Source organism: Pseudomonas sp. VE 267-6A (assembly GCF_024126555.1).
In the GTDB taxonomy this organism is placed as follows: Bacteria; Pseudomonadota; Gammaproteobacteria; order Pseudomonadales; family Pseudomonadaceae; genus Aquipseudomonas; species Aquipseudomonas palmensis.
In genome coordinates this window covers 282,959-340,629 of sequence record NZ_JAMYBY010000002.1, presented here as the reverse complement: position 1 = coordinate 340,629, position 57,671 = coordinate 282,959, and the positions used below count along the sequence as shown (strand labels likewise).

Below are 57,671 nucleotides of genomic sequence, written 5' to 3'. Positions count from 1 at the left end.
CGCACGATGTTTTCCATCGCCTGGGCCAGGCCGTTGAGGTGGCCGCGCACCAGGCAGTCTTCGGTGAGCGCCATGGGCAGTTGCCCCTCGCGCCAGCCGGACTCGAAACAGGCGTTCTCGCGTACCACCTCCCACAGGGTCTGCACCTCGACCGTGTCCAGCGCCAGTTGCGGGCGCTCGGTGCCGAGCCACACCAGCTCCAGGGTGTCGTCGACCAGCTGGCGCATGCACTGCACCTCGCGGGTCAGGCGCTCGCGCAACACGTCATCGTCGGGCTCGTTTTCGGCGGCCATGTGCAGGCGCGTCAACGGCGTGCGCAACTCGTGGGACAGGTCGGCGAGCAGGCGCTGCTGCAGCGACACGGTCTTTTCGAGGCGCTCGGCCATGTGGTCGAAGGCCCGCCCCAGATCGCCCAGTTCGTCGCTACGCCGGGAAATCGCCGGGTCGACCCGGGTGTCCAGGCGGTCGGCACGCAGGGCATTGGCCTGGGCGCGCAGGTGCGCCAGCGGGCCGATCAGCACGCGATACAGCAGAAAACCCGCCAGCAGTGCCAACAGCGCCGGCAGCAGCCCGTGGATCAGCAGTTGCACCAGCAGCGGACGCATCGACGGCATGAAGCGCTCGGGCAACTGGATCACCAGCCTGCCGGCCTGGGGCGCCTCGGGGAACGGCACGCTGATCGCCGGCAGCTCGGTGGAGCGCTTGCTCATGGGCCAGTCGAGCTCGCGCATGAACGTCACGTACTTCTGCTGCTCATCGGTCAGCGTCTGGCTGCTCAACGAGCGCAGGTCGCTGCCCAGCACCAGCGCCCAGCCCGGCTCGCGGATCTTCAGGTCGGCCAGCCACCGGTCGACGCCTGGCGTGCCGCCGCTGCGCCACGCCGCGTGGGCCTCCACGGCATAGCCCTTGAGCACCTGGCGCGCCTCCTCGCTCAGGTGATAGCTCCTGCGCTCCAGGTGCGCACCGCCCGAGCGGCTGAACCAGATGATCGACAGGCACAGCACCACCAGCAGCGCGCACAGTTTCCACAGCAGCGAGTGACGTCCGGGCAAGCTCATGCCGGCACCTGTGTCAGCACGTAGCCCTTGCCCCATACCGTGGCCAGGCGGCCGGCATAGCCGATGGCGGCCAGCTTGCGGCGCACGTGGCTGACGTGCATGTCCAGCACGCGATCCTGCTGGGAGAACGGCCTGTGCAGCACCTGCTGGTAGAGGAACGGCTTGCTCAGCACTTCCTCGGGGTGCGCCAGCAGCACTTGCATCAGGCGGTACTCGATGGGGGTGAAGCTGGCCACCGCGGTGCCCAGCTGCATGTCCTGGCGCATGTCCTTGCGCAGCGCCGCCGGCTCGCCCTGCGCGCCTTCCGGCGCGGCCCGCTCATAGGCGACCCGGCGCAGCACCGCATCGATGCGCACGTCCATCTCGTTCATGCTGAACGGCTTGGGCAGGTAGTCGTCGGCGCCCTGGCTGAAGCCGACGATGCGGTCCTGCTCGGCACCCAGTGCCGACATCAGGATCACCGGCACCATGAACCGCTCGCGCAGTTCACCCAGCAGTTGCAGGCCGTCGCGACCGGGCAGGAGGATGTCCATGAGGATCAGGTCGAAGGCCGTCCAGACCTGCAGGTCGGTGCTGTCGTCCACGCCATGACAGACGCTCACATCGAAACCGCGGCGACGCAGGTGCTGTTCCAGATGGGCCGCCAGCAGCGGATCGTCCTCGACGGCCAGAATCTTCGTGGCAGGTTGTGCTGATAGATAACTCACGCTTCACCTTGGGTAGTACGGGTGTAGAGGGCCTGAAAACACAAAAAGCCGCCCCGGGCCGATCGATGCGCGATCGACCCGGGGCAGCCTGTAGGCAATGGCGGCTCAGAACGAGATGTTCAGTGCCGCGAACAGCGCCCGGCCCGGCTGGTTGTAGGTGTTGGCGCCCGAACTGCTGGCGTTGCCACCCCGGTGGATCTGCTTGTCGAACACGTTGTTCACGCCAAAGCGCACGTCGTAGTTCTTGGTGATCTTGTAGCCGGTGCTCACATCGACCAGGCCGTAAGCTTCGACGTCCTGCTGGGCATCCAGGTCGTAGTTCTGCTGGGTGCGGTAGTTGTAGGTCGGCGACTTCTGCTTGCCGAAGTAGGTACCGGCGACCTGGAACGACAGCTTGTCGGTGGCACGCCAGTCCAGGGTGCTGTTGACCGTGTACTTGGGAATCACGCTCAGCGGCTCGCCGGTGTCGCGGTTGTCGTTGTTGAGCATCAGGGTGAGGTTGGTGTTCCAGTCCAGCGACGGGGTCAGCTCGACGAAGAAGTTGCCTTCCACCCCTTCCACCAGTGCCTTGCCGGCGTTTTCCCACTGGGTCACGCGGCGACCGCTGTTGATGTCGTAGATCACGTCGGTGCCACCGATGATCTTGTTCTTGTAGTCGTTGCGAAAGTACGTCGCGCTGGTGCGCCAGGTGCCACGGTCGTAGAGCAGGCCGATTTCCTTGTTGACGCTGGTTTCGGGGTCGAGGTTGGGGTTGCCCTGCAGGTAGCAGCCGCCGTTGTTGGTCTGCTGGGTGCTGCAACCGTTGCCCTTGCTGTAGAGCAGGTAGTTGGGGTTGGCCTGGTACAGGTTCGGGGTCTTGTAGGCCCGTGCGATACCGCCCTTGACGGTGAGGTCGTCGGTGAGCTTGTGCGCCACGTTCAGGCTCGGGCTGTAGTTGTCGCCGAACTCTTCGTGGTGATCCAGGCGCAGGCCCGGGGTGATGGTGGTGTCGCCGATCACGATGTTGTCTTCGGCGAACAGGGCGAAGCTCTTGGCCGACATCTTCGAGTCGCTGCGATCGAAGCCTGCGATTTCATTGCCGGCACCACCGCTGGGGTCGAAGCTTTGCGGGCGCAGCGAGCCCTTGTCGTTGAGCACTTCGTACAGGTACTCGCCACCCAGGGTCAGCACATGTTCGCTGCTGTCGAGGCTGAACGGCAGGTTCACTTCGCTGGACAGGCGCGTGTTGCGCAGGCGCGACATGTCGGCACCGGTGTCGTTGATCGAGCCTTCCGGGCCACCGGCCAGGCCTTCGTTGAGGCGCCAGTTGCGCACGTATTCATACGACAGCGACGACTTGGTCGAGCCCCACTGGAAGTCGCCCAGGTGCGTGAGGTCGTAGGTGCTGCGCTGCATTACGTTGGTTTCGTGGCCGTACAGGCTGGAGATGCGCTCCACGTCACCGCCGCCGTTGCTGTTCATGGTGTCGCCGGCGTAGATGTTGCCCTGGCGGCTGTAGCCGCTGCCCAGCTCCAGGCGGTGCTCATCGTTCAGGCGCCAGCTGAGCAGGCCGTTGATGTCCTTGTTGCGCACGCCTTCGCGGCCGGCCACCAGCGCGCTGTTGGCGCTCTTGGCGTTGATGTCCAGGTCATCGGCGTCGGTCTTGGCCAGGCCGCCATACACACGGAACGCCAGGTCGTCGGTGAGGCCGCCGCTGAGGCTGAAGTTGGTGCGCTTGCTGGCGCCTTCGGCGTGGTCTTCGGGCAGCGTGGTGAACAGGCTGACGTTGCCCTGCAGTTCCTGGGTGGGGCGCTTGGTGATGATGTTGACCACCCCGCCCATGGCGCCGGAGCCATAGCGTGCAGCAGCCGGGCCGCGCAGGATCTCGATGCGCTCCACCGCCTCGGCCGGTACCCAGTTGGTTTCGCCGCGGGTGTCGCGGTCGCCGTTCCAGCCGTAGCGCACTGCGTTGCGGGCGCTGGAGGGCTTGCCGTCGATCAGGATCAGGGTGTTTTCCGGGCCCATGCCGCGCAGGTCGATCTGGCGGTTGTTGCCGCGCGCGCCGCTGGCGCTGTTGCCGGTGAGGTTGACCCCCGGTTCGCGACGGATGATGTCGGACAGGTCGTTGGCGGGCGGGTGACGCTTGATGTCCTCGGCGGTGATGATCGAAGAGCCCAGTGCCTGCTTGGCTTCCTGCTCGGCGGTGACCATGGTGTTCTGGATCACCAGGGTGTTCTCGCCGTTCTGCTCGTCATCGGCCTGGGCCGAGGTGGCAATCAGGGCCGGCGATGACAGCGCGACAAAGGCCCAGGCCAGGCTGTTGGGGGTACTTCTGGACTGCATTTCACGTCTCCGTCACATCAAGCACAAGGGCAGCCTGCACGGCAGGGCTGCCACAAAGAGACGCCAAATATAATGATTCTCAAATGGGTTTAAATCTTATTTACGAAATTTACATATGGTTCCGCCTGGGCTGATAACCAATCTGTCTAATTTAATAAACAAACCATCAGTCATCACCCGCGAAAAAACGGAAAAATCGGCAATTTTGCGTTTTATCTGCGAGCACCCCGCCTCAAAGTGGAAATATTAATTGACACTTGTCTGTCAATTTTCTTATGGTCCTTGCCTCCTGTATGCCATCACTGCGCCACCCCTGCCGAGTACCGCCCAACGATGCCCACCCGCGATCCAGAGCGGGCCGTTGCTGCTCGACACCGTGAAATCAAGGACCTGATCATGTTGCTGCGTCGCCTGCGAATTCAATGGAAGATCACCTTGCTGGCGGGCCTGTGCCTGCTGGCCGTCGTGGTGGTGCTGATGGTGGCGACACGGGTGCAGTCCTCGCGCAGCGCCACGCTGGTGAGCAGCGCCAGCACCCAGATGCTCGACCAGAACGCGCGCCTGCGCCTGCACACCTACGCGCAGCTGCAGGCGGCGCAGATCCAGCGCTACTTCCAGAGCGCCTACCTGTACGGCAACGGTTTTGCAGACCTGGTGATGTACCTTCGCGCCCAGGGCAATGGCGACCTGCGCCAGGCCCTGACCCGCGAAACCGAACGGGCGCTGGGCAACAACCCCGAACTGCTCGGGCTGTACCTGGTGTTCCTGCCCGATGCGCTGGACGGCAAGGACGCGGCCTTCGTCAACCAGGCCGGCGCGGGCAGCAACGAGGCCGGACGGTTCTCGTTGTACTGGTCGCAGCCCAGCCCCGGCACCCTGGAGCGCGAGGCGATGCCTGAATCGATGCTCGCCGACACCAGCGTGTCGGCCAATGGCTCGGTCTCCAATCGCTGGCTGACCTGCACTCTGGAGAGCGGTGACACCTGCATGGTGGAGCCCTACTTCGACACCGTGGGCGACCGCACCCCGCTGACCACCAGCATCTCCATCCCTCTCAAGCACAACGGCAAGCTGATCGGCGTGCTGGGTGTGGACATCAGCCTGGACAACCTGCAGCTGCTGAGCCTGGAGGGACGCAAGGACCTGTTCGACGGCAACGGGCAGGTGAGCATCGTCAGCGCGACCGGCCTGCTGGCCGGGCACAGCGAGGACAGCGGCCAGTTGAGCAAGCACTTCGAGCAGGTGTTCGGCACCGACTCCAGGGCCCTGGCCGAACAGATGCGTGCCGGCAAGGCGGCCGAATTCAACGACAACGGCCTGCTGCAGGTGAGCCAGTCGTTCGCCCCGGTGCCCGGTGCCCAGCCGTGGAGCGTGCTGCTGGAAGTGCCCGAGCAGGTGCTGCGTGCGCCGGCCGTGGCACTCAACAATCGCCTGGACACCTACAATGCCAGCGCCAACCTCAGCAGCCTGTTGATGGCACTGGTGGCCGCGGTGGTGGGGTTGCTGGTGATCTGGCTGACCGCGCGCGGCGTGACCCGCCCGATACTGGACGTGGCGGCGATGCTCAAGGACATCGCCAGTGGCGAGGGCGACCTGACCCGGCGCCTGGAGTATGCGGGCAAGGACGAGCTGGGTGAGCTGGCGGGCTGGTTCAACCGGTTTCTCGACAAGCTGCAGCCGGTGATTGCCGACGTGAAGGCCTCGGTGCACGACGCACGCGGCACCGCCGACCAGTCGGCGGCACTGGCCAGCCAGACCAGCGCCGGCATGCATCAGCAGTACCGCGAGGTGGACCAGGTGGCGACGGCGTCGCACGAGATGAGCGCGACTGCGCAGGATGTGGCGCGCAACGCCGCGCAGGCCGCCGAGGCTGCGCGCGGCGCCGACCATGCCAGCCGCGAAGGCCTGGAGCTTATTGGCGACACCACCCGCGCCATCGAACAACTGGCCGGCGAGATGACCACCAGCATGCAGGAGGTGGAACACCTGGCCACGCGCAGCGAGCAGATCGGCTCGGTGCTGGACGTGATCCGTTCGATTGCCGGGCAGACCAACCTGCTGGCATTGAATGCCGCCATCGAGGCAGCGCGGGCGGGGGAAGCCGGGCGTGGCTTTGCGGTGGTGGCCGATGAAGTGCGCAACCTGGCCAAGCGCACCCAGGACTCGGTGGACGAGATTCGCGTCGATATAGAAGAGTTGCAGCAAGGCACCCGCGAGGTGGTGGAGGCCATGCACAACAGCCACCGCCAGGCGCAGGACAGCGCGGCGCGTGTGGAGCAGGCATTGCCGGCCCTGCAGCGCATTGGCGATGCGGTGGCGGTGATCACCGACATGAACCTGCAGATCGCTTCGGCGGCGGAGGAACAGAGTGCCGTGGCCGAGGAAGTGAACCGCAACGTGGCGAGCATTCGCGACGTGACCGAATCGTTGTCCGGGCAAGCCGAGGAATCGGCGCAGATCAGCCAGACACTCAACCGGCTGGCCAATCATCAGCAGGGGCTGATGGCGATGTTCAGGGTGTGATGCGGTTGGCGAGGCGCAACGGTTTAGGCATGAATACGGTCGGCGGCGCGCCATAACGAAAAAAATACTAACTCTTTGGATTCAAATAGAAGATTTTTTCTATAAAAACCAAACAAACCGAACAACAGTCAAAAATTTTCTCCGTCATCGTCGGTAGGCTACCTACCTGCCCTTCACGTGCACAAAAAGACGATGACCATGCCAGAACTACCGCTGTACCTCGACTACGCCGCCACTACTCCGGTCGATGACCGGGTGATCGAAGCCATGCTGGCCTGCCTCGGCCGCCAGGGCAATTTCGGCAACCCCGCCTCCACTGGCCACGGCTATGGCCAGGCCGCCCGACAGGCCGTGGACCACGCGCGCCAGCAAGTGGCCGACCGGGTTGGCGCTACCGCAGACGCCCTTGTATGGACCTCGGGCGCCACCGAGTCCAACAACCTGGCCCTCAAGGGCATTGCCCAGGGCCAGCCTGGGCGCCGTCACCTGATCACCAGTTGCCTGGAGCACAAGGCGGTGATCGACACCGCCCATGAACTGGAGCGCCAGGGCCACACGGTCACCTGGCTCAAGCCCGATGCACAGGGGCTGATCCAGCCCGAGGCCGTGCAGGCGGCCTTGCGCGAGGACACCGCACTGGTGTCGTTGATGTGGGTGAACAACGAACTCGGCACCCTCACCGACATCGCCCGCATCGGCGACATCGTGCGCGAACACGGCGCACTGCTGCACGTGGACGCGGCGCAGGCGGTGGGCAAGGTGGCCATCGACCTGGGCACGCTGGCGGTCGACCTGATGTCGTTTTCGGCGCACAAGGTCTATGGGCCCAAAGGCATCGGTGCGCTCTACGTCGGCCCGCGTGCGCGCCCCGTGCTGCAGGCGCAGATGCATGGCGGCGGGCACGAGGGCGGTATGCGCTCGGGTACGCTGGCTACGCATCAGATTGTGGGCATGGGCGCGGCGTTCGATCTGGCGGGCGTGCAAGGTGATGCGCAAAGCATGCGCATCGAGCAACTGAGCCAGCGCCTGCGTGAAGGCTTGCTGGCCCTGCCGGGCGTGACCCTGAATGGGTGCGCGCAGCAGCGTGTCCCACACACCTTGAACCTGTGCATCAGCCGCAGCGGGTTCAACAGCGCGCAGGTGGCCGGCAGCCTGGCGCTGTCGTCGACCTCCGCGTGCAGCTCGGCCACCCAGGCCCCTTCGCATGTGCTGCTGGCACTGGGGCTGGATGCCGGCCAGGCGCTGAGCAGTGTGCGGGTGAGCGTGGGGCGGTATACCGAGATGGCGGATGTGGAGCGGGCGATCGAGGTGTTCAGGGCTGCGCTGCAGGCGCCGGCAGGGTTCTGGTAAAGCGGCTGCAGGAGCCGGCCTTGCCGGCGATGGTGCGTACAGCACCCCTGGCCCGGCATGGCCGGGCATCGCCAGCAAGGCTGGCTCCTACACCCTTGCCACGGCTTACTCGGCTTGCACGTAAGCCGCCGGTTTGTCGGCCACCCGATTGCGCTTCACGAAATAGGCCACCACCACCAGCACCGTGGTGGCCGCGATGAACCACAGTTGCAGGCGTGATGCCGGGTCGATGGCCTGGCTGCCGATCACGGCGAGCAGCGCAAGCAGTGCCACGACGTTGGCATAAGGGAAGAACCAGGCGCGGAAGGCCTTGGGGTCGACCGGTTCGTGACGGGTTTTCAGGCGCATGGCCAGGTGGGCAATGATGATGAAGATCCACACGATCATCACGAAGGTGCCGCTGCTCTTGGCCAGGGTCATGAACAGGTCGCCGCCGCTGAGAAAGTGCACGGTCAGAATCGTCAGGCAGATGCACAGGCTGAGCAGCAAGGCATTGAGCGGCACGCCCTTGGCCGTGGTGTGCGAGAACAGCTTGGGCGCATGCCCACGCTGGCTCAGGGAGAACAGCATGCGCGAGTTGGAGAACATGAACGAGTTCATCACCGACATGAACGAGACGAACAGCACGATCTTCATCGCCACCGCCGCGCCACCGAATCCGGCCAGGGTGAACAGCGACACATAGGGCGACGCCAGGTTGGCCTTGTCGGTCCACGGCAGGCACAGGATCAGGATCGACACCGAGCCCACGTAGAACAGCATCACGCGCAGGATCACGCTCTTGATCGCGCGGATCACGTTGCGGCGCGGGTTCTCGGACTCGCCAGCCGCCACGGCGGCGATTTCACTGCCGCCCAGCGAGAAGATCACCACGATCACCCCCGCCATCACCGGCGATAGGCCATTGGGCATGAAGCCGTCGTGCGCGGTCAGGTTCACCAGGCCAGGGGACGGGATGTCGCTGTGCAGGCCGAGCAGAATCGACACGCCCAGCAGCATGAAGATGAGGATGGTGGCGACCTTCAGCGCGGCCAGCCAGTACTCCACTTCGGCGAACGACTTCACCGAGTAGGCGTTGCTCGCCATCAGGGTCACCAGCATGATGAACGCGCCCGCCCAGATCGGCAGCCAGGGCAGAAAATCATGCAGGATGGCGCCCAGCAGCACGGCCTCCAGGGTGATCGTCATCATCGACTTGAACCAGTACAGCCAGCCGACGGTAAAGCCGGCCCACTCGCCCAGGTACATGTTGGCGTAGGTGGAGAACGACCCCGCATCGGGGGTGCGGCAGGCCATCTCGCCAAGCATGAACATCACCAGGGTGACCACGATGCCGCCGATGAAGTACGACAGGATCGCGGCGGGGCCGGCCGACGCGATCAGCGAGCCGGAGCCCATGAAAAGCCCGGCCCCGATCACGCCCCCCAGCGCGATCATGGTGATGTGACGTTGCTTCAGGCTCTGCTTGAGACTGTTGGATTGCATTTCCTTTACCTCTCTTATTATTGGGAGAAGACGGCAACGTTCTGCAGCGAGATGACGCGTCACGCTTGCAGAAGGCCGCTCCTCACGCAGGCATCGTCATGTGCCTGCGCCGCACGCTTCAGCCTTTTTCAGGCAATGGCTATCAGGGTGGCACCTTGGACGGCAAGGCCGGCCACCTCAAGCGATTTCTGCGCACAACATCCTGCATTTTTTTCCTGAGGGGCTGCAGCAGGTTTGTGGTAGGCGGCGAGCGAGTGGGCCCTGACGGTCATGTGCCGGCAGGGCTCGCAACTATCGGATAAATAAAACTTTATTCACCCGGTTATTACTTGATAACTTCACCTGCCGTGAAGCGGTTGATAACGTTTTAAGTCTCGCGCCCTAAGTAGTACTACTCTCGACCCGGCTCCCCTTCTTTGGTATTCCCCCACCGCGGCTTGCTTGACACACAAGTACCGCCCTCGCAATGCTTGCCCCAGCAAAACCCCACGATGAATAACAACAATAACAATTGAACAAGGAGTTCGCCGATGCTTGGCTACTATGCGCAATACAGTAGTGTGTACATCACCACCCTGATGATCGTGACCACGCTGTTCTTCGCCCTGCCGATCTTCATTGCGCCACTCACCTGGGCGCGCCTGATGCAATGGACCATCCCGGAACATACCCACCTGGCCATCTATTTCGGCCGCTGCCTGGGCGCGTTCATTCTGGTGGTTGAAGTGGCCATGTTGCGCTCGGCCACCACCGGCACCAGTTTCAGTTATGCCTTCGACATACTCTTCGTGGTATTCACCCTGATGTTTGTGGTGCATGTCTATGGCGCGATAAAACGTATTCAGCCTATTACCGAAACACTGGAAATCGGCTTCTGGATGATTCTGTTCGTATTGAACATGCTGTTCTACCCCACCACCAGCATTACCCTTTAATACCTGACCCAGCCACTTGAAGGCTGACGCCGCAGCGGCGTCGGCCTCTGTGTGCCTGCCCGTCGTCTGCCAACTTTTATTCAGGAATTGAAGATGCTCGATACCGAGGAAGCCCGTTCGCACGCCGCCTTGATGGCTCTGGTGCGTCAACTGCTGGAGCAGGCGACCGGTGTCGAGGCCCACACCCTGTACAACGATGCGCCCTTCCACGAGATCGGCCTCACGTCGCTGGCCATCCTGAATTTCAACGAGCTGATCCAGCCCCTCTTCGCCGACCTGAACAAGACCCTGCTGTTCGACTGCCGCTGCATTCGCGACGTTGCCACGCACCTGCTGCGCGAGCATCCGCAGGCCAGCGCCAGCTACCTGCAGGGCCGCCCGCCCAGCCCGCCCCCACCAGCCGCAGGCGTCGAGGCCTGGCCCTCGATTGCCCCCCTGGCGCCGTGCAACGAGGAGCCCGCTGGCGATATCGCCATTGTCGGCCTGCATGGCCGCTTTCCCGGTGCCGACGACCTGGATGCGCTGTGGCGCAACCTGCTGGCGGGTGTCGACTCGGTGAGCGAGATACCCGCCGAGCGCTGGCCGCTGGACGGTTTTTTCGCCGCGGGCACCGACGCCCGCAGCAGCGGCCTGAGCTATGCCAAATGGGGCGGTTTTCTACCCGATATCGATCGGTTCGATGCGCAGTTCTTCGCCATCGCCCCGCGTGAAGCCGCCTGCCTCGACCCGCAGGAGCGGCTGTTTCTCGAATGCGCCTGGCATGCCCTGGAAGACAGCGGCCACCTGGGCGAGCGCAGCCAGTTGCTGCGCGGCGCCCAGGGTGCGCTGGATGTCGGCGTGTTCGTCGGGATCACCAGCAACACCTACCCCCTGCTCGGCCCTGCCCTGTGGCAGGCCGGGCAACCGGCGATCCCCAGTGGCCTGCCGTGGTCGGTGGCCAACCGGGTGTCGTTCGCCCTGGACTTGTGCGGGCCGAGCCTGGCCATCGACACCGCCTGCTCGTCATCGCTCACGGCATTGCACAGCGCCATCGACAGCCTGCGCAAGGGCGAGTGCCGGGCAGCGCTGGTGGGTGCGGTCAACCTCTACACCCACCCCGCCAAGTACGTGCAGTTGTGCCAGCAGCACATGCTCTCCCCCACCGGACGTTGCCATGCGTTCGGCAGCGAGGCGGACGGTTTCGTGCCCGGTGAAGGGGTTGCGGCCGTGGTGCTCAAGCCGCTGGAGGTGGCCCGGCGCGACGGCGACCGGATACTGGCAGTGATCAAGGGCAGTGCGATCAACCACAGCGGGCGCACCAACGGCTACACCGTGCCCAGCGCCGGTGCCCAGGCCGCGCTGATCGAGCGGGCGCTGGCCGATGCCAGGGTACCGGCCGCCAGCATCAGCTACATCGAAGCCCACGGCACCGGCACGCGCCTGGGCGACCCCATCGAGTTGCAAGGGCTCAGGCAGGCACTGGGCGGGCAACACTCGGCGACCTGCCATGTCGGCTCGATCAAGGCCAATTTCGGCCACCTGGAAGCGGCCGCCGGCATGGCCGGGCTGAGCAAGGTGGTGCTCCAGTTGCAGCACCGGCGCCTGGCGCCGTCGCTGCATGCCAGGGTGCTGAACCCCGACGCCGGGCTCGAGCACAGCCACCTGCAGATCGTGCGTGACACGCGCGATTGGACCAGCGACAACGGCCCGCGCCGCGCCGGCATCAGCTCGTTCGGCGCTGGCGGCGCCAATGCCCATGTGATTGTCGAACAGGCCCCCGAACCCACACCGTCGAGCGCCAGCACGGGCCCGGCGGTGTACCCGCTGTCGGCGCGCAGCCAAGCGCAAGTGCAAGAACAGGCCGCCGCCCTGCTGGCCTGGTTGCAACGCCACCCCGACGCATCGGCCAACCAGCTCGCCTACACCCTGCAATGCTGCCGCCCGGCGTTCGACCATCGCTTCGCGCTGGTAGCTGCCGACTTGACGCAGTTGCAGGCTGGCCTGGAGCGCTTCGTGCAATCGATGCCGGGGGGCTATCAGGGTCGGCTGCTGCCCGGCACACCAACGCGCGAGCTGAGCGCCAGCGCCCCCGATGAACTGGCAGCGGCCTGGGTAGACGGCACGCTCGCCCGCTGGGGCCGCTTCTGGCCGCAGCCGCCCAGCCCACTGGCCGCGCCGCTCTACCCCTTTTCCAGGGACCGCTACTGGGTGCCGCGTGTGGAGTCGGCCGCGCCCCACGCCAGCACCCAGCTGCACCTGGATGCCGGCCAGTTCTTTCTGCGCGACCATGTGGTGCAGGGCCAGCCGGTGCTGCCCGCCGCCGCCTACATCGACTTGTGCTGCAACCAGGCGCGCCGCCACGGCCTGGACCTGCCGCTGACCCTGCACAAGCTGACCTGGGCCAGCCCGATCCGCGTCGAGCCCGGCCAGCAGCGCAGCATCGAATGCCGCAGCGAGCGCACCCACGACGGTGTGCGCCTGGCGTTCCAGCCGCTGCCGGCCAGTGACCCCACCCCGAGCTTTCGTGGCGAGTGCCGCGCCGTGCAGGTGCCCGCCGACAGCCTGCCAAGCCTGGCGCAGGTGCGCAGCGAGTGCACCCGGCCGCTGGCCCTCGACGCGCTGTACCCCACCCTCGAGCGCCTGGGCATCGCCTACGGCCCCACCCTGCGCTGCATTGCCGGCGCGTGGCTGGGCGAGCAACAGGCGCTGACCGAACTGCACTGGCGCCCCGAGCAGCGCCAGGGCGAACCGCTGAGCACGCTGGACCCGGCATTGCTCGATGCGGTGCTGCAAAGCGCCTTCGTCACCGCCGCCCAGGGCAATGCACAGATCGACACCACCTTCGTGCCCTACGCCTGCCAGGCCCTGCATGGCTACCGGCCCTTGACCGAGCGCTGCTTCGTGCACGTGCGCCCGCGTGCTGCCCAGGGCAGCCAGATGCGCCTGTACGACTTCCGGGTGTTCGATGCAGACGGCCAGGTGCTGATGGACATCGAGGCCTTTGCCTTTCGCGAGTACCGCGTCGACCCCGAGCATGCCGTGCATCTGCTCGAACCCTACTGGCAGCACCAGCCCGCCGCCCCGGCCGTGCCCGGGCCGATGCCCACCACACTGCTGCTGTGCGACGACCCGCAAGCCTTCGCCCAGTTACCCGCGCAACTGCGTGACGCCGCCTGGCGACTGGTACCCGCGCAGCAGTTCCACTACACCTCACCACGCACCGTCGAGGCCGACCTGGGCGATGCGCGCCACATCGACCTGTTGCTGCGCCTGCTGACCAGCCAGCAGCAGGTACCCGCACGCCTGCTGATCGACCTGCGCAGCACCGGCAGCCAGGACGCCGGCCTGGGCGAAGGGCTGGACGCCGCCCTGGCCACCGCAGACCTGCTGCGCCACCTGTGCCAGGGCCAGAGCACCCCCGCGCTGCATACCCGGATCGTGCTGCACCCCGGCCCTGTCAGTGCCCTTGAAGGGCTGCTGCGCTCGGTGGTGCAGGAGATCCCCAGCCTGAGCGCCAGCCTGATCGAAACCAGCCACCAGCCCGGCAGCGCAGAGCGTGAAGCGCTGGCGCACGAACTGCTTGCGGCTGCGCAGCACGGTGTCAACCGGGTATCGCTGTGCGAAGGGCAACGCCGCGTGGCGAGCCTGCGCTTTGTCACCCCGGGTGCCGGCACAGCGCCGACGCAACTGAGCGCCGGCGATGTGCTAGTGATCAGCGGCGGGCTGGGGGCCGTCGGCCGTGTACTGAGTGAAGCGCTGGCGAGCCTCGGCGGCCTGCGCCTGGCCGTGCTGGGCCGTCGCGCCCTCGATGCAGACGCTGCCCGATGGCTGCAGCGCCTCACGCACCTGGGCGCCGACGATGCCGCCTACTGGCAGGCCGACTGCGCCGATGCCGACTCGTTGCACGCTGCCCTGGCCAGCATTCGCCAGCGCTATGGCGCCTGCCACGGGGTGATTCACTGTGCCGGGGTTCTGCAGGACGGGTTCTTCCTGCGGCAACCTGCCCAGGAGCGCGCCAGCGTACTCCAGGGCAAGACCCTGGCCGCCCGCCATCTGGATGCAGCCACCGCCGATGACCCGCTGAAACTGTTCATGGTGTGCTCGTCGCTGGCCGGGGTGTACGGCAATGTCGGGCAGAGCGCCTACGCGCTGGCCAACGCCTGGCTCGACCGCTTCGTGCAGGCCCGCCAGCAGCGCTGTGCCAGCGGCCAGCGCCAGGGCCGCTCGCTGTCGATTGCCTGGCCACTGTGGCAGACCGACAACGGCATGCAGGCCCCGGCGCCGGTGCGCCAATGGCTGGCTCGCCATGGCCTGGCCCTGTTGCCGAGCGATCAGGGGGTGGCCACGTTCCTGCGCTGCCTCGCCTTGGCGCAAGCGGTGTTGATCCCGGTGTGCGGCAAGCGCGACGCGGTTGCACGGTTGTTCGGCATCGAGGCGCCGCCTGCCCCGCCCGTGCAGGTCGCGCCGCAGGCGGCCAGCGACGCGCCCTGCCTGCTCGACTACCTCACCCGTCAACTGGCCGAGGTGACGGCCACGCCGCTGGACAAGGTCGACCCCGACACCTCGCTGGAGGTATTCGGCCTGGACTCGATCCTGGTGATGGAACTCAACGGCCGGCTTGAACAGCACTTCCCCACCCTGTCGAAGACCGTGCTGTTCGAAGTGCGCAGCCTGCGCGAGCTGGCCGCCCTGCTCGGCAACGAGCACCCGGCCGAAGTCGCCCGGCTGGCACCGGCCCCCGTGGTGGTCGAGCCGCCAGCACCCGCGCTGTCGGTGGTCACGCAGGGCACTGCCGACACCCAACGCCAGGACATCGCGATCATCGGCCTGGCCGGGCGCTACCCCGGCGCACGCGATGCCCAGGCGCTGTGGCAGCACCTGGCGGCCGGCGATGACCTGATCAGCGAAGTGACCTCGCGCTGGGAGCAACCGGGCGGCGACGACCAGCTGTATGCGCGCTGGGGCGGCCTGGTGGATGATTTCGACTGCTTCGACCCGCTGTTCTTCGGCATCTCGCCGCGCGACGCCGAGCGCATGGACCCGCAGGAGCGCCTGTTTCTGCAAACCGCCTGGCATGCCGTGGAAGACGCCGGCTACACCCCGCAGAGCCTGTGCGGGCCGCGCCAGCCGGGCGTGGAGCGACGCCGCGTGGGGGTGGTCGCGGGGGTGATGTACGGCGAGTACCAGTTCTATGGTGCGTCGAGCTGGCCCGCGCGGCCGGCGACCCTGACCAACTCCTCGTATGCCTCGATCGCCAACCGCGTGTCGTTCTGCCTGGACCTGGAAGGCCCCTCGTTCGCCGTCGACAGCATGTGTTCGTCGTCGCTCACCAGCCTGCACCTGGCCTGCGACCTGATTCGCAGCGGCAGTTGCGAGCTGGCCCTGGCCGGCGGGGTGAACCTGTCGCTGCACCCGTACAAGTACCGCATGCTGTGCGAGCTGAACTTCGCCTCCACCCAGGGCCAGTGCCGCAGCTTCGGCGCCGGCGGCGACGGCTACGTGCCGGGTGAAGGCGTGGGCGTGGTGCTGCTCAAGCCGCTGGCCCAGGCCCTGCGCGACGGCGACCACGTGTACGGGGTGATCCGTGGCAGCGAGCTCAACCATGGCGGGCGCACCTCGGGCTATACCGTGCCCAACGCCGAATCGCAGGCCCAGGTGATCGGCCGCGCCCTGCAGCGCTCGGGCCTGCCCGCCGCCAGGCTGGGCTATATCGAGGCCCACGGCACCGGCACCAGCCTGGGCGACCCGATCGAGATCCGTGGCCTGGGCAAGGCCCTGGCCGCCCAGGTACCCAGCGAGTGGCGCTGCCCCATCGGCTCGATCAAGGCCAATATCGGCCACCTGGAATCGGCCGCCGGCATGGCCGCGTTGACCAAGGTGCTGCTGCAGTTCAAGCACCGGCAACTGGCGCCGTCCATCCATGCCCAGCCGCTGAACCCGAACATCGATTTCAGCAACACGCCCTTCGTGGTGCAGCAGCGCCTGGCCGACTGGCCGGACCCTGCAGATGGCCTGCCACGGGTGGCCGCCATCAGTTCGTTCGGGGCCGGCGGCGCCAATGCCCATGTGCTGATCGAGGACGCCCCGCTGCAAGCGCCACCCGCGCCCACCGGCCCCCAGGCCTTTGTATTCAGCGCACACAGCGCCGGGCAACTGCGCAGCTACCTGCAGCGCTTTGTCGACTGCCTGGAGCATGAACACGCCCTGGCACCGCAGCACCCCGAGCACTACCTGGGCCTGCGCTGCTTCACCACGCGGGACGTCGCCAGCACCCTGCTGCACGGGCGCCAGGCGTTCGAGCAAGCACGGTTGGCCGTGGTGGCCGACGACTTCGACGCGCTGCGCCGGCAGTTGAGCGAATGGTTGATGAGCCCGCCGGGCGACGAAGCACGGGTGCTGCTCAGTGGCCCGGCCCCTGCGCCCGAGTGTGCGGCGCTGGCCCGCACCTGGCTCGATGCGCACCTGCCCGCGACGCCGCCAGCGGCGACCCAGGCGTGGCGAAAGGTGCCGCTGCCCGGCTATGAATTCTTGCGTCGTCGCTACTGGATCAGTACGCCGCCCACGGTGAGCAGCCCACCGCTGCCGGCGCCACCGCACGCTGCGCCCGCGGTGACGCCACAAGACATTCTCGACCGCCTGGCCCGCCGGGAAATCAGCCAGCAACAGGCCCGCGACCTGCTGCGTTCGATGCTCTGAATTCGCCTGTTTCCACCTTCAAGGGAGTGATGCAATGCAGCAGCCGACTATCGCCATCATCGGCGCCGGGGCCAGTGGCCTGGGCGTGGCAAAGGCCCTCGGCGAAGTGGGCCTGGCCTTCGAGATCATCGAGGCCACCGCGCGTTTCGGAGGCAACTGGCAGCCCGACGGCCCGGCCTCGAAAATGTATGAAGCGGTGCACCTGATCAGCTCCAAGCGCAACACCCAGTTCGCCGACTTCCCGATGCCCGAGCACTACCCGGACTACCCGCGGCACACCCAGGTGTTCGACTACCTGACGCAACTGGCCGAGCATTGCCAGCTGCAGCAGCACACCCGCTTCAACACCCGCGTCACCCACATGGACAAGACCGCCGACGGCTGGCTGCTGAGCTTCGACGACGGGCGCCAGGCCCGCTACGAGGCGGTGGTGGTATGCAACGGCCTGCTCGGCACGCCCAAGGTGCCGCAGTACCCCGGCACCTTCAGCGGGCAGACCCTGCATGCCAGCGCGTACCGCAGCTCGGCACAGTTTCGCGGCAAGCGCGTGCTGGTGGTGGGTGGCGGCAACTCCGGTTGCGACATTGCCGTGGACGCCGCGCAAACCGCCAGCCTGGCGCTGCACTCGACCCGGCGCGGCTACCACTACATGCCCAAGTTCATCGATGGCCAGCCGACCCAGGAATGGCTGATGGACCAGGCGCCGAAATTTGCCGACGAGGACGAATACTGGGCGCACGTGGAGCGCAGCTTCAAGTTCGCCGGCTACGACGGGCGCGACTATGGCCTGCCCGCACCGGACCACGGCATTCGCGAATGCCACCCCATTCTCAACTCGCAGATTCTCTACTACATCGGCCATGGCGATGTGCAGGCCAAGCCCGACATCAGCCATTTCGACGGCCAGCAGGTGCACTTTTGCGACGCCAGCGTAGCCACCATCGACCTGATCGTATGGGCCACCGGCTACGGCATCGACCTGCCGTTTCTGCCGCTGCAGACCTTCGACTGGCAGCGCGATTTCGACTCGCTGTTTTTGCGCATGCTGCCGGCCGAGCACGACGACCTGGTGTTCGTCGGCTACCTCAACACGCCGTCGGGCATCGGCAACCTGGCCAACATGACCGGGCGCTTCGTGGCCGCCTACCTGCAGGCCCGTGCCTTGCGCAGCCCGGCCTGGCACACCGTGCAGCAGATCAAGCGTCAGCCGCAGCTGCTCGACCTGGGCCAGCAGCGCTTCATGCAGACCCAGCGCCACGCCCACGAAGTGGACCTGTGGAAGTTCATCCGGGCCGTGAACTTTCTGACCGCGCGGCTGCAGCCCTCGCCACCCTTGGCGCGTAGCGCCTGACCATCGACGACACGCCGGGGAACCGACCATGAACCAACCGACCCACCTGCCCCTGACGGGCGACCCGGATGCCGGCGCGCTGAGTGCGCGCCAGGCGCTGCTGCTGCTCGACAGCCTGGATGCCGGCGCCGCGCCGCCGCTGGAGCAGCGCCTGCTGGAGGACCTGCGCGATCTGCTGCTGGGCGTGCTGAAGATCGACCCGGCGGACTTTTCGCCCACGCGTGCATTGATGGACTATGGCCTGGACTCCATCGCCTCCACCGAAATCGGCACGCTGTTCACCCAGCGCTTCGGCATCAGCGTGCCACCGACGGTGTTCTTCGAGTTCCAGAACCTGCAGAGCTTCTGCGGCTACCTGCTGGCCAACCATCACGGGCAGTTGCTCGAGCATTACGGCGACAGTGCGCCCTTGCCCGCCCCCGCACCGGTTGTGGCTGCGGCGCCACCGATGGCGCAGGTGGTTGCGCCCGTGGCTGCCGGCGCAGTGGCCACACCCGCTACGCAAGGCCCCTTGAGCATCGAGGCGCTGTGGCAACGCTATGAGCACCTCGCCCCCGCTGCCCCGGCGGTGGTCCAGGGCACGCGAGTGAGCAACGAGTACGAGCCCAGCCAGGCCCTGCTCGACGAACAGTTCAGCCTGTGCCAGCAGGCCACGCGGGTGCAGATCCACCGACCCGGCGCGCCGCGCCTGGAATGCGCGACCTATGGCAGCGGCACGCCGGTGCTGATGCTGGGCGGGCTGGTGATGCAGTACGACGTGATGTGGCGCCTGCAACTGCAGGCGCTGGGGCGCGGGCACCGGTTGATCATGCTGCACCTGCCCGGCTGCGGCGAGGCCGAGCTGCCGCCCGCGTTCGACATTGCGCACCTGGTGGCCGATATCGTGGTGCTGCTGGATCAGCTGGGTATCGACCAGCCGCTGCCGGTGATCGGCTATTCGTTCGGCGGCGTGCTGGCCCAGGCCTTTGCCCTGGCCCACCCGCACCGCTGCGCAGGGCTGTGCATCAGCGTCAGTTCGCCGTTCAGCGAAGGCGCGTCGAACTTCCCGGTACTGATGGGCGAGCTGCAGAAAAGCCCGCGCTTCATGACCCTCAACCGCGGCTGGAACATGGCAGCGCTGCCGGCCTACCAGCAGGTGATCGGCGACTTCGACCTGCGCCCGCAGTTGGGCAACCTGCACTGCCCGTGCAGGATCATCTGCGCCAGCGACGATGCCTATCAGCCGCCGGCCTATTCGGCGCTGATCGCCAACGCCGTGCCGCATGCCGAACTGATCGAGGTGCAGGGCGCCGGGCACCTGCTGGGCTTTACCCATCACCAACGCTACAACCAGTTGCTGCTGGAGTTCCTGCACAACCTGCCAACCCCCGAAGACCCGGCCCGGCGCCCCGTGCCCCCGGTGTTTCAGCCGGCCACCGCGCACACCCTGCAAACGCTGGAAGACTACGTGCGCCAGGGCGAACAGGGCCACTGCGCGATCCTGTCGGCGCCCGCCGCGCAGACCGCCCTGCTGCTCAATCACCTGGCCAAGCGCGGCAAGCGCGAGCCTGCCGATTACCGCAGCTACTTCATGACTTCGCTGGAGGAAGCCCTGGATGCGGCCCTGCGCCTGGCCCGCCACCATGCACGCAACTGCGCCCCCGACGGCCAGGGCGAACTGCTGCTGATCGACGACAGCGGCTACTGGGCGCGCTACTTCAACCCGCTGCAGCGCGCCGATGCCAGTGCGCTGGTACCCGGCATCCGGGTGGTGGCGAGCCTTGCCCAGGCGCTGGCCTACCAGCGCCAGCATGGGCCCGAGCAACTGGCGGCGGTGGCCTGCATCCAGGCCGCCGACGCCAACGCCGAGGCCTGCGATGCCTGGCTGCGCGAGCTGGCCGGCAGCGGCATTCTCAGCCTGGTGGTGGAGCCTGCCCGGCAGGCCGGGCACTGGCCGTTGCTGGCGTTGTGCGAAAGCCCCGACCTGATCGTGCTGGGCGAGGGCCTGAGCGGGTTCCAGGCGCCGCTGGGCGCCTGCCTGGTACATGAACGGGTGAAGAACCCGTGGCTGATGACGCCCAACGAAAGCTATGTACGCCATGTGATGAGCAACTTCGGCCTGCCGTTCAAGCTGGCCTTCGAACACCTGATGGCGCAGTTCGCCGCCGGGCTGAGCGTGGATGAGCAACGCGAACTGCGCCGTATCGCCAGCAGCAGCGAAGCGACCTACCAGGCGCACCTGTGCTACGGCAACCGCGGGTACGCGAAGATCGCCCGCATGCACGGCTTCGATGGGCGCTTCCACGAGGCTCGCGGGGTGCGCTCACGGCTGATGCACGATGGCGAACCCTCGCGGGAAATCATCGACTGCTTCGTCAACGTGGGCACCTGCCCGCGCGGCCTCAACCCGCTGGATGTGATCGAGCAGGTCGCACGCCAGCACGACACCCGGCGCGACTACTGGGGCGAGCTGCAAGGCCTGCTGCAGCACAACACCGGCCTGCCGATGGCGCTGCCGGCCTCCAGCAACGTCACCGCCGTGGAGGCCGCGCTGACCCTCGGCCTGCTGGCGGCCAGGGGCGAGCGTCACAAACTGCTGTGCTTGAGCGGCGGACTGGGGTTCTCGATGCTCAGCGCCGCGGCCTCGCACACGCTGGGCTTCGATATCTTCCGCGCGCCGTTCGAGCCACTGCATGCGCATACCGTGTTCATCGACCCGCTGGCCGAAGACGCCGAGGCGCAGTTGCAGGGCCACCTGCTGAGCGGCGAAATCGCCCTGGTGTGGTTCGAGACGATCCAGGTCGATGCCAATGCCTCGCGCCCGGTGCCGCCCCACCTGATCGCGATGATCGAGCGCCATCGCGACGCCGGCGGCTACCTGGTGGGCATCGACGAAACCCAGACCAACCTGATGACCGGGCGCTTTCTGCACAGCCAGGCACAGGTGCCGCAGCCGGATATCGTGGCACTGGGCAGCGCGCTGTGCGACAGCCTGCTGCCGATGGGCGTGGTGCTGTGCAGCGAGGCCGTGACCCACGCGGGCGCCCAGCGACAACCGCAGCGCGTGGCCGACCTGCAGGGGCGCGGCATCAGCCAGCTGAGCGCGCACCTGGCGCTGAACTGCCTGCAGGCACTGGAGCGCGAGGGTGCGCTGGCCCATGCGAGAACGCAGGGGGAGTACTTCCACCAGCGCCTGCTGGAGCTGCAACGGGCGTTCCCGCTGATTCGCGCAGTGCGCGCCGAGGGCCTGCTGCTGACGGTGGAGCTGGAGCTGGCCGGCACCCCGGCGTTTGTCGAGCGCAGCTTCGGCTACCTGCTGTGGGGCAGCCTGCTGCGCGACCCCGAAGGCGGGGTGGCGGCAGCCGTGTGCCCGATCCACAACCACTGCCTGCGCTACCTGCCGCCGCTGAACATCGACCGCGACAGCATCGACCTGATGGTCGCCAACCTGCGCCGGGCCCTGGCCCGGGGCGTGGACGGCGTGCTGCAGGACTGCGCCGAACACAACCGGCACCTGGGCGATACGCGCACTGCGCAGTTTCTGTCGAGCCTCACCCACCCTAAAAAAAAAGGACCCAACCTGTGACTGAGCACACTCGCGTCAACTCGCCAAGCCACGCCGCACCGGGTGTGGCCGCCATTCGCCCGCTGACCGGGCCAGGCCCCAGGGTGTGCATCGTCGGCGCCGGGGTCGGCGGCCTGTCGATGGCCCGCGCGCTCAAGCGCAAGCACATCGCCTTCGACTGCTTCGACAAGCGCGACCGCATCGGCGGTATCTGGGCCTTCGACCACACGGGCGAGCACACCTCGGTGTGGCACAGCATGAACATGAACACACCCAAGGGCCTGTACCAGTTCAGCGACTTCCCCATGCCGTCGCATTACCCGGACTTCCCCTCGCACCGCCAGGTGCATGCGTACCTGGACAGCTTCGTCGAGCACTTCGCGCTGCGCGACAGCATTCACCTGGAGTGCCCGGTGCAGCACACCGAGCGCCTGGCCGACGGCACCTGGCGGGTGACCCTGGGCTCGGGCGAAGTACGCCACTACGACGCGCTGGTGGTCGCCAACGGGCACCACAACACGCCCAACCTGCCGGACTACGCAGCCACTGCCCGGATCGACAGCATCCACTCCAAGCACTACCGCTATCGCCACCCCTACCAGGACAAGACCGTGATGGTGGTGGGCGTGGGCAACAGCGGCGCGCAGATTGCCGTGGACGTGAGCCACGATGCACGCATGACCTACCTGTCGCTGCGCCGTGGGGTGTACGTGCTGCCGCACTACCTGTTCGGCATTCGCGTGGACAAGGTGATGGGCCCACTCAACGACTGGTGGGTGAAGAAGCTTCTGCCCTACCCGCTGACCGGGCTGATGTTCACCGGCCTGTACAAGCTGCTGATCGCCAAGCGCAAGCAACTGGGCATGCCCAAGCCCGACCACCTGATGATGTCGAGCCTGCCGACGCTGTCGGAGAACTTCGCCAACCGCGTGGGCGACGGCAAGCTCAAGGTGGTGCCGCAGGTGCAGCGCATCGACGGCAACACCGTGCACTTCGTGGATGGCAGCAGCCTGGAAGTGGACGCGGTGATCTACGCCACGGGCTATCACACCGACTTCCCGTTCTTGCCCCAGAGCCTGTTGCAGATCGAGGAAAACCGCATTCCGCTGTACCAGCGGATCTTTTTGCCCGAGGTGCCGAACCTTGCCTTCATCGGCGTGTTCCAGGCCGTGACCTGGGGCTTTCTGGACATGATGGAGCGCCAGGCCGAGGTGGCCGCCGACTACTTTGCCGGTGCGTACCAGCGCCCCGGGGCCGAGGCCGAGCGCGCGCACATTGCCGCCGAGCGCAAGGTGATCGAGCGCGAGTTCCTGGCCACCCCACGCAACAACTACGAGATGCACGGCCCCACCTACCTGCACTACCTGGCCAAGGAGCTGCGCCAGGGTCGCGAGCGGGCCCAGGCCGGCAATCGCCAGAGCCCGTTGCTGAGCATCGCCCACACCTATGACGCCAGCAGCGCCGCACACCACGTCCAAGAGCGGGAGCCGGTCTCATGCCCGTCGTGACGCCGGTCGCCGTGGTCGGCATGAGCGCTCGCCTGCCGGGGGCGCCAGACCTGCGCGCGTTCTGGCAGCTGTTGCGCGAAGGCCGCGATGCAGTCGGCCAGGTGCCGGCCGAGCGCTGGAACTGGCGCGACCACGACAGCACGCTGAACCCCGGGGAAGAGACCACCTACTGCCAGCGCGGCGGCTTCATGCCCTGGGTCGACCGCTTCGACGGGCGCTTCTTCGGCATTCTGCCCCGCGAAGCGCAAGGCATGGACCCGCAGCAACGGCTGTTCTTGCAGGCGGCCTGGGCGGCGCTGGAAGATGCCGGCTACGCGCCGGGCCAGCTGGCCAAACGGCGGGTGGGGGTGTTCGTGGGCGTGGGCCATGCCGACTACCCCACGCTGATGCGCCGCGACGGCGTGCCCAGTGATGCCTGGCGCGGCACCGGCATTGCGCTGACAGCCATCGCCAACCGGGTGTCGTACTGCCTGGACCTGCACGGCCCCAGCGAGGCCATCGACACCGCCTGCTCCAGCTCGCTGGTGGCACTGCACCGTGCCCGGCAGGCACTGCAGGACGGTGAATGCGAGCTGGCGATCGTGGGCGGGGTCAACCTGCTGCTGGGGCCGGAGCTGTTCATCGCCTTCGGCAAGGCCGGCATGCTCAGCCATGCCGGACATTGCCAGACCTTCGCCGCCAGTGCCGACGGCTATGTGCGCGGCGAAGGGGTGGCCGCGCTGGTGCTTGCGCCGCTGGCGGCAGCCCAGGCCAATGGCGACTTCATCTACGGCCAGGTGTGCGCCAGCGCGCAGAACCACGGCGGCCGTGCCCACAGTTTTACCGCGCCCAACCCCAAGGCGCAGACCGAGGTGATCACCCGGGCCTGGCAGCAGAGCGGCCATTGCCCCAGCCAGGCGCGGATGATCGAGACCCACGGCACCGGCACGCCGCTGGGTGACCCGATTGAAATCAACGCGCTGAAGAACGCCCTGCCCATGACCGAGGCCGGCACGCCCATCGCACTGGGCGCGCTCAAGAGCCAGATCGGCCACCTGGAAGCCGCGGCCGGGATTGCCTCGGTGATCAAGAGCCTGCTGTGCCTGCAGCATCGCCAGGTGGTGGGCAACCTGCACCATGACGCGCTCAACCCGCAGATCGAGCTGGCGGGCAGCCCGTTCTATCTGCCCGATGCCACGCATTCCATGGGCGAACAGGATGCACCGCTGCTGGCCGGGGTGAGTGCGTTCGGGTTTGGCGGGGTGAATGCGCATGTGGTGCTCAAGGCTGCCGACAGGGGGAGCGACAGCCCTGGCGTGCCCGACGGCCAGGCGTATCTGGTGCTGCTGTCGGCCAAGGATGAAGACGGCCTGCGCGCCCGTGCGCGGCAGTTGCTGGCGGCCTTTGGCGAGCCCTTGCCCGATGCCGGCGGCGCGCTGCGCCAGGCGCTGGACGAACGTCTGCGCGACCTGCTGGGGCTGATGCCAGGCAACGGTGTGGCCACCCGGCTTGCCGAGCTGAAGATGGACGCCGAGGATTTTGTAGGTTGCCTGGAGCAGGCGCTGGACGCCCTGCAACTGGACGTACCCATCGATGCATGGCGCGGTGCGGTAAGCCTTGAAGAGGTGGTTGAGCGGCTGGTGGGCGAAGCGGCGGTGCAGCCTGAAGAGGCGGCACGGCTGGAGAGCTTGAATGCGTTGCCGGGCGACCTGTCGGCCAGCCTTGCGGCCATCGCCCGCAGCCTGCAGGAGGGGCGCGATGCGATGGTGCGGCGGCTGGCGGTGGTGGTCGATAGTCGCGAGGCGTTGTTCGAACAGCTGCGGGCGTATCTGGGGTCGTCTGATTGCCCCTCGGATACCCGGTGGCACAGCGCTGATGAGCTGACCGCCAAACCGGCGCCGGAGGCAGGCAGTGGCCGGGCCGACCGTGCACTGCTCGAGCAATGGGCTGCGCATTGGGTGGCCGGCAAAGTGCCGAGCCCGGGCTGGGCCACGCTGTATGGCGACGAACCGCGGCCACACAAGTATCCCTTGCCGGCCTACCCTTGGCGGCTGGAGCGGGTGTGGTACAGCGCAGCCGTCGCAGCACCTGCGCCGGCCACGCCGGCACAGGCGTGGCTCGACTGCTGGGCGCCTGGCGCGGCGCTGCCGGGTTCATGCATGGCGCTGGCCGCCCTGGTGGGCCATGTGGCCCAGCCAAGCAGCGTGCTGCACTGGCACGATGTGTGTTTTGGCCCGCCGGTTGCCCTTGCGGCAAGCGACACGCTGCACTTTACCCGCGCCCCACGGCATTGGCAGGTGAGTGTGAACGGGCAGGTGCTGCTGCAGGTCGAGACCGCGGCTGCGGTTGCTGCCGCGCCGGTATTGCAGGCGTTGCCCGTCACGGCAGAGGGTGTGCAGGCGACACTGCCTCAGGGCCTGGACGGCTACCGGCTGTGGGCTGCGCTGTTGACCCACCTGAGCACGGCGGCGGGCACCAGCCTGCCCTATCGCGTTCGCACGCTGACGCTTGATCCCCAGGCGTTGCGAGACGCGCGGCAGCTGAGTGTCGAGCGCCAGGGCATGACCTTCGATGTGGCCCTGTGCACGGCCGATGGCCGCTGCGCACTGCGCCTGGAGGGCATGCAGATGCGCGCCTTCGACCTTGTGCGCCAGCAGGTGAGCGCATGAAGGCGTGGTTGTTCCAGGGCCAGGGCAGCCAGCGCAAGGGCATGGGCGCGGCGTTGTTCGCGCGTTTTCCGGCGCTGGTGGCCGAAGCCGATGCGGTACTGGGTTACTCGATCGAGCGTCTGTGCCTGGAAGACCCCGAGCAGCAGTTGAACCTCACCACCTTCACCCAGCCGGCCATCTATGTGGTGTCGTGGCTTGGCTACCTGGCGGCACGTGAGGATGGCGCCGTTGCCAGCGTTGCGGCCGGGCACAGCGTGGGTGAGTACGCGGCGCTGACCGCTGCCGGCGCGCTGGACTTCAGCCTGGGCCTGCGCATCGTCATCGAGCGGGCGCGGTTGATGGCCCAGGTGCAGGGCGGCGGGCTGGTGGCGGTGCTGGGCCACGATCGACAGCGGGTGCAGGCACTGCTGGACGAACGGCCGGATGCAGGCCTGGCCATCGCCAATATCAACAGCCCCACACAGATCATCGTAGGGGGCACGCTGGCAGCCCTTGAACAGTTGCTGGAGCACTGCACAGCGCGGGGGATTCGGGCCATTGCGCTGAAGGTGAGCGGGCCCTTTCATACCGCGCACATGGCCGCTGTGGAGCAACCGTTTCGGGACTTTCTGCAACGCATGAGCGGAGCGTTTCGCGAACCGGCATTCCCGGTGATCGCCAACGTGCACGCGCGCCCGCATACCCGCGACGGGCTGGTGGAGGCACTGTCCACACACCTGACCCACCCGGTGCAATGGCAGCAGGTGGTCGAGCGGATGCTGGCCGAGGGCGTCGAGGATTTTATCGAGATCGGCCAGCCTGCGATTCTGGGCGGGATGCTCAAGGCTATTCGTGAGCAGCCTGCCGTTGAGCGGTCGAATGCCCCTGCGCGCCCTGTGCTGGTGATTGCGCCTGACGCCCCCGCGCTGCTGAGCGAACTGGCACGCCACGGGGCCATGGGGCTGATCGACAGTCACGGCCTGGACCAAAAACAGTTGAAGGCCCGTGTGCTGCGCCTGAGTGCCGAGCCGCAGGTGGGCGGCCGTTTCGGTATCCGCCTGCATGGCCGCGCAGATCCGGCACTGATTGATTGGCTGGCGGACCAGACACTGGCCTGCATCGAGGTGCCGGCCCACTGGCAGCCGCTGCGTGAGCGCTGCCCTGGGGTGCGTTGGCAGGTGCGGGTCGAGTGCATCGATGAGCTGGAGGCTGACGCCGATGCACTGGTGATTGCTGCCGATACACATCTGCCCCTGCTGCTGGCAGCGCTGGCCCGGCGCAAGCCTTGCGGGCCGAAGATCGGCGCCAGCGGCCTGATCGGCAGCCCTGCCAGCGCCCAGGCGATGTTCGATATGGGGGTGGATTTCGTGGTGTGCGGCAGCGTGTTTCTGCTGGGCAGCGAGGCCGGCCTGCCCGTCGAGCGTCAGCAACAGCTTGCCGGCATGACACAGGCCGAGCATCGCCCGTTGACGGACTGGCGCTACCCCGAGTTCGCCAGCCGCACGCCCGGCTATGTGCTCGACAGGTTGCGCAACGAACAGGCCGAGGCGTTGCAGGCCTTCTACCTCAGCGACAGCGGCGGCGACCAGGCCGCGCTGCGCGACCGCCTTGGCGACGCTGCCAACCCCGCGACCCAAGCCACCTGCGCACGCCGCGCACTGCAGGCCCACATGCTCGCCGGCCTCAACCAATGGCAACAGCCGGGCGATGCCTCGCTGTGGCTGTTCAATCACTGGCGCCAGCGCTGCCGGCCCGAGCTGCCCATTCCCATGCCCACGGAGCAATTGCTCAACCTGCTCTGCCCTCCCCTCTGCCCTTCAAGGACAACGCCATGACCCTGGTCGAGACGCTGCAAACGCGCATCAGCGAATTCATCTGCTGTGAAATGGACCTGCCGCCCGAAGACATCGACCTGGATACGCCCCTGGGTGCGTTCGGGCTCGGCTCGCTGGCGGGCATGAAACTGATCGGCAGCCTGGAGCAGCAGTTTGGCTTGCGCCTGTCGCCGACCCTGGTGTTCGAGCACCCGACCATCGCCGAATTGGCCCTCGCCATCGCGGCGATTGCCGCCCGTGGGGAGGCCGCGCATGTTTGACAAGAGCTGCCTGACCCCACAGGAACTGGCCAGTGCAACCGGCCTGCTGGCGGTACACGATAGCCTGGCGCTGCGCGCCTGGGTGCACCCGCACAAGGTGCTGTTCACCCTGCTCGACGACCAGGGGGAAGAACAGCAGCAGGTCAGCTACCAGCAGTTGCTGGGGCGGGCCAACGCCATCGCCCGCCAGTTGCAGGCCGTGAGTGAGCCGGGTGATCGCGTGGCGCTGTTCTTCCCGCAGGGCCTGGACTTTATCGCAAGCTTTCTGGCCTGCCTGATTGCCGACCGCATCGCCGTCCCCGTCAACCTGCCGAACCGGCGCCGGGTGGAGCGTTGCCTGAGCATTCTGCATGACAGCGGCAGCCGCCTGCTGCTGGTGGCCGCAAGCGAACAGGCAATGCTGCAGCAGGCATTTGCCGGCACCCCGGCGGCGGCGCTGGCGATGCTGAGCCCTACCGACGATTGCGACGCACCGTTGGCGTTCGCCCGGCCTGCGGAGCGTGACCCACAGCGCGTCGCCTTCTTGCAGTACACCTCCGGCTCCACCTCGGCGCCCAAGGGCGTGAGGGTGAGCCACGCCAACATCACTGCCAACCTGCGCATGATGCGCGACAGCTGGGCGCTGGACCACACCAGCGACTTCGTCACCTGGCAGCCGCACCACCATGACATGGGCCTGATACTCGGGCAGCTGCTGCCCATCGTGTTGGGCAACCACACGGTGATCATGGCGCCGGCGACCTTCGTGCGTCAGCCGCTGATCTGGTTGCAGGCCATTGCGCGGTACAAGGCGCGGTTGGCCGGGGGGCCGAACTTTGCCTACAACCTGGCGGTGGAGCGTTACGACGCCGAACGCCTGCAGGGCCTGGACCTGTCCCACTGGACCCACGCCCTCAACGGCGCCGATGTGGTTCGCCCGGCAAGCCTTGCGCGCTTTGCGCAGCAGTATGCGGAGCATGGCTTCAGGGCCAGCGCGTTTGTGCCGTGCTATGGGCTGGCGGAGGCAACGCTGTTCGTGAGCGGTGGGCCGCAGGGGCGGCCGGTATGCTCGGTGGTGGTGCCCGTGGATGCGGGGGCACCGCAGGAGCTGGTGGGGTGTGGCGAGCCTTCGTGGGAGGTGGAAATCGCAATCGTCGACCCGGCCAGCCGACAGCGCTGCACGCCTGGGCACATCGGCGAAATCTGGCTACGCGGGGCGAGCATTGCACAGGGCTATTGGCAGAACCCGGCTGCGACCGAGGCGGGTTTCAAAGCGCGGATCGACGATGGCAGCCCCCTGGATTACCTGCGCACCGGCGACCTGGGTTTTGTCGGCCCCGACGACCGCCAGCTGTACGTGTGTGGCCGGCTCAAGGACCTGATCATCTGCGAGGGCCGCAACCTGCACCCCGAAGACATCGAGTACACCGTGATCGAAGCCCTGGACGAGGTGCGCCCGCAGAGTTGCGCGGTGTTCAGCCACGACAACGAGCAGCAGCGCCAGACCCTGGTGGCGGCCATCGAACTGAACCGCGAGATCAAGCGCTGGCTGCAGGACAACCCGCGTCAGCTCAAGGCGGTGGTACGCAGCGCAGTGGTGGACCAGCACGGCATCACCCTCAACCGCATCGTGTTCGTGCAGCCCACCAGCATGCACAAGACCACCAGCGGCAAGATCCAGCGCGCGAAGATGCGCCAGCTGTACTTGGCGAGCGAGCTGGACCTGTTCGATGAGACCCGCTGAGCCGTTGGTGCAGTGGCTGGCAGACGCCGAAGCGCCGGTCAGCCTGGTCTGCTTTCACTGCGCGGGCGGCAGCGCGCAGAGCTTCTTTGAGTGGAAGCAGGCGGCGGCTGGGGTGTGCGAGTTGTACGCCGTGGAACTGCCGGGGCGCAGCCGACGCTTGCGCGAGCCGTTCGCCCGCTCGGTAACGGAGGTGGCCGCGGCGTTTGCCGAGCAGTGCCAGGCGTTGCCCGACAAGCCGCTGGTGCTGTTCGGGCACAGCCTGGGCGCCCTGCTCGCCTACGAGACTGCGCGGGTGTTGCTGGCGCAGGGGGTGCGCAAGCCCGTGCACCTGCTGGTGTCTTCTCGCCAGAGCCCGGACTGGCTGCCCGTGTGCGCTGGCCTGCCAGCACTCAATGACCAGGCCTTGCGCGATTACCTGGCGAACCTTGCCGGCACGCCACGGGAGGTGCTGGCGAACCAGGCGATGATGGACCTGGCGGTGCCGATACTGCAGGCCGACCTGGAGTTGATTCTGGGGTATCGCCACACGCATGTGCGCGGCCTGGACATCCCGGTGGATGCGTTTGGCGGTATGGGTGACGAGCAGGTGCGCTTTGAATCGCTGGGTTGTTGGCAGCGCGTGACCGAGGGTGGTTTCAGCCTGCGCATGATCGAGGGCGGGCACTTTGCGGTGATGCAGCAGCCGCAGGTGGTGATGGCCCGGGTGCGGGTGATCGGTGACGGCCTTGCAGCGGCCGAGGGGCAGCATCGGCGCCCTTCGCCCGCTGCTGTGCGGGGTGGCTAGTCGGTGAGCATGGCGTGAGCCACGTCCTCGACCAGGGCTTTTGACATGCCGCTGAGGCAGTGCGCGGCCCAGATCAGCGAGGTGTCCTGCTGGGTGCCGGCCTGCAGGGTGAGCTTGTACACGCAGCTCATCAGCGCGGCGGCTTGCTCCAGCGCGAACTGCGCATTGTGGCCGGGTTGCACGCGGAACAGCCGGTCGGCGTTGGAGGCTGCTTCGCCTTCGCCGAAGGTGCCGACGCCGATGGTTTTGACCGCGTTTGTGGCGGGTGCAATCGAATCCTTGTCCATCCAAAATGCTCCTGCAGCGTTGCCAATTTCAGGAGGTGTGGGGGCTCTACAGGCGCCGCATAACCTTGTAGGCACTGGCCTTGCCAGCGAATGCAGACACCGCCGTAGCCGAATGCACACCACAAAACCCTGTAGGAGCGGGCTTGACCCGCGAACGACCGCAACGCGGTCGCATAGCACCCAAGCCCCCTACTACCTCATCAGTGAACAGCCTGAACCCGGCTCAACGCCACCTCCACCAACTCCCGCGCGTGTTCTATCTCATGCACGGCCGCCAGGCTGAGCATCTGCTGGGGGGCTTGGGAATGAAGTAGCACCGCGTGCTGCGACACGGTCTGTGCGCAGAGCAGGTATTCGGAGAGTTGGATGAGGATGTCTTCGAGGGATTGGGTGGCGTGGTGCGGTGGGTCTGGGACGATCTTGAGCATGATGAACCTCTAGAGTCGATGAGGCTGCTACAGACCTGCTGTCAAACAAGAAGGTGGCAGCGGTACGCGGGTTGACAGACCGAGGACTCTAGAACTCGGCGCACACGAGTGTGCCCCACGTACAGCCGCCATAAAGGGTGCACGTGCGCCAAGAGTCAGGGACGGCCTGTCAAAGCCGGTCGTTGATGAGCAACGACGCTGAGGAGACTAGAGCGCTGACAGGGCCGGCGCAATGGCTGGCGTGCGGCGGGAGTATGATTGGGAAAGAGACTACAGGGAATAGGGAAAGGCTGAGGTTTGGATGTAACGGATTGCAAATCCGTTGTGAGAAAGGCGCTTTAGCCAGGACTTTAGTCCGCTGGTTGATAGGCCAGGATCGCCTTCGCCAGTTGCATCTCGTCCTCAGTAGTTACCGTGCTTGCGGGCCGCAGCGCTGACAAGGCAGCTTGCAGCTCCACGCCCAGAATGGCGCCGTCGCTTGCCACATAGGCCGCCGCGTCATTGCGGGCGTCTACGATTTTTTTATCCTGGTTTTTGCTGCTATTTCGGCTGCTGGCTTCCGCGTCCTCGGTCAGGGTCACGGGAAACAGCGTCACGGCCAGAGACGAGGTAACGATTACTCCGAGGAACGTGGGTTCCACGGCGCGGCCATCCCCCGCCAAGGCGGGCAGAAAGCAGGAAAAACCGAGCACTATTGCCGCTAGTAAATGACGCACCTACTCGCTCCATGCGTTAGACCGATCATCAAAATCGAAATGTGCGCGCATTCTGGCGGAGTATCGCCTGGAGGAGAAGTGCTACTCACAAATGCCGAGCTCGGCATTTGCTGGGAAGTCCGGAATGACTTGCTGCGTCACGCCGTTCAAGCGTAGCGATCAAACGACCAGGTGGCAGCTATACGCAGGTTGACAGACCGAGTAAGCAACGAACCCGGCGCACACAAATGTGCCCCACGTAGAGCTGCCGGACTTACAACAGCGCAGAAAGATTAGAGAGCGATGGAGAGGATCGCAACGGCTGGAAGCAGCAAAAACACGATTGGGAAATGGACTACAGCGCGTAAAGAAGGCCCGGAAAACTAGCAAATCGATGGAGCTAAAAGGGGCGACAGATTTACATACTGACAGACGTTTCGTGATGGCCACTTGAAATTAATCAAGATATTGCAGCACCATGCTTTTCCTACATTTTCGCAGGAAAGGTCTGACAGTGACGAAAGCAACGCCGAAGGAACGGGTCCAGTGGGCAATCAATGAATTCGATCAAAATCTGAGGCATCAGTCCAACTGGATAGGCTGGGAAACCAATCGTCGCTATCACTCCGCCATAGCGGTTGCGGGCAAGCGCTATCCTGCAAAAAAAATTGTGGCCTTGGCCTCAGCAAAGGATGAGCAGTCTTTCTCAGGCGCATTTGAAACGACACGCTATTTACGTAAAGCTGGATTTCAGACGGAAGCCATCCTCCACCCACCAGCTTCGATCCTGGACCTTCACTTCGAACGAGGTGCGGTGTATGACCGAAAAACCGAAATCCATGGACCATTTGGTGGGAGTCACCAGTCAGGGATTGCTCCGTCTTCAACTCATCCTGCGATTTTTATTTTCACCGGTGAAGCGGGTGAGCAGCATGGTTACCTGGACGACTGGCTGGATGACAATACCTTTCTCTATACCGGTGAAGGCCAGAAAGGGCCTATGACCTTAACAAAAGGAAACCTGGCCATTGCCGAGCATGTTAAGACTGGGAAATCGCTCTATCTATTTCAGTCATTAGCAAAAGGTAAAGGTCATCGCTTTGACGGCGAGTTCGTCTGTGAGGGATTTTTCCAAAGCGAACAAGCCGACAAGGACGGCGATTTGCGCAGCACTATTGTTTTCCGGTTGAGCCGAATTGAAGCGATAACTGACGACGCGCTGAACCGATTACCATCAGAACATAATGAATTTCCTTTAGAGTCCGATCTAATCGCAGCACGAAATGCCGCCCTCTCAGTGACTCAACGCGCACCGAGAATAAACCCAAGTGTAAGTAAAAGAAACATTTACCAACGAAGCCGCGTGGTGGCCCACTACGTGATTATGCGTTCGAAAGGTGTATGTGAGAGCTGTAGTACTACGGCCCCCTTTCTAAAAGTTGATGGGCAACCTTATCTGGAACCGCATCATATTAATCGAGTTTCAGATGGTGGCTTAGACCATCCTCAGTTTGTCGCAGCGATATGCCCGAATTGCCATCGAGAAATTCACTCAGGCGCAAATGGAGAGAGGAAGAATCTAGAGTTAGCAGCGAAAATTAAAAAAACCGAATTGCTTTACTCCTGAAATTACTATGGCACTTTAGGGCATCATTTGATGCCCTAACTCATACCCCTCCGCACTTCATCCCGATCAAGTCGGCTCGCCTTCACACCCTTACTTGTAACGGTGCTATTTTCGATAACGCTTGCCGATTTATTCTCGAAGCTTGCCCTTACGAAAAGACCTATGCGGCTAAAATAATTCGCTGCGCCCTAGCCACACTCAAAAAGCAACTAATTACAAAGTCGGCAATTTCCAAAAGAGAGTGATGACTGCGGCGCAGAGGTAGGTTGGCTATTTCAGAAAACGTAGAAACCTAAGAATCTACATAAAAATCACGCACATGAAAAAGGCCATCCCTTTCGGAAATGGCCTTATTCACTGAATATATGGTCGGGACGGAGTGATTCGAACACTCGACCCCTTGCACCCCATGCAAGTGCGCTACCGGGCTGCGCTACGCCCCGACTGGGCTTGAAGCATGTTCCCCTTGTTGCTGAGAACGATGAAGAATTTACCTTAACCTTTTGAATTATGGAAGCTTTTTTTCCAAAATTCCTGAAACGGCTTCGGTCACTTCTTCAACACCACCAGCACATCCTCCAATTCGACAATCATCTGCCGAATCATCTGTTTGTACTGGGTCGTGTCATCCTTGGCTTCATCCCCCGACAGGCGCAACCGCGCACCGCCGATGGTGAAGCCCTGGTCGTACAACAGCGCCCGGATCTGCCGGATCATCAGCACGTCCTGGCGCTGATAATACCGGCGATTACCGCGGCGCTTCACCGGGTTAAGCTGGGGAAACTCCTGCTCCCAGTAACGGAGCACGTGCGGTTTTACCGCACAAAGCTCGCTCACTTCACCAATGGTGAAGTAGCGTTTGCCTGGAATCGGCGGAAGCTCGTCGTTATGACTTGGTTCCAGCATAGGCCTCAACTCGGGCTTTCAACTTCTGCCCTGGACGAAAGGTGACGACTCGACGCGCCGTGATCGGGATCTCTTCACCCGTTTTCGGGTTGCGGCCCGGCCGCTGGCGCTTGTCACGCAAGTCAAAGTTGCCGAAACCCGACAATTTGACCTGCTCGTTGTCTTCAAGAGCGTGCCTGATCTCTTCAAAAAACAGCTCGACCAATTCCTTGGCCTCGCGCTTGTTCAGGCCCAGCTCCTCGTACAGCCGTTCGGCCATCTCAGCTTTCGTCAGAGCACCCATACGCTATTTCCTTAACGTGGTGTTCAACCTTTGTTCAAGCGAGGTGAGAATGTTTTGCGTGGTGGCGTTCACCTCATCGTCGTTAAGAGTGCGCGATGGATGCTGCCAGGTCAAGCCGACGGCCAGGCTTTTTCTATCAGGATCAATACCTTTACCCTGATACACATCAAACAGCCTGAGGTCGGTGAGCCACTCGCCCGCGTTTTCACGGATTACATCCAGCACCGCGCTGGCCGCCACATCACGCCCTGCGATCAACGCCAGGTCACGGCGTACTTCGGGGAAGCGCGACAGTTCGTGGAACTTCGGCAGGCGCCCTTCCACTACATCCGCCAGCACCAGCTCGAACACATACACGGTGCGATCCAGGCCCAGGGTCTTGACCAGCTCGGGGTGCAAGGCGCCCAGGTAGCCGACTTCGACGCCGTCACGCTCGATGCGCGCGGTCTGGCCTGGGTGCAGCGCCGGGTGTTTGCCGGGCACGAAGGTGAAGTCGTCGAGCGAACCGGAGAAGCCCAGTACCGCTTCAACGTCGGCCTTCACATCGAAGAAGTCGATGGTGTCGCGGCCGTTGGCCCAGCCTTCCGGCAGGCGGCTGCCGCAGACCACACCAGCCAGCATCGGCTGTTGCTTGAGGTCGCCCAGCTGGCCGACGAAGCGCTGGCCGCTCTCGAACAGGCGCACGCGGTCTTGCTGGCGGTTGAGGTTGTGCTGCAGTGCCTTGACCAGGCCCGGCCACAGGCTGACACGCATGGCCGCCATGTCGCTGGAAATCGGGTTGGCCAGCAGCAGCGGCTCTACGCCAGGGTTGAACAGCTCGAACTGCTTGGGGTCGATGAAGCTGTAGGTGATCGCTTCCTGGTAGCCACGGGCAACCAGCAGGCGACGCAGCGCAGGCAGTTCGCCACGCACTTCAGACCTCGCCTGCGGGGCCAGGCGCGCTTGCGGGTAACGGACCGGCAGGCGGTTGTAGCCGTACAGACGGGCCAGCTCTTCGATCAGGTCCACTTCCAGGCTGATGTCGAAGCGATGGCTGGGCACTTCGACCTGCCACTGCCCGGCCTCACCGCTGGTTTTCAGGCCCAGGCCGTTGAGCAGTTGCTCGACTTCGGCGCTGTCCATCTCCATGCCCAGCATCTGGGTGATGCGCTCGGCACGCAGGGTGACGGGGGCGATGTTGGGCAGGTGCTCTGGGCTGACGGTCTCGATGATCGGGCCGGCTTCGCCGCCTACGATATCCAGCAGCAGGCCAGTGGCGCGCTCCATGGCTTCGCGGGCCAGCTGCGAGTCCACGCCACGCTCGTAGCGGTGCGAGGCATCGGTGTGCAGGCCGTAGGAGCGGGCCTTGCCAGCCACCGAGATCGGCTCGAAGAAGGCGCTTTCAAGGAAGATATCCTTGGTGGTGGCCGCAACGCCGCTGTGCTCGCCACCCATCACGCCGGCAATGGCCAGGGCGCGATCGTGGTCGGCGATGACCAGCGTGTCGGCACGCAGGGCAACTTCCTGGCCATCGAGCAGGACGAGCTTCTCGCCCTCCTCGGCCATGCGCACCCGGATGCCACCGTTGATTTCAGCCAGGTCGAAGGCGTGCAGCGGCTGGCCCAGCTCGATCATCACGTAGTTGGTGATGTCGACGGCAGCATCGATGCTGCGCACGTCACTGCGGCGCAGACGCTCGACCATCCACAGCGGGGTCGGGCGTGACAGGTCGACGTTACGGATAACGCGGCCCAGATAACGCGGGCACGCGGCCGGCGCCAGCACGTCTACCGGGCGCACGTCGTCGATGCCTGGCGCAATGGCCGGCACGGTCGGGCGGGTGACCGGGGCGCCGTACAGGGCGCCGACTTCACGGGCGAGGCCGGCCAGGGACAGGCAGTCGCCGCGGTTCGGGGTCAGGTCGACCTCGATGCTGGCATCGTCCAGGTCCAGATACACGCGGATGTCCTGGCCAACCGGGGCGTCTGCCGCCAGTTCCAGCAGGCCGTCGTTCTCTTCGCTGATCTGCAGTTCGGCAGCCGAGCACAGCATGCCGTTGGACTCGACGCCACGCAGCTTGGCCTTCTTGATCTTGAAGTCGCCTGGCAGTTCGGCGCCGATCATGGCGAACGGGATCTTCAGGCCAGGGCGCACATTCGGCGCGCCGCACACTACCTGGAAGGTCTCGCTGCCATTGCTGACCTGGCACACGCGCAGCTTGTCAGCGTCGGGGTGCTGCTCGGTGCTCAGCACCTCGCCCACTACGATGCCGCTGAATTGACCGGCGGCCGGGGTTACGCTGTCGACCTCAAGACCGGCCATGGACAGACGTGCCACCAGCTCGTCACGGGATACCTGCGGGTTGACCCAACCGCGCAGCCACTTTTCACTGAATTTCATCCTGCTCTCCTAAAGATTCGTTACGGGTGCGCGACCTAGCGAAATTGCGCAAGGAACCGCAAGTCGTTGTCGAAGAACAGGCGCAAATCGTTGACGCCGTAACGCAGCATGGTCAGGCGCTCGGCCCCCATGCCAAATGCGAAGCCCGAGAACTCTTCGGGGTCGATACCAGACATGCGCAGCACGTTCGGGTGCACCATGCCGCAGCCCATGACTTCGAGCCAACCGGTCTGCTTGCACACACGGCAGCCCTTGCCGCTGCACATCACGCACTGGATATCGACTTCAGCCGAAGGCTCGGTGAAGGGGAAGAACGACGGACGGAAACGTACCGCCAGCTCTTTTTCGAAGAACACGCGCAGGAATTCTTCGATGGTGCCTTTGAGGTCGGCAAAATTGATGTCGCGATCGATCAGCAGGCCTTCGACCTGGTGAAACATCGGCGAGTGGGTAATGTCCGAGTCGTTGCGGTACACGCGACCCGGGCAGACAATGCGAATCGGCGGCTGGGTGGACTCCATGGTCCGCACTTGCACCGGCGAGGTGTGGGTGCGCAGCAGCATGTTGGCATTGAAGTAGAAGGTGTCATGCATTGCCCGGGCCGGGTGGTGGCCGGGAATGTTGAGCGCTTCGAAGTTGTGGTAGTCGTCTTCGACTTCCGGGCCTTCGGCGATGCCGTAGCCGATATGGGTGAAGAACTGCTCGATGCGTTCGAGGGTACGGGTGACAGGGTGCAAACCACCGGAGGTCTGGCCACGGCCAGGCAAGGTGACGTCAATGCACTCGGCAGCCAGGCGAGCGCTGAGCTCGGCTTCTTCATAGGCGGCTTTGCGGGCGTTGAGCACCTCGGTAACGCGTTCCTTGGCTTCGTTGATCAGCGCGCCGACTTTGGGCCGCTCTTCAGCCGGCAGGTTGCCCAGGGCCTTCATCACCTGAGTCAGTTCGCCTTTCTTGCCAAGGAATTGAACCCGGATCTGCTCCAGGGCATTGATGTCTTCAGCGCGCTCCACAGCCTCGAGGGCTTGGGAGACCAACGCATCCAGGTTTTCCATGTACAGACTCCAGATACAAAATAGGGGAAGAGCTTACAGGCTCTTCCCCTATCTATGACGTTTAACATCCGCCGCCGACATCGACGGCGAATGATTGTCGTGGGTACTTAAGCCAGAACGGCTTTAGCCTTTTCGACAATCGCAGCAAACGCCGCTTTTTCGTTCACTGCCAGATCAGCCAGAACTTTGCGGTCGATTTCGATCGACGCTTTTTTCAGGCCAGCGATCAGGCGGCTGTAGGACAGACCGTTGACGCGAGCACCAGCGTTGATACGAGCGATCCACAGAGCGCGGAACTGACGTTTTTTCTGGCGACGGTCGCGGTAGGCGTATTGGCCTGCCTTGATGACCGCTTGCTTGGCAACACGGAATACGCGCGAGCGAGCGCCGTAGTAACCTTTAGCCAGTTTCAGAATTTTCTTGTGACGCTTACGAGCGATGACGCCACGCTTTACACGAGCCATGAGTAATTTCCTCTATCTATAACCAAAAATTAACGAAGGCGCAGCATGCGCTCGACTTTTGCAACGTCCGACGCGTGCAGCAGGCTGCTACCGCGAAGTTGACGCTTACGCTTGGTCGACATTTTGGTCAGGATGTGGCTCTTGAAAGCGTGTTTGTGCTTGATGCCGTTAGCCGTTTTCAAGAAACGCTTGGCTGCACCGCTTTTGGTTTTCATTTTTGGCATGTTCGGATACTCCGCATTCAGTTGATAAACATAACCGCAAGGCCTGCCGTGCCCTGGTGGTTATTTCTTTTTCTTGGGGGCGATGACCATCAAAAGCTGGCGTCCTTCCATCTTAGGATGCTGTTCGACGGTCCCGTATTCGGCAAGATCAGCTTCGATCCGCTTCAACAGTTCCATACCCAGCTCCTGGTGGGCCATCTCACGACCACGGAATCTCAGAGAGATTTTGGTCTTGTCCCCATCAGTAAGGAAACGTACCAGGTTGCGTAGTTTTACCTGGTAATCCCCTTCCTCCGTCCCTGGACGAAACTTGATTTCTTTGATCTGGATGATCTTCTGGTTCTTCTTCGCCGCAGCCTGCTGCTTTTTCTTCTCGAACAGGCTTTTGCCGTAGTCGAGGACTTTGCAGACAGGCGGAACGGCGTCAGCAGAAATTTCTACCAGGTCCAGTTTCGCTTCTTCAGCGATACGAAGCGCTTCTTCAATCGAGACGATGCCCAACTGCTCGCCGTCAGCGCCAATTAACCGAACCTCACGTGCCGAGATATTCTCGTTGATCGGGGCTTTCGGTGCAGCTCGTTTATCTTGTCTCATATCACGCTTAATAGTAATTACTCCGAATCTTGGCGACCACGCCGGGAAACCGCTTGCGCGAGCAGGTCCGCAAATTGGGCGACGGGCATGGAGCCCAGGTCAGCACCTTCGCGGGTACGCACAGCGACAGTTTGCGTTTCGACTTCCCGATCCCCGATAACCAGGAGATAGGGAACCTTGAGCAAGGTATGCTCGCGGATTTTAAAGCCGATTTTCTCATTTCTCAAGTCGGACTTGGCACGGAAGCCGCTTTCGGCCAGAGTTTTTTCCACTTTCTGGGCGAAATCCGCTTGTTTGTCGGTGATATTCATGATCACCGCCTGCGTAGGCGCCAGCCAGGCTGGGAATGCACCTTCGTAGTGCTCGATGAGAATTCCGACGAAACGCTCGAACGAACCGAGGATGGCACGGTGCAGCATCACCGGATGCTTGCGGCCGTTGTCTTCGGAGACGTATTCGGCGCCCAGACGGATCGGCAGGTTGAAGTCGAGCTGCAGGGTACCACACTGCCACACACGACCAAGGCAATCCTTCAGCGAGAATTCGATTTTCGGGCCGTAGAACGCCCCTTCACCCGGCTGCAGGTCGTACGGCAGGCCGGCGCTGTCGAGCGCGGCGGCCAGTGCACCTTCGGCACGGTCCCACAGGTCGTCGGAACCCACGCGCTTTTCAGGGCGCGTCGAGAGCTTGAGTTCGATGTCCTTGAAGCCGAAGTCCTTGTACACGTCCAGGGTCAGCTTGATGAACGCGGCGGACTCGGACTGCATCTGTTCTTCGGTGCAGAAGATGTGCGCATCGTCCTGCACGAAGCCGCGCACACGCATGATGCCGTGCAGGGCGCCCGAAGGCTCGTTGCGATGGCAAGCGCCGAACTCGGCCAAACGCAGCGGCAGCTCGCGGTAGCTCTTCAGGCCCTGGTTGAACACCTGTACGTGGCACGGGCAGTTCATCGGCTTGATGGCGTAGTCGCGGTTCTCGGACTGGGTGGTGAACATGTTGTCACCGTAGTTGGCCCAGTGCCCGGACTTCTCCCACAGCGTGCGGTCGACCACTTGCGGGGTCTTGATTTCCAGGTAGCCGTTGTCGCGCTGCACCTTGCGCATGTACTGCTCGAGCACCTGGTACAGGGTCCAGCCATTGGGGTGCCAGAACACCATGCCCGGCGCTTCTTCCTGGAGGTGGAACAGGTTCAGGCGCTTGCCGATCTTGCGGTGGTCGCGTTTCTCGGCCTCTTCGATGCGCTGGATGTAGGCGGCCAGCTGCTTCTTGTCAGCCCAGGCCGTGCCGTACACACGTTGCAGTTGCTCGTTCTTGGCGTCGCCGCGCCAGTAGGCACCGGAAAGCTTGGTCAGCTTGAACGACTTGAGAAAGCGCGTATTGGGCACGTGCGGGCCGCGGCACATGTCGACGTATTCTTCATGGAAGTACAGGCCCATGGCCTGTTCGTTCGGCATATCTTCGACCAGGCGCAGCTTGTAGTCTTCGCCACGGGCCTTGAACAGCTCGATCACCTCGGCGCGCGGGGTGACCTTCTTGATGACGTCGTAGTCCTTCTCGATCAGCTGCTGCATGCGCTGCTCGATCGCCGCCAGGTCTTCCGGGGTGAAGGGACGCTCATACGCGATGTCGTAGTAGAAGCCCTCGTCGATGACCGGGCCGATCACCATCTTGGCGGTCGGGTACAGCTGCTTGACGGCATGACCGACCAGGTGAGCGCAGGAGTGACGGATGATCTCCAGCCCCTCTTCGTCCTTGGGCGTGATGATTTGCAGGCTGGCGTCCTGCTCGATCAGGTCGCACGCGTCGACCAGCTTGCCGTCGACCTTGCCGGCCACGGTGGCCTTGGCCAGGCCTGCACCAATGGATGCGGCGACCTCGGCTACGGTTACGGCCTTGTCGAACGAACGTTGACTGCCATCGGGAAGAGTAATAGTGGGCATGGCGCCTCCTCTCCTAGTGGTGACCCCTACCAAAGGTCACGTGGGTTGGGATGAGCCAGTACGCGATTCGACCCTGTCTTTGCAATGCAAAGCCTGCCTCACAGTGGCAGAAGCCCAAGGGCCTGCCAGGGTACGAACCAGAGTGACTGGATACATATATATAGAAAGATTTGAGCGGCAAGACGAATCGGCCAAATCCTGAGCCAGGCATGCTAGCACAAAGCTTTCGGCGCGTAGGGCCATGGGCCGGGGATATGCAGAAATATTCTGAAATTAGACCGATGCGGTGAACTTGAGCGGTTTTTTTCCGCTCAGAGATTAGGAAGCGACCTACTCTAGATACACCCGACCTAATAAAGGAGTGACCGGTATGCGACTTCATTCTCTTCTGGCCTTGGCGGCCACTGGTGCCCTGCTGCTGCCGCTTGGCGCCAACGCAGGCACTGTTCCACCAGGCTACCTGACGTCCTGCGTGGCCACCGCCTCTGCCCAGCCGGGCATGACGAAACAATCCGCCGAAAAGCACTGCAGCTGCAGCGTGAATGTGATCGAAAAAAACTTTTCGGACGCAGAGATCAAAGAGCTCAACAGCACTGACGGGGTAGACCAGAAGCTCATAGACAAGGCAACCCAGCTGGTTACGAAGGCCTGCAAGCCCCAGAAATAAGGGCGCAGGCCATACAAAACTCAGTTAATTTGCGCCAGATCAGCATTCGGCACACGTAAAAGTCACCACAAGCGCAAAATTAGACTATGATGCCTCTGTGCACCTTGTTGGCCTCGGCGACACCGCACTACTGAAAAACATCATGTTTCCTGGAGATACACCCATGTCCAATCGCCAAACCGGCACCGTCAAATGGTTCAACGATGAAAAAGGCTTCGGCTTCATCACTCCACAAGGTGGCGGCGACGACCTGTTCGTACACTTCAAGGCCATCGAGTCTGACGGCTTCAAGAGCCTGAAAGAAGGCCAGACCGTCTCCTTCGTTGCCGAAAAAGGCCAGAAGGGCATGCAGGCTGCACAAGTTCGTCCAGAGTAAGTTCTGACGAATTAAAAAAACCCGTCCTTGGACGGGTTTTTTTGTGCCTGCCGTTTATGCAACGGCAGGCCCGGGGCGGAATCAGCCGCAATTGACCCGGGTGACCACGCCCTTGTCGTCGGCGTTGAGGTTCAAGCGCTCGGAACGGTACTCCAGGGTGATCATGTCGGTCGGCTTGAGCACGCGGGCGATCTGCGCCCCGCTCGCCTTGCGCGCCTGCTCCAGCAGCTCGGGGGTTGCCGGCTTGCCGACGGTGAATGCGGCGTTGCTGGCATCGCAGCGACCATCGAGGTTCGGTGCTGCCGCTACCTCTGGCGCCTTGGACGATGAGCCATCGGTACTGCAACCTGCCAGAACCACGGCTGCCAACAGGCTCGCCAATGTTGCACGCGTGCGGAACATGAATCCTCCTTTCAAATACTGGAATGCTGTCTGATACGACAGTTTTAAGCACTTTTGGTTGCAAAAACGTCCCAGTCTGCCTGAGACGTGCTCGTCAGGGAAACCTCAATCGTGACCGGATTTTGCCTGAGCGCAGCGGTTCAGTAGATATCGATGTAGTCGCTGGCGGGCTTGGGCCAGTTGCTGGCCAGCACGTTGTACACCTGCATGACCCAGCGTTCGTCGTCGGCGGCAACAGGGCCCACGCAGCCCGAGCCGGCAGCCCAGGTCTCGAGGCGAAACAGCAGGCCATCGAGCTCGCGCCCGCCGGTAATCTGCGACAGGTAGGCAATGCCGCCGCGGGTGACGCGCAACTGGTTGTGGATTCGGTCGTTGCCTTCGGCCAGCAGCTGGCGCACCTGCTGGGGGGTGAGCTGCTCGGGGGTGTTCAAGTCGATCTGCACGGGGTGTCCTCGGGCGTGCGCGGTGGCTGTGGGGTGCAGGGTACATCAGGCGGACTCTGTACGCCCTCTTCGCTGGCAAGCCAGCTCCACGGCTACCGCGCCGACCCAAGTGCCAACGAAGAATCGGTACAGACGTCACGAATAGGCGAACCCAACCACCATTTAGTTTGCCTAGCCCCGCTGCTTATGCATAAGTAGCAGTGCTGGCCCTGTTGCAACATGTTTAACTTGTACCTGTTGGCGGAGCGCAATCATGCCCCCGCTGTAGACGCCAGGGCCCGGCATCTGCACCAAACAGCACGCGTATTTTCGATCGAGACCCCCATGAATAGCCCCACCCTGGACACCAACATCAAGGTCACATGGCCTGACGGCCATCGTTCCTACAGCCCCGGCACCACCGAAGAGCTGTTCATCATCGCCGCCGACCTGCTGCTTCAAGACCTCGGCCACGAAGCTGCCCGCACCTTCGTCGACCAGGTGTTCGAACGCCACTGGCCCGCGACCGAACACCAGCCCACACCCATTACTGCAATCGAGCAAGACGCTCGCTGAGCAAATCGAAAAAGCCCTGGGCATCGCCGCTCTCGATCCACATCACATTGGCCGGTAGCTCGAGCGTGCCGTACCAGTCCGCAATGGTCTGACCAAAGGTCGGGCCTTCGCGGCTATCCACGCTCATGTGAATCTGCCGGCCACTGAACAGCTCGGGCTTGAGCAGGTAGGCAATCACGCTGGCATCGTGCACCGGCCCACCCGGCAGGCCGTAGTGCGCCATATCCCCCTTGACGTAAGCATCCAGAATATCGCCCACCAGCTTGCTGGCGTGGTTGTTCAACCCGCGAATCTGCTTCAGGCGCGCCTCGCTGGTGAGTACCTTGTGGGTCACATCCAGCGGCAGGTAGGTGAGCTTGACCCCGCTGCGCAACACGACCTCTGCCGCCTGTGGGTCGGCGTACAGGTTGAACTCGGCCACCGGGGTGATATTGCCGCCATTGAAGTGGGCACCGCCCATCACCACCACTTCCTTGATGCCCTTGACGATCTGCGGGGCCTGAATCAGCGCCAGTGCCAGGTTGGTCTGCGGGCCGAGCATGGCAAGGGTGATGCTGTTGGGTTCAGCGCCACCGAGGGTGTCGATCAGGTACTGCACCGCGCTGCCCTGGGCCAGGCCCTTTTTCGGCTCGTGCACCGCCACGCCAGGCAAGCCCTCCTCGCCATGGATGTTCTCGGCATAGATCGGCGTGCGCACCAGCGGCGTGGGCGCGCCGGCGTACACCGGCACCTCTTCGCGCCCCGCCCACTCCCGGGCCAGCCGTGCGTTGCGCGAGGTCTTGTCGAGTCGCACATTACCGGCCACGGTGGTAATGGCGCGCACCTTCAGTTCCTCTGGCGACGCCAGGGCGAACAACAACGCCACCACGTCATCCGCGCCGGGGTCGGTATCGATGATCAGGTCGCGGGGCGCGGCCAGCACGGCAGTACTCGACAGGGCAGACATAAGCACTAAACCTCGTAGCAAACGTTTGGCTTTTTGGACACGTTCAGGCATTGGGCACTCCTTGTGCTCAGGGGACAACAGTCAAAAGGTCACGCCCGCCACCAGCGCGATGTTGGTATAGGGCTGGCATTCGCCGGTGCGCACGATGGCCCTGGCCTGCGCACCGAGCTGCTTGAACGCCGCATGGCTCATCAAATGGCGCGCGCCCAGCTCGCCGCGGGCATGCAGCAGCTCGATGCCTGCCAGGGCCGGCGGCCTGTGTTGCAGGGTCTCGTCGGCCAGCACGTAGCTTTCGACCTGCATTTCGGCCAGCACCGTGTGCAAGGTACTGATGAAATCCGGTATGCCGGGCGTCAGTGCAAGGTCGATCAGCTCGACACCGGCAGGCACGGGCAGGCCGGCGTCGCCGATCAGCACCACATCGCCATGCCCCAGCGACGCGATCAGGCGCGACAGGGCGATATTGAGCAACGGAGTCTTCTTCATGGCGTGCTCCCCTGCAGTTCACTCAGATACGGAATGGAGGGCTGGGCACCGGCGCGGGTGACCGAAATGGCGGCGGCCTGCTGGCCAAAGGCAATGGCCTCGCGCTCCGACCTGCCAGCGGCCAACGCAGCGGCAAAGCCACCGACGAAGGTATCCCCGGCCGCCGTGGTGTCCAGTGGCTGCACCCGCGTCGCCGGAAAATGCGCAAAACCCTGGCCATCGGCGAACAGAGCGCCTTGCGCGCCCAGGGTGACGATCACCTTGCCCACCCCCAGCGCCAGCAGTCGGCTGGCGGCTGCCTGCGCCTCCTGCAGCGAAGCCACCGGCAGCCCGGTCAGGGCGCTGGCCTCGCTCTCGTTGGGGATCAGGTAGTCGATGTTGACAAACCAGTCAGCCGGCAGCGGCCCGGTGGCCGGTGCCGGGTTGAGGATCACGGTCTTGCCCAGCGCCCGGCCACGGGCCAGGGTATGTGCCACGGTGGCCTGCGGTACTTCGAGCTGGCAGATGATCACATCGGCAGCCTGCAGCAGGCTGTCCAGGCGCTGTACCGATGCCGGCAGCAAGTGCCCGTTGCCACCGGCCACGATGACGATGGCGTTCTGGCTGCTGGCATCCACCACGATCAGTGCCACACCACTGGAAACACCCGCCGCCGTGTCCACGCCCTGGCAATCGATGCCCTCGTCGAGCAGCGCGTGACGCAACTGCGCACCGTAGGCGTCCTCCCCCACACAGCCGATCATTGCCACCGCTGCCCCCAACCGCGCAGCTGCTACCGCCTGGTTGGCGCCCTTGCCGCCCGGCACGGTGCCGAACCACTCGCCGGCCAGGGTTTCCCCCGCCTGCGGCAGGCGCTCGGCGCGGGTCACCAGGTCCATGTTCAGGCTGCCTACCACCACTACATTTGCTTGCATGGCATGTCGGTCCTAGCGGTAATCATTGAAGAGGTCGGGACGCGGCCCGGTGGACTCGCGCAGCACGATGCTCGGCGCGACGATGCGCTGCTCTACCCCACTGCGCTGCGGCTCGCCGATACGCCGCAGCAACAGCTCGGACGCCATCTCGCCCAGCTCGCGGATCGACTGCCCTACCGTGGTCAGCGCGGGGTAGACATACTGGCTCATCTGGATATCGTCGAAACCGATCACCGACAGTTCGCTCGGCACGCAGATGTTGCGCTCGGCCGCCGCACGCAGCACGCCCATGCCGATCATGTCGTTGGCCGCGAAGATCGCGGTCGGGCGGTCGCGGCCCAGCAGTTGCGCTGCGGCGCCATAGCCGCCCAGGCTGGTGAAGTCGCTGTCCACCACGCGGCCCTCGCGCAGGGGCACCCCGGCCTGGGCCAGTGCCCGGTGAAAGCCGGCCAGGCGCATCTTGGCCACGCTGGTGTGTGCCGGGCCGTTGATGCAGGCGATGTCCTGGTGCCCCAGCTCCAGCAGGTGCCGGGTGGCCAGGTAGGCCCCCTGCTCGTGGTCGATGCGCACCAGGTCGGCGTCGACGCCCGCCAGCGCGCGGTCGACGATCACCATGGGCGTGCGCACGCTGGCCAGGCTGTCGAGCAGGTCGGCCTCCTCGCCCACCGAGGCCACGATCAGACCGTCGATGCGTTTCTCCAGCAGCACCCGCAGGTAGCTGCGCTGCTTGCGCGGGTCGTCATCGGAGTTGCACAGGATCACGCAGTAGCCATTGCGCTCGCAGCCATCCTCGATACCCCGCGCCAGTTCGGCGAAATACGGGTTGACGCTGTTGGGCACCAGCAGGCCGATGGTGGCCGTGCAGCGCGCCTTGAGCGAGCGCGCCACCGCACTGGGCACGTAGTCCAGCTCGGCAATCGCCGCTTCTACCTTGCGCCGCACCGGTTCGCTCACCGGGCGGGTCTTGTTCAGCACGTGGGAAACGGTGGTATAGGAAATACCCGCCAGCGCCGCTACATCTTTGATGGTTGCCATTGTTCAGGTCCGCCGGCGCGCGCGCCGGCTGCGGTAAGTGTCGAGAACCACGGCGATCACGATGACCGCCCCGGTGATGATGCGTTTGGTCGGCTCGCTGGCGCCGATCTGCGCCAGCCCTGCGGCCAGCACCGAAATGATCAGCACACCGAAGAAGGTGCTGATGACCGAACCGCGACCGCCCATCAGGCTGGTACCGCCGATCACCACGGCGGCAATCACCTGCAGCTCCAGCCCGGAGCCGGCGTTGGGGTCGGCGGCCTCCAGCCGCGAGATCTGGAACAGCGCCGCCAGGCCGGCCAGCAGGCCCATCAGCGAGAACACCAGAATCTTGTACGGGCGCGGATCGATGCCGGCCAGGCGCACGGCCTCTTCGTTGGTGCCGATGCCGATCAGGTAACGGCCGAACACGGTGCGGGTCAGTACCAGTTGCGCCACCACGATCACCAGCAAGGCGATGATGAAGGCCGGCGAAATGCCGAAGGCCACCGGCTCCGACAGCCAGGCAAAGGCATCACCGATGTACGCGGTGCGCGAGTCGGTGAGCTGGTAGGCCACGCCACGCGCCATTTCCAGCACACCCAGCGAGACGATGAACGAAGGGATGCGCCAGGCCACGGTGATCGAGCCGGTAAGGGTCCCGGCCAGTGCCGCGCACCCCATGCCGAGCAGTGCCGCCGGCAGCACGCTCCAGCCCCAGCCCAGAACCGCCACGCTGACCGCCGACGCGGCCAGGGCCAGTACCGAGCCCACCGACAGGTCGATGCCGCCGATGATCAACACGAAGGTCATGCCCACCGCCAGCACCATCAGGTCGGGGATCTGGTTGGCCAGGGTGCTGAAGGTGCCGTACGACAGAAAGTGGCTGCTCAGCAACGAGAACAGCACCACCATCGCCAGCAGCGCACCGGCCAGGCCCAGGTAGGTCCCCAGGCCGAGGTAGGTACCGCTGCGCCGGGCCGGTGAGCCAGGCGGTGTGTCTATCGGGGAGGTGTTCATGCGGGGTTCCTGGGCACTGCGTCTTGCAGCAGCGCGTCACGTTTCTGATAGCCGGCAAAGGCAGCGGCCAGTAGCTGGTCCTGGCTCCAGTGCTCACGCTCGAAGGTTTCAATCAGGCGCCCTGCCGAAAGCACGCCGATGCGATCGCAGATCAGCATCAGTTCGCGCAGGTCGCTGGACACCACCACCAGCGCCTTGCCCTGGCGGGTCAGCTCGGCGAGCAGCCCATAGATGTCGAACTTGGCGCCCACATCGATACCGCGCGTGGGCTCGTCGAACAGCAGCACGGCGCAGTCGCGCTCCAGCCAGCGGCCGATCACCACCTTCTGCTGGTTGCCACCCGACAGCTCCCCCACCGTTTGTGCGGGCCCGGCGCTGCGGATGCGCATGGCTTGGATCTGGCGCTCGGCCAGGGCACGCTCGGCAGCACCGTCCACCAGGCCCGCGCGTGAGATCGCCGGCATGTTGCCCAACGCCAGGTTGGCGCTGACCGACTGCGACAACAGCAGGCCTTCGCCCTTGCGGTCTTCGGTAATCAGGGCCACGCCGTGGCGCACTGCAGCCATGGGCGAATCGATGCGCACCGGGCGCAGCGGGCTGCCCAGCTCGATGCTGCCGCTGTCGGCCGTGTCGGCACCGAAGATCAGGCGCAGCAGCTCGGTACGCCCGGCACCGATAAGCCCGGAGATGCCGAAGATTTCGCCGCTGCGCACCTCGAACGAGACGTCCTGCACCTTGTCGCCCCGGCCCAGGCCGCTGACACGCAGTACCGGCTCGCCGATCGTGCGGCGCCCCAGGTCGATATGCTCGCCCAGCTCGCGCCCCACCATCAGGTTGACCAGTTGCTCGCTGCTGTAGCGCTGCATCGGTTCCACGCACACCAGCCTGCCGTCGCGCAGCACGGCAATGCGCTGGGCGATGCGCTTGAGCTCTTCGAGGCGGTGGGAAATGTAGATGATCGACACACCCCGTTGCTGCAGGCGCTCGATCTGGCGGAACAGCAGCTCCACCTCGCGTGCGGTGAGCATCGCGGTGGGCTCGTCGAGAATCAGCACATGGCAGTCGCCGATCAGGTTGCGGGCGATCTCCACCATCTGCTGATGGCCGATACCCAGCTCGCCGACCAGCGTATCGGGGTCGATCGCTTCGAGCCCCACCTGCGCCATTGCCGCGGTCGCCAGTTGGCGCAGGCGCGTGCGATTGACCCAGCCGGCGCGGCTGGGCAGGTTGTGCAGAAACAGGTTCTCGGCCACGCTCAGGGTCGGCAGCAGGTTGAGCTCCTGCATCACCATGCGCACGCCCTGGCGCTCGGCCGCGGTGCGGCTGGTGGGCTGATACACCTGGCCCTGGTAGAACATCTGCCCGGTGGTGGGGGTTTCGAGCCCGCCGATGATCTTCGACAGGGTGCTCTTGCCCGCACCGTTCTCGCCAGTCAGGGCCAGCACTTCGCCGCGCAGCAGGGACAGTTCGATATCGCCCAGCACGGGCTGGGCGTAGGTCTTGCCGATTGCACTGACCGACAACACGACATCCGCAGTCGCCGACATAAGGTGTTCTCCTGGCGCCCGCACCACGGCAGGCACCGTCAGCGGGCTAGGGCTGCTTGACCAGCTCGACCGGGGTCTGGATGACGTTGTCGGCATCCACGTCCGGCTTCTCGCCGCGCAGCATCTTCAGGGCCGCCTCGATACCGAACACCGCCTGCTTGGCGGCGTATTGATCGGCCGTGGCCAGCACCCGACCGTCGCGCAGCATCGGCTGGATCGCCTTGATGTTGTCGTAGCCCACCACCTGCACCGCGCCGACCTTGCCTGCCGCGCGCACCGCCGACACCGCGCCGAGCGCCATGCTGTCGTTGCCGGCCAGCAGCGCCTTGAGGTCGGGGTATTCGTTGAGCATGGCCGAGGCCACGGCATTGCCCTTGTCGATCTCCCAGTTGCCCGATTGCACCGAGACGATCTTGATCTTGGCTGCCTCCATGGCGTCCTTGAAACCGGCGGTACGCTGCTGGGCGTTGGTGGTGGTCGGCACGCCCTCGATGATGCCGACCTGATCGCCCACGCTCAGGCGGGTGGCCAGGTACTCGCCCACCAGGCGCGCGCCCTTGCGGTTGTCGGGGCCCACGAAGGGCACGCTGAGGTTCTTGCTCTTGAGTACATCCGGGTCGAGGCGGTTGTCGATGTTGACCACGGTGATCCCCGCTTCCATGGCCTTCTTGACCACTGGCACCAGGGCCTTGGAATCGGCCGGGGCAATCACCAGCGCGTTGACGCCGGAGACGATCATCTGCTCGACGATGCGGATCTGATTGCTGGTATCGGACTCGTCCTTTATGCCATTGGATACCAGGTCGAACTCGCCTGCGTGGTCTCTCTGGTAGGCCTTGGCGCCGTCTTCCATGGTGAGGAAGAACTCGTTGGCCAGCGACTTCATCACCAGGGCCACCTTGGGCTTGGCGGTGTCGGCATGGGCGTGGCTGAAGGGTACGGCGGTGGCGAGGGTGGCCAGCATGGCAACGGCCAGCAGGCGTCCAGCGAAGGGCAGCGTCATGGGTTCACTCCGAATCTTATGATTTTTGTCGGGTCGCAAACGTTTGCGGTTAACAACTATGGAAACGCTACCGGGTTTTGTCAAATCTGCCGACCGCCCTTCATGGCCCCAATAGTGCCGGGAATTATCCTTAAAATCTTCGGAAAACCGAACATCCGGCATCGCAATAATTCGGGTTTCCGAAAGCAGTGCCGGGCAGCACGGGGCATAAGCCCAAATATATTTCTTATAAATCAATGAATTGACGTAAACGCTCAGTTAATTGGGCAACTGGTACGCTTTCTGCTGAACTTGTGTGGGCAACACAGCAATTTCACTCATAAGGAACAATAACGATGAAAGCTGCGCTTCACTCCTTCGCTCCGGCCGCCCTGGCCCTGTTCATGTTCTTCCCTGCTGGCGCCTACGCCAAGGAAGCCGAAACCCAACAGAAACTCGCCAACGTGGTTATCCTCGCCACCGGCGGCACCATTGCCGGTGCTGGTGCCAGCGCCGCCAACAGCGCTACCTATCAAGCCGCCAAGGTGGGCGTCGACAAGCTGATTGCCGGTGTTCCGGAGCTGGCCAACCTGGCCAACGTGCGCGGCGAGCAGGTGATGCAGATCGCCTCCGAAAGCATCACCAACGAAAACCTGCTGCAACTGGGCAAGCGCGTTGCCGAGCTGGCCGACAGCAAGGACGTGGACGGCATCGTGATCACCCACGGTACCGACACTCTGGAAGAGACCGCCTACTTCCTCAACCTGGTGGAAAAGACCGACAAGCCGATAGTGGTCGTGGGCTCCATGCGCCCCGGTACCGCAATGTCGGCTGACGGCATGCTCAACCTGTACAACGCCGTGGCCGTGGCCAGCGACAAGCAATCGCGCGGCAAGGGCGTGCTGGTGACCATGAACGACGAGATCCAGTCCGGTCGCGACGTGAGCAAGTCGATCAACATCAAGACCGAAGCGTTCAAGAGCGCCTGGGGCCCGATGGGCATGGTCGTGGAAGGCAAGTCGTACTGGTTCCGCCTGCCGGCCAAGCGCCACACGATGGATTCGGAATTCGACATCAAGACCATCAGCAGCCTGCCTGCCGTGGACATCGCCTACAGCTACGGCAACGTCAGCGACACCGCCTACAAGGCCCTGGCGCAAAATGGCGCCAAGGCCATCATCCATGCCGGTACCGGCAACGGTTCGGTGTCTTCGCGCGTAGTGCCGGCCCTGCAGGAACTGCGCAAGAACGGCGTGCAGATCATCCGTTCGTCCCACGTCAACCAGGGCGGGTTCGTGCTGCGCAACGCCGAGCAGCCTGACGACAAGAACGACTGGGTAGTGGCGCACGACCTGAACCCGCAAAAAGCGCGCATCCTGGCCATGGTCGCCCTGACCAAGACCCAGGACAGCAAAGAGCTGCAGCGCATCTTCTGGGAATACTGAGTGCAGTAGCCCGGCAGGCCGCCCTTCCTACAGCGGGGCGGCCTAACCTCTTGTAACCTCGCCACTTTTATTTTGCCCACGGTGCAGCAAAGCCTGCGCCGTGTGGTCACATGGGTTCTTTGAGCGACACGCAGTTGCGAAAAGCCTTACAGTAAAATACTGTATGCGCATACAGCAAAAACAAGGAACCTGTACCTGTGGCCACCTCCTCTGCCGCCAAGCCCGTCAGCAGCTACGAGCAACTGGGCATCCGCATTCAGAAAATCATCAACTCGCCAACCGCGCAGAAGTCCCGCGCGGCGCTGATCTTTCGCCTGGAGCACGAGTCGCCTGCCGACTGGGAGACCCTGCTCGAGGAAATCGCCGAAAACGACAACGTCACCCTGGCCTACCGGGATGACGGCGGCGTGCAGATTTTCTGGGTTGTGCCCAAGGAAGACTGAAGCCGTCGCCAGGCGCTGCCCGCCCACCCTGCTCCGACTTGTCGCCCTTCTGGGCGATGGTGTTATCCGTAGAATCTGGAAGTAATGATGTTCAAGAATCTTGCAGCTGCAGTGATGCTGCTGATGTTGTTGTGTGGCCAGGTGTTCGCTGAAACGCGTATCGGCACCTGGAACCTGGAACACCTGAGCGACCGCCCCAACAAGGACTTCAAGGCCATTGCCAAGGTCGCCAAAAATGTGGATTTTCTGGCTGTGCAGGAGCTGATGAGCGAAGCGGCCCTGGACAAGCTGGCCAGGGAACTCAGCCGCCAGAGCGGCGAGCCCTGGAGCCACATGGCCTCCGATGCGGTAGGCAGGTCTTCGTACAAGGAAATGTATGGTTTCGTGTGGAAGGACAGCAAGGTCGCCTATGAAGACGGTGCGGTGTCCTACCTGGACCGCAAGAAGATCTTCGAGCGCGAGCCCTACTCCGCGCGCTTCAAGTCACTCACCGACAATGCCTATTTCGTGGTGGCCACGGTGCATATCGTATACGGGAAAAAGCCGTCTGACCGGGTCGCGGAAATCGATGCGCTGTCGAGCTACTGGACCTGGCTGAAGGAAGTCTACCCCGGCAACAATCACATCCTGCTGATGGGCGACTTCAACATGCCGCCCACTTCGCCTGCCTGGAAGTCGCTCAATGCCGCCGCCAGACCACTGGTGGTCGCAGGCGCCAGCACGCTGTCCACAACCGACGGCAAATTCGCCAACCTTTACGACAATATCTTCGTCAGCCATTCCTCGCCGCTGAAGGTCAACAGCGTGGGCGTGTACGACTACCCGAAACACCTGGGCATGACTCACCAGCAAGGCCGGGCGAACATCTCCGATCACGCGCCGATCTTCCTGCGTGCAGAGCTGGGGCAAGGCAAGGGCACGGCCACGACCGCCGCTTCACCGGCAAGACCCGCCGCACCCGCCAAAACCAAGGCTGCAACTGTGGCCGACGCCACCGGGCAAGTGCGCGGCAACCGGGCCAAGAAGCGCTACCACCGCCCGGACTGCCCGTCGTACAACAGCATTGCCGAAAAGAATCGGGTCGAGTTCAGCAGCGAATCTGCCGCCCAGGCAGAGGGTTACAGCATCGCCGGCAACTGCCAGAAGGCCGGCTGAGGGGATAACGGTGCAGCCTTGACGCCAAGGCTGCACCTGAAGGTCACTTGACCAGCTGGAACTGACTGGCGTCCTGCAACTCCAGACGCGGCACGCCCTTGTACTGCTCGATACGCCCTATCACGCACACCGTGCGCCCCTCCAGCGGCTGCGCCAGCAACGTGGCGAACGCCGGGCGATGCTCGCCCCATACCACCAGCCCCAACCGTCGCTTGCTGGGGAAGCTGGCACCCAGGTCGATCCAGGTCGGCTGGCCCCTGGACGACGGTTTGTAGGTCACCTTCATGATCGGGCCCAGCACCGCAGCGCTCTGCCCGATATGGTCGGCGGCCTGACGCCAGTCCAGCGGGTTGTCGCAGGTGGCGCCCTGCAAGGTGGCGGGTGACGCCGGCGCCGCCACTGCCTGGCTGACCACGGCCGAGCCTGCAACCGACTCGGTGCCCTTGAACGCAAACACCACGATCAGAACCCCGATCAGCGCAGTGAATGACATGATCGTGTACTTCATGACCGAAACCTCCTTGTTGAGCCCTTTGATCCGGCTGCCCTGCGCCTGCGCCAACTGCTGCACGCTGGCGCTCTGGCGCGTGCTCGACAGCAGGTCGTGGGCTTTTTTTCGCTCGGCATCGAGCAGTACGCTGATATCCCGAGCGCAACGCTGCGGGTGATCCCTGACATCGCGGTTGGCAAAGCGCAGCACCCTCCAGCCCTGGGAAGTGAGTGCAGACTGCCGCCGCTGCCAGTCGATGAACTCGGGGTGCGACATGCCGGTACCCGTACCGCTTTTGTCATAGCCATCGATTTCGATGGCGATGCGCACGTCTCCCTCTTCATTGATGACAAGGTCGCAGTAGCGTTGCTTGCCGTCATTGTCCTTGAAGGGGTATTGCGCACTCAGCGACTCGTAACGGATGCCCGCCACGAGGCTGAGCACGTTGCTGGCGAACAATCGTTCGTAGTCACTGCCGAACCGCGCCGCATTGGCCTTCAACCACTCGTCCTGGGTCATGTCCTGTCGTCTGCGCTGGAAAGTCGAGCCGGTGCAAAAGCACCCACTCTCGACCGATGCAGTCAAAAAGCCATAACGCAGCCGAGCCGTCGATTCTGGCCGACTCTGTAGGAAAAGTCGATTTTCAGGTGGGATAAGGCGGTGGTCATTCGGGCAACTTCGCCGGCAAGGCCGGCCCGTGCAGGGGGTGACCGGTGGCGCTCAACATGGCTTCGCCCAGTGCTGGTTTGCCCGACGCCTTCAACCCCTGGGCGGCGCCCTGGATATCCCGCCCCTCCTTGTTCTGGCCCAGCTTGAACTTGCCGACCAGACGGGTGATCTCGATCTCGAGCCCGACGATGGCCTTGAGCATGTCGCGGATGTAGTCCTTCGGCGCGTCGGACATCTTCCACGGCACGGGCTGGGATGCTTCGTGGGTGCGCGTGAGCAGGGCCACCAGGCCACGCACGTAGTGCTCGTCATCGTGCAAGGTCACGCGGCCATGGGCGTGCACCACCTGATAGTTCCAGGTGGGCACCTGTTTGTGGGTCTCGTGCTTGCTGGGGTACCAGTTGGGCGAGATGTAGGCATCGGCGCCGCGAAAGATCACCAGCACTTCATCGCCATCCTTGAGTTCGCGCCACAGCGGGTTGGCCCGCGATACGTGAGCATGCAGCACCCCCTGCGTGCCCTCCTGCGGCTTGAAGTGGAACGGCAGATGGTTGGCATCCAGCCCACCCTCGCCGTGGCTGACCAATACACCCAGCGGGTTCTGCATGATCAGTTGATGCAGCACCTCGGGGCGCGACTCGTTGAAAGACTGCGGTACATACATGGTTTGCATCCATCCGGCACAGGGCGATGGCAAATTGTGTGGCGCAACTGGCCCATGGTATAGATCCACTATCAAACAAAATGACTGGACCAGAAAACATGGCGCGCAAAGCCAACGTGGTGGATATTCCTTCGCTGGGCACGCTGGATCGCAGCAGCGGCCAACTGGGGCGCCAACTGGCCCAGGCGCTGCGTGCGGCGATCCGGCGCGGCGACCTCAAGCCCGGCGAGGCGCTGCCCTCGACCCGCATGCTGGCCAGATCGCTGATGATCGCGCGGGGCACGGCCATCGAGGCGTTCGAGCAACTGACGGCCGAGGGGTTTCTGGAGTCCCGCGGCCGTGCCGGCACGCGGGTCGCGCACAGCCTTGAAGAGCCACCTGCCGCGCACACGACAGGTGTGGCGCGGCCCGCCGCCAGCTCGGCACGCATCGAACGCTTTGCACAACTTGCCCGCCGCTTCGGCGAGGTACCCCAGGTACCGTTCGCCGTCTCGGTACCGCTGGGCAAGGCCGCGCCGGATGATATCTGGCGTCGCCTTGGCAACCGGGTGCGCGCCCGCGGCCCGGGCGCCCCTGCCGGCTATGGCGACCCGCTGGGGGAAATCGAGCTGCGCGAGGCGGTGGTGGACTATGTGCGCAAATCCCGCTCGGTACGCTGCGAGGCCAGCCAGGTGATCATCACCTCCGGCACACAGCAGGGCCTGTATCTGGCCTGCCAGGTGCTGCTGGACATCGGCGATTTCGCCTGGGTCGAAGACCCGGCCTACCGCGGTATCACCGCCATTCTCGAAAGCGCCGGGCACAGCGGGCAGATGGTGCGCGTGCCGGTGGACGCCGAGGGCATGGACGTGGAACACGCCGTCGCCACCTGCCCCCACGCCCGCGCCGCCTTCGTCACCTCTTCGCACCAGTACCCGCTGGGCATGCCGATGAGCATGACCCGGCGCGAGGCACTGCTGAGCTGGGCCAGAACCCACAATGCATGGGTGATCGAGGACGACTACGACGGCGAGTTGCGCTATGCAGGGCACCCGTTCCCCTCGTTGCAGGGGCTGGACCCTGAACGGGTGATCTACCTGGGCACCTTCAGCAAGATCCTGTTCCCGTCACTGCGCCTGGGCTATGCGATCGTGCCGCCGGACCTGGTGGACGCCTTCTGCGGTGCCCGCGTGCTGATGGACCGTCATCCGGCCAACGCCGACCAGCAGGTACTGGCGGCCTTCATCAACGAAGGGCATCTGGACCGGCACATCCGCCGCATCCGCGGTGTGTACGCCACCATCCACCGCCAGGTGAACGAAGCGGTGGCGCGCTGGCTGGAGCCTGAGCTGGCCTGGCTGCAACCGACCGACCAGGGCATGCACCTGGTGCTGTGGCTGGCAGCCGGTATCGACGACAGGCAGGTAGCGGACCAGGCCGCAGAGGCCGGGGTGGTGGTGCGCGCGGTATCCCCCATGTATGCGGGGCCGCACGGCAGGCCCGGGCTGGTGCTCGGCCTGGGTGGGTTCAGTGGCGAAGCCATCGATGCGGCAATGCAGCACCTGGCACGGGTGATCGAAAGCGCCAGCGTTCAGGCCAGCGCCTGCAGGTAGGCGCTGGCCTGTTGATAGCGCTGCAGGCGCGCGATGTCTTCGGGGCCGGGCATGGCGATGCGCGAAAGGTCGCTGTTGTCGGCAAGGTCGGCAAGCTTTACCACCCGTGCCAGCGGGTCGCTGCCCAGCCGTGCGACGAAGGCCTCGTAGCTTTCGTCATCGCGCCGGCTCAGCGCCTGCACCGCCGCCAGTATCTTCAGGGCGAAGCCTTCGCGGGCCAGGTCCGACAAGCTCATGCTGGTATCTTCAAGCACGTCGTGCAGCACCGCGACGATGCGCTGTTCGGTGGTCTGCA

The 57,671-nt window shown here is 64.3% G+C and carries 47 protein-coding genes and 1 tRNA gene (2 of these 48 running past the window's edge); 20 read left to right on the top strand and 28 right to left on the bottom strand.

The features are described 5' to 3' along the window. The 3 genes from NJH59_RS03435 to NJH59_RS03425 all read right to left on the bottom strand — a co-directional run. Nucleotides 1-1,058: the 5' portion of a cell wall metabolism sensor histidine kinase WalK gene (locus NJH59_RS03435; protein WP_088515198.1), read on the bottom strand. 304 nt of this gene lie to the left of the window's left edge; only the first 1,058 of its 1,362 coding nucleotides appear in the window; the start codon lies at nt 1,056-1,058; its stop codon lies beyond the left edge, outside the window. Next, entirely contained in the window at nt 1,055-1,765 is a 711-nt protein-coding gene (locus NJH59_RS03430) for a response regulator transcription factor (RefSeq protein ID WP_213605856.1), read from the bottom strand. Before NJH59_RS03430 ends, NJH59_RS03435 begins: the two co-directional genes overlap by 4 nt. A gap of 105 nt (nt 1,766-1,870) precedes the next feature. Next, a complete protein-coding gene (locus tag NJH59_RS03425) occupies nt 1,871-4,087 on the bottom strand; it encodes a TonB-dependent siderophore receptor (RefSeq protein WP_253086395.1) in 2,217 nt (738 codons plus the stop codon). A gap of 396 nt (nt 4,088-4,483) precedes the next feature. Here NJH59_RS03425 and NJH59_RS03420 point away from each other — a divergent pair, with 396 nt between their 5' ends. Further along, nucleotides 4,484-6,610 (top strand): methyl-accepting chemotaxis protein, encoded by a 2,127-nt coding sequence (locus NJH59_RS03420; protein WP_253086394.1) that lies wholly within the window; start codon nt 4,484-4,486, stop codon nt 6,608-6,610. A 198-nt stretch (nt 6,611-6,808) separates the two neighbouring features. Next, nucleotides 6,809-7,960 (top strand): aminotransferase class V-fold PLP-dependent enzyme, encoded by a 1,152-nt coding sequence (locus NJH59_RS03415; protein ID WP_253086393.1) that lies wholly within the window; start codon nt 6,809-6,811, stop codon nt 7,958-7,960. A 105-nt stretch (nt 7,961-8,065) separates the two neighbouring features. On the opposite strand, the gene NJH59_RS03410 is transcribed toward NJH59_RS03415, so the two are convergent. After that, nucleotides 8,066-9,445: an amino acid permease gene (locus NJH59_RS03410; RefSeq protein WP_043861150.1), complete on the bottom strand. Its 1,380-nt coding sequence runs from the start codon at nt 9,443-9,445 to the stop codon at nt 8,066-8,068. A gap of 530 nt (nt 9,446-9,975) precedes the next feature. Here NJH59_RS03410 and NJH59_RS03405 point away from each other — a divergent pair. The 10 genes from NJH59_RS03405 (at nt 9,976) to NJH59_RS03360 (ending at nt 30,687) form a co-directional block, all read left to right on the top strand. Further along, nucleotides 9,976-10,380 carry a hypothetical protein gene (locus NJH59_RS03405; protein WP_043861149.1) on the top strand — a complete coding sequence of 135 codons (405 nt, stop codon included), beginning with the start codon at nt 9,976-9,978 and terminating at the stop codon, nt 10,378-10,380. Nucleotides 10,381-10,473: 93 nt separating this feature from the next. Beyond that, a complete protein-coding gene (locus tag NJH59_RS03400) occupies nt 10,474-17,055 on the top strand; it encodes an SDR family NAD(P)-dependent oxidoreductase (RefSeq protein ID WP_253086392.1) in 6,582 nt (2,193 codons plus the stop codon). A gap of 34 nt (nt 17,056-17,089) precedes the next feature. Further along, nucleotides 17,090-18,406, top strand: coding sequence for an NAD(P)-binding domain-containing protein (locus NJH59_RS03395; RefSeq protein ID WP_210015255.1), 1,317 nt, complete (start codon nt 17,090-17,092; stop codon nt 18,404-18,406). Between the two features lie 28 nt (nt 18,407-18,434). Beyond that, nucleotides 18,435-21,971, top strand: coding sequence for an alpha/beta fold hydrolase (locus NJH59_RS03390; protein WP_253086391.1), 3,537 nt, complete (start codon nt 18,435-18,437; stop codon nt 21,969-21,971). Further along, complete coding sequence (locus tag NJH59_RS03385; RefSeq protein WP_078481915.1) at nt 21,968-23,458, top strand: NAD(P)-binding domain-containing protein; 1,491 nt, start codon at nt 21,968-21,970, stop codon at nt 23,456-23,458. The genes NJH59_RS03390 and NJH59_RS03385 overlap by 4 nt, the downstream gene beginning before the upstream one ends. Next, complete coding sequence (locus NJH59_RS03380) at nt 23,446-26,106, top strand: beta-ketoacyl synthase N-terminal-like domain-containing protein (protein ID WP_253086390.1); 2,661 nt, start codon at nt 23,446-23,448, stop codon at nt 26,104-26,106. Before NJH59_RS03385 ends, NJH59_RS03380 begins: the two co-directional genes overlap by 13 nt. Then, the gene (locus NJH59_RS03375; RefSeq protein ID WP_253086389.1) at nt 26,103-27,920 is read left to right on the top strand and encodes an acyltransferase domain-containing protein; all 1,818 of its coding nucleotides are present in this window, start codon (nt 26,103-26,105) and stop codon (nt 27,918-27,920) included. The genes NJH59_RS03380 and NJH59_RS03375 overlap by 4 nt, the downstream gene beginning before the upstream one ends. After that, a complete protein-coding gene (locus NJH59_RS03370) occupies nt 27,917-28,180 on the top strand; it encodes an acyl carrier protein (RefSeq protein WP_043860793.1) in 264 nt (87 codons plus the stop codon). Before NJH59_RS03375 ends, NJH59_RS03370 begins: the two co-directional genes overlap by 4 nt. Further along, nucleotides 28,173-29,903 carry a fatty acyl-AMP ligase gene (locus NJH59_RS03365; protein ID WP_253086388.1) on the top strand — a complete coding sequence of 577 codons (1,731 nt, stop codon included), beginning with the start codon at nt 28,173-28,175 and terminating at the stop codon, nt 29,901-29,903. Before NJH59_RS03370 ends, NJH59_RS03365 begins: the two co-directional genes overlap by 8 nt. Further along, nucleotides 29,890-30,687, top strand: a complete 798-nt coding sequence (locus NJH59_RS03360) for an alpha/beta fold hydrolase (RefSeq protein WP_253086387.1) — start codon at nt 29,890-29,892, stop codon at nt 30,685-30,687. Before NJH59_RS03365 ends, NJH59_RS03360 begins: the two co-directional genes overlap by 14 nt. Here the strand turns inward: NJH59_RS03360 and NJH59_RS03355 are convergent. The 3 genes from NJH59_RS03355 to NJH59_RS03345 all read right to left on the bottom strand — a co-directional run bounded on the left by NJH59_RS03355 (nt 30,684) and on the right by NJH59_RS03345 (nt 32,118). Beyond that, the gene (locus NJH59_RS03355; protein WP_253086386.1) at nt 30,684-30,974 is read right to left on the bottom strand and encodes a DUF3077 domain-containing protein; all 291 of its coding nucleotides are present in this window, start codon (nt 30,972-30,974) and stop codon (nt 30,684-30,686) included. The genes NJH59_RS03360 and NJH59_RS03355 overlap by 4 nt on opposite strands. A 200-nt stretch (nt 30,975-31,174) precedes the next feature. Beyond that, nucleotides 31,175-31,402, bottom strand: coding sequence for a hypothetical protein (locus NJH59_RS03350; RefSeq protein ID WP_253086385.1), 228 nt, complete (start codon nt 31,400-31,402; stop codon nt 31,175-31,177). A gap of 350 nt (nt 31,403-31,752) precedes the next feature. Further along, nucleotides 31,753-32,118 carry a DUF2388 domain-containing protein gene (locus NJH59_RS03345; protein ID WP_253086384.1) on the bottom strand — a complete coding sequence of 122 codons (366 nt, stop codon included), beginning with the start codon at nt 32,116-32,118 and terminating at the stop codon, nt 31,753-31,755. Between the two features lie 493 nt (nt 32,119-32,611). Between NJH59_RS03345 and NJH59_RS03340 the strand changes: the two genes are divergently transcribed. Next, complete coding sequence (locus NJH59_RS03340; protein WP_229589363.1) at nt 32,612-33,724, top strand: HNH endonuclease; 1,113 nt, start codon at nt 32,612-32,614, stop codon at nt 33,722-33,724. Nucleotides 33,725-34,090: 366 nt separating this feature from the next. Here NJH59_RS03340 and NJH59_RS03335 read toward each other — a convergent pair. From NJH59_RS03335 to thrS, 9 genes are all read right to left on the bottom strand, one after another. Beyond that, nucleotides 34,091-34,167, bottom strand: a tRNA-Pro gene (locus NJH59_RS03335). Between the two features lie 106 nt (nt 34,168-34,273). Then, complete coding sequence (locus tag NJH59_RS03330; protein WP_043860798.1) at nt 34,274-34,630, bottom strand: MerR family transcriptional regulator; 357 nt, start codon at nt 34,628-34,630, stop codon at nt 34,274-34,276. Continuing rightward, nucleotides 34,611-34,913, bottom strand: a complete 303-nt coding sequence (gene ihfA, locus NJH59_RS03325; RefSeq protein WP_002553164.1) for an integration host factor subunit alpha — start codon at nt 34,911-34,913, stop codon at nt 34,611-34,613. Before ihfA ends, NJH59_RS03330 begins: the two co-directional genes overlap by 20 nt. 3 nt (nt 34,914-34,916) lie before the next feature. Further along, on the bottom strand, nt 34,917-37,292 hold the full coding sequence (gene pheT, locus NJH59_RS03320; RefSeq protein WP_058541295.1) for a phenylalanine--tRNA ligase subunit beta: 2,376 nt from the start codon (nt 37,290-37,292) through the stop codon (nt 34,917-34,919). 35 nt (nt 37,293-37,327) lie between these two features. After that, on the bottom strand, nt 37,328-38,344 hold the full coding sequence (gene pheS, locus NJH59_RS03315) for a phenylalanine--tRNA ligase subunit alpha (protein WP_253086383.1): 1,017 nt from the start codon (nt 38,342-38,344) through the stop codon (nt 37,328-37,330). Between the two features lie 107 nt (nt 38,345-38,451). After that, nucleotides 38,452-38,808, bottom strand: a complete 357-nt coding sequence (gene rplT, locus NJH59_RS03310; RefSeq protein WP_043860801.1) for a 50S ribosomal protein L20 — start codon at nt 38,806-38,808, stop codon at nt 38,452-38,454. Between the two features lie 29 nt (nt 38,809-38,837). Continuing rightward, entirely contained in the window at nt 38,838-39,032 is a 195-nt protein-coding gene (gene rpmI / locus NJH59_RS03305) for a 50S ribosomal protein L35 (protein WP_027620572.1), read from the bottom strand. Between the two features lie 60 nt (nt 39,033-39,092). After that, the gene (infC, locus tag NJH59_RS03300) at nt 39,093-39,644 is read right to left on the bottom strand and encodes a translation initiation factor IF-3 (RefSeq protein ID WP_173925091.1); all 552 of its coding nucleotides are present in this window, start codon (nt 39,642-39,644) and stop codon (nt 39,093-39,095) included. Further along, nucleotides 39,644-41,566, bottom strand: coding sequence for a threonine--tRNA ligase (gene thrS / locus NJH59_RS03295; RefSeq protein ID WP_043860803.1), 1,923 nt, complete (start codon nt 41,564-41,566; stop codon nt 39,644-39,646). The genes infC and thrS overlap by 1 nt, the downstream gene beginning before the upstream one ends. 370 nt (nt 41,567-41,936) lie before the next feature. Here thrS and NJH59_RS03290 point away from each other — a divergent pair, with 370 nt between their 5' ends. Together NJH59_RS03290 and NJH59_RS03285 are read left to right on the top strand one after the other, a co-directional pair. Next, the gene (locus NJH59_RS03290) at nt 41,937-42,233 is read left to right on the top strand and encodes a hypothetical protein (protein WP_043860804.1); all 297 of its coding nucleotides are present in this window, start codon (nt 41,937-41,939) and stop codon (nt 42,231-42,233) included. Nucleotides 42,234-42,396: 163 nt separating this feature from the next. Further along, nucleotides 42,397-42,609, top strand: a complete 213-nt coding sequence (locus NJH59_RS03285; protein WP_003179963.1) for a cold-shock protein — start codon at nt 42,397-42,399, stop codon at nt 42,607-42,609. An 81-nt stretch (nt 42,610-42,690) separates the two neighbouring features. Here NJH59_RS03285 and NJH59_RS03280 read toward each other — a convergent pair whose 3' ends face one another. Together NJH59_RS03280 and NJH59_RS03275 are read right to left on the bottom strand one after the other, a co-directional pair. Continuing rightward, nucleotides 42,691-43,011: an I78 family peptidase inhibitor gene (locus NJH59_RS03280; protein WP_043860805.1), complete on the bottom strand. Its 321-nt coding sequence runs from the start codon at nt 43,009-43,011 to the stop codon at nt 42,691-42,693. Between the two features lie 140 nt (nt 43,012-43,151). Beyond that, nucleotides 43,152-43,454: a hypothetical protein gene (locus tag NJH59_RS03275; protein WP_054915264.1), complete on the bottom strand. Its 303-nt coding sequence runs from the start codon at nt 43,452-43,454 to the stop codon at nt 43,152-43,154. Between the two features lie 324 nt (nt 43,455-43,778). On the opposite strand from NJH59_RS03275, the gene NJH59_RS03270 reads away from it, so the two are divergent. Then, nucleotides 43,779-44,009: a hypothetical protein gene (locus NJH59_RS03270; protein WP_043860807.1), complete on the top strand. Its 231-nt coding sequence runs from the start codon at nt 43,779-43,781 to the stop codon at nt 44,007-44,009. Here NJH59_RS03270 and NJH59_RS03265 read toward each other — a convergent pair. The 7 genes from NJH59_RS03265 to NJH59_RS03235 are packed head-to-tail and all read right to left on the bottom strand — an operon-like array spanning nt 43,981 to nt 50,939. Then, nucleotides 43,981-45,006, bottom strand: coding sequence for a nucleoside hydrolase (locus NJH59_RS03265; protein ID WP_054915265.1), 1,026 nt, complete (start codon nt 45,004-45,006; stop codon nt 43,981-43,983). The genes NJH59_RS03270 and NJH59_RS03265 overlap by 29 nt on opposite strands. A 30-nt stretch (nt 45,007-45,036) precedes the next feature. Then, complete coding sequence (rbsD, locus tag NJH59_RS03260) at nt 45,037-45,441, bottom strand: D-ribose pyranase (RefSeq protein WP_253086382.1); 405 nt, start codon at nt 45,439-45,441, stop codon at nt 45,037-45,039. Further along, complete coding sequence (gene rbsK, locus NJH59_RS03255) at nt 45,438-46,355, bottom strand: ribokinase (RefSeq protein ID WP_253086381.1); 918 nt, start codon at nt 46,353-46,355, stop codon at nt 45,438-45,440. The genes rbsD and rbsK overlap by 4 nt, the downstream gene beginning before the upstream one ends. Nucleotides 46,356-46,367: 12 nt before the next feature. Next, nucleotides 46,368-47,390: a LacI family DNA-binding transcriptional regulator gene (locus tag NJH59_RS03250; RefSeq protein ID WP_253086380.1), complete on the bottom strand. Its 1,023-nt coding sequence runs from the start codon at nt 47,388-47,390 to the stop codon at nt 46,368-46,370. A 3-nt stretch (nt 47,391-47,393) separates the two neighbouring features. Continuing rightward, nucleotides 47,394-48,389 (bottom strand): ABC transporter permease, encoded by a 996-nt coding sequence (locus NJH59_RS03245; protein ID WP_253086379.1) that lies wholly within the window; start codon nt 48,387-48,389, stop codon nt 47,394-47,396. Next, nucleotides 48,386-49,936, bottom strand: coding sequence for a sugar ABC transporter ATP-binding protein (locus NJH59_RS03240; protein ID WP_253086378.1), 1,551 nt, complete (start codon nt 49,934-49,936; stop codon nt 48,386-48,388). Before NJH59_RS03240 ends, NJH59_RS03245 begins: the two co-directional genes overlap by 4 nt. Nucleotides 49,937-49,982: 46 nt before the next feature. Further along, the gene (locus NJH59_RS03235; RefSeq protein WP_253086377.1) at nt 49,983-50,939 is read right to left on the bottom strand and encodes a sugar ABC transporter substrate-binding protein; all 957 of its coding nucleotides are present in this window, start codon (nt 50,937-50,939) and stop codon (nt 49,983-49,985) included. Nucleotides 50,940-51,274: 335 nt separating this feature from the next. On the opposite strand from NJH59_RS03235, the gene NJH59_RS03230 reads away from it, so the two are divergent. The 3 genes from NJH59_RS03230 to NJH59_RS03220 all read left to right on the top strand — a co-directional run bounded on the left by NJH59_RS03230 (nt 51,275) and on the right by NJH59_RS03220 (nt 53,961). Then, nucleotides 51,275-52,363 carry an asparaginase gene (locus NJH59_RS03230; protein WP_043860815.1) on the top strand — a complete coding sequence of 363 codons (1,089 nt, stop codon included), beginning with the start codon at nt 51,275-51,277 and terminating at the stop codon, nt 52,361-52,363. Between the two features lie 197 nt (nt 52,364-52,560). After that, nucleotides 52,561-52,806 carry a DUF1654 domain-containing protein gene (locus tag NJH59_RS03225; protein WP_043860816.1) on the top strand — a complete coding sequence of 82 codons (246 nt, stop codon included), beginning with the start codon at nt 52,561-52,563 and terminating at the stop codon, nt 52,804-52,806. A gap of 87 nt (nt 52,807-52,893) precedes the next feature. Beyond that, nucleotides 52,894-53,961 (top strand): endonuclease/exonuclease/phosphatase family protein, encoded by a 1,068-nt coding sequence (locus tag NJH59_RS03220; protein WP_054915269.1) that lies wholly within the window; start codon nt 52,894-52,896, stop codon nt 53,959-53,961. Between the two features lie 43 nt (nt 53,962-54,004). Here NJH59_RS03220 and NJH59_RS03215 read toward each other — a convergent pair whose 3' ends face one another. Further along, nucleotides 54,005-54,970 (bottom strand): DUF559 domain-containing protein, encoded by a 966-nt coding sequence (locus tag NJH59_RS03215; RefSeq protein ID WP_253086376.1) that lies wholly within the window; start codon nt 54,968-54,970, stop codon nt 54,005-54,007. Nucleotides 54,971-55,115: 145 nt separating this feature from the next. Further along, nucleotides 55,116-55,784: an FMN-binding negative transcriptional regulator gene (locus NJH59_RS03210; protein WP_253086375.1), complete on the bottom strand. Its 669-nt coding sequence runs from the start codon at nt 55,782-55,784 to the stop codon at nt 55,116-55,118. A 98-nt stretch (nt 55,785-55,882) separates the two neighbouring features. On the opposite strand from NJH59_RS03210, the gene NJH59_RS03205 reads away from it, so the two are divergent. Next, the gene (locus NJH59_RS03205; protein WP_253086374.1) at nt 55,883-57,376 is read left to right on the top strand and encodes a PLP-dependent aminotransferase family protein; all 1,494 of its coding nucleotides are present in this window, start codon (nt 55,883-55,885) and stop codon (nt 57,374-57,376) included. On the opposite strand, the gene NJH59_RS03200 is transcribed toward NJH59_RS03205, so the two are convergent. Beyond that, nucleotides 57,355-57,671, bottom strand: partial view of an HD domain-containing protein gene (locus NJH59_RS03200; protein ID WP_043860821.1) — the 3' portion only. The gene runs 109 nt beyond the window's last position; the window shows 317 of its 426 coding nt (coding positions 110-426); its start codon lies beyond the right edge, outside the window; the stop codon is at nt 57,355-57,357. The two genes, NJH59_RS03205 and NJH59_RS03200, sit on opposite strands and share 22 nt — an antisense overlap.

Excerpts from the sequence above, each read along its gene's own strand:
- NJH59_RS03380 (WP_253086390.1), top strand. The coding sequence starts at position 23,446 with ATGCCCGTCGTGACGCCGGTCGCCGTGGTCGGCATGAGCGCTCGCCTG.
- NJH59_RS03265 (WP_054915265.1), bottom strand. The coding sequence starts at position 45,006 with ATGCCTGAACGTGTCCAAAAAGCCAAACGTTTGCTACGAGGTTTAGTG.
- NJH59_RS03230 (WP_043860815.1), top strand. The coding sequence starts at position 51,275 with ATGAAAGCTGCGCTTCACTCCTTCGCTCCGGCCGCCCTGGCCCTGTTC.
- NJH59_RS03270 (WP_043860807.1), top strand. The coding sequence starts at position 43,779 with ATGAATAGCCCCACCCTGGACACCAACATCAAGGTCACATGGCCTGAC.
- NJH59_RS03285 (WP_003179963.1), top strand. The coding sequence starts at position 42,397 with ATGTCCAATCGCCAAACCGGCACCGTCAAATGGTTCAACGATGAAAAA.
- NJH59_RS03405 (WP_043861149.1), top strand. The coding sequence starts at position 9,976 with ATGCTTGGCTACTATGCGCAATACAGTAGTGTGTACATCACCACCCTG.
- pheS (WP_253086383.1), bottom strand. The coding sequence starts at position 38,344 with ATGGAAAACCTGGATGCGTTGGTCTCCCAAGCCCTCGAGGCTGTGGAG.
- rbsK (WP_253086381.1), bottom strand. The coding sequence starts at position 46,355 with ATGCAAGCAAATGTAGTGGTGGTAGGCAGCCTGAACATGGACCTGGTG.
- NJH59_RS03425 (WP_253086395.1), bottom strand. The coding sequence starts at position 4,087 with ATGCAGTCCAGAAGTACCCCCAACAGCCTGGCCTGGGCCTTTGTCGCG.
- NJH59_RS03395 (WP_210015255.1), top strand. The coding sequence starts at position 17,090 with ATGCAGCAGCCGACTATCGCCATCATCGGCGCCGGGGCCAGTGGCCTG.
- rplT (WP_043860801.1), bottom strand. The coding sequence starts at position 38,808 with ATGGCTCGTGTAAAGCGTGGCGTCATCGCTCGTAAGCGTCACAAGAAA.
- NJH59_RS03240 (WP_253086378.1), bottom strand. The coding sequence starts at position 49,936 with ATGTCGGCGACTGCGGATGTCGTGTTGTCGGTCAGTGCAATCGGCAAG.
- rbsD (WP_253086382.1), bottom strand. The coding sequence starts at position 45,441 with ATGAAGAAGACTCCGTTGCTCAATATCGCCCTGTCGCGCCTGATCGCG.
- NJH59_RS03410 (WP_043861150.1), bottom strand. The coding sequence starts at position 9,445 with ATGCAATCCAACAGTCTCAAGCAGAGCCTGAAGCAACGTCACATCACC.
- NJH59_RS03365 (WP_253086388.1), top strand. The coding sequence starts at position 28,173 with ATGTTTGACAAGAGCTGCCTGACCCCACAGGAACTGGCCAGTGCAACC.
- NJH59_RS03390 (WP_253086391.1), top strand. The coding sequence starts at position 18,435 with ATGAACCAACCGACCCACCTGCCCCTGACGGGCGACCCGGATGCCGGC.
- NJH59_RS03420 (WP_253086394.1), top strand. The coding sequence starts at position 4,484 with ATGTTGCTGCGTCGCCTGCGAATTCAATGGAAGATCACCTTGCTGGCG.
- NJH59_RS03220 (WP_054915269.1), top strand. The coding sequence starts at position 52,894 with ATGTTCAAGAATCTTGCAGCTGCAGTGATGCTGCTGATGTTGTTGTGT.
- NJH59_RS03360 (WP_253086387.1), top strand. The coding sequence starts at position 29,890 with ATGAGACCCGCTGAGCCGTTGGTGCAGTGGCTGGCAGACGCCGAAGCG.
- thrS (WP_043860803.1), bottom strand. The coding sequence starts at position 41,566 with ATGCCCACTATTACTCTTCCCGATGGCAGTCAACGTTCGTTCGACAAG.
- NJH59_RS03205 (WP_253086374.1), top strand. The coding sequence starts at position 55,883 with ATGGCGCGCAAAGCCAACGTGGTGGATATTCCTTCGCTGGGCACGCTG.
- NJH59_RS03350 (WP_253086385.1), bottom strand. The coding sequence starts at position 31,402 with ATGCTCAAGATCGTCCCAGACCCACCGCACCACGCCACCCAATCCCTC.
- NJH59_RS03375 (WP_253086389.1), top strand. The coding sequence starts at position 26,103 with ATGAAGGCGTGGTTGTTCCAGGGCCAGGGCAGCCAGCGCAAGGGCATG.
- NJH59_RS03215 (WP_253086376.1), bottom strand. The coding sequence starts at position 54,970 with ATGACCCAGGACGAGTGGTTGAAGGCCAATGCGGCGCGGTTCGGCAGT.
- NJH59_RS03250 (WP_253086380.1), bottom strand. The coding sequence starts at position 47,390 with ATGGCAACCATCAAAGATGTAGCGGCGCTGGCGGGTATTTCCTATACC.
- pheT (WP_058541295.1), bottom strand. The coding sequence starts at position 37,292 with ATGAAATTCAGTGAAAAGTGGCTGCGCGGTTGGGTCAACCCGCAGGTA.
- NJH59_RS03370 (WP_043860793.1), top strand. The coding sequence starts at position 27,917 with ATGACCCTGGTCGAGACGCTGCAAACGCGCATCAGCGAATTCATCTGC.
- NJH59_RS03235 (WP_253086377.1), bottom strand. The coding sequence starts at position 50,939 with ATGACGCTGCCCTTCGCTGGACGCCTGCTGGCCGTTGCCATGCTGGCC.
- NJH59_RS03210 (WP_253086375.1), bottom strand. The coding sequence starts at position 55,784 with ATGTATGTACCGCAGTCTTTCAACGAGTCGCGCCCCGAGGTGCTGCAT.
- NJH59_RS03355 (WP_253086386.1), bottom strand. The coding sequence starts at position 30,974 with ATGGACAAGGATTCGATTGCACCCGCCACAAACGCGGTCAAAACCATC.
- NJH59_RS03330 (WP_043860798.1), bottom strand. The coding sequence starts at position 34,630 with ATGCTGGAACCAAGTCATAACGACGAGCTTCCGCCGATTCCAGGCAAA.
- rpmI (WP_027620572.1), bottom strand. The coding sequence starts at position 39,032 with ATGCCAAAAATGAAAACCAAAAGCGGTGCAGCCAAGCGTTTCTTGAAA.
- NJH59_RS03245 (WP_253086379.1), bottom strand. The coding sequence starts at position 48,389 with ATGAACACCTCCCCGATAGACACACCGCCTGGCTCACCGGCCCGGCGC.
- NJH59_RS03415 (WP_253086393.1), top strand. The coding sequence starts at position 6,809 with ATGCCAGAACTACCGCTGTACCTCGACTACGCCGCCACTACTCCGGTC.
- ihfA (WP_002553164.1), bottom strand. The coding sequence starts at position 34,913 with ATGGGTGCTCTGACGAAAGCTGAGATGGCCGAACGGCTGTACGAGGAG.
- NJH59_RS03280 (WP_043860805.1), bottom strand. The coding sequence starts at position 43,011 with ATGTTCCGCACGCGTGCAACATTGGCGAGCCTGTTGGCAGCCGTGGTT.
- NJH59_RS03290 (WP_043860804.1), top strand. The coding sequence starts at position 41,937 with ATGCGACTTCATTCTCTTCTGGCCTTGGCGGCCACTGGTGCCCTGCTG.
- NJH59_RS03400 (WP_253086392.1), top strand. The coding sequence starts at position 10,474 with ATGCTCGATACCGAGGAAGCCCGTTCGCACGCCGCCTTGATGGCTCTG.